The sequence below is a fragment of the Carnobacterium alterfunditum DSM 5972 genome (genome assembly GCF_000744115.1).
Lineage (GTDB): Bacteria > Bacillota > Bacilli > Lactobacillales > Carnobacteriaceae > Carnobacterium_B > Carnobacterium_B alterfunditum.
Genome location: NZ_JQLG01000004.1, coordinates 403,701 through 461,371 on the forward strand (window position 1 = coordinate 403,701; position 57,671 = coordinate 461,371).

The window sequence follows — 57,671 nt, forward strand, 5'->3', positions numbered from 1 at the left end:
TTCTTTTACTTTATCTGCCTTACTATATGTAGTATACCAAAAATTATTAAATACAAATATAAGCTGAAAGGAAAACGTTCGTTCTATTTCTAGTTTTAGTATATTGACCCTTATTTTCTTGCGTTTAATTAAGATCTATTTGAAAAATTAATAACTATTCTGAGTTTGTTGAACTATGGTTTGTTGTACTTACTCAAATCACTTACTCCGTCTGAGTTCATCAAACTAAGCCTTGTTGCTCTTACTCAAATCACTTACTCCGTCTGAGTTTATCAAACTAAGCCTTGTTGCTCTTACTCAAATCACTTACCCCTTCTGAGTTCATTGAACTAAGGCTTGTTGCACTTGCTCAACTGACAGACTACTTTGAATCGGTAATGGTGCCCAATCGTAACTTAGTATGAAAAACTCAGAAAACTTAAAAATGCCTTTATCTATATAGTCGCTTTTTTAAGTTTAATGGAATAATTTTAAACCACTCCTTAAGCAATTGTTATATTTTTTATAAAGTAAGCCTTTTGAATCAAAAATAGTTCATTATCGTGTATAGTAACAATAGATACTATACAAAAAAAGTATATAAGGAGATTATTATGGAAGCTTGGATTCAAGGAATTATGGAACAATTTGGATATATAGGTGTATTTTTACTTATTATGGTAGAAAACTTATTTCCCCCCATACCTTCAGAAATCATTCTAACGTTTGGCGGTTTTATGACGACCAGTACAGAATTAACTATTTGGGGCGTTATTTTAGCTTCAACACTTGGTTCTATGATCGGGGCGATCATTCTTTACGGAATCGGTTTATTGTTAGATGTGGAACGCTTAGAAAAAATCGTTGATCGTTGGGGTCATATTTTAAGATTGACACGTGAAGATATCCATAAAGCTGATAATTGGTTTGATAAATACGGTATTTGGACGGTATTCTTTTGTCGGTTTGTGCCGTTGATCCGAAGTCTGATCTCGCTGCCAGCAGGGATGTCAAATATGAATTTTGGTCTTTTCATATTTTTCACCACAATAGGTTCGCTTATTTGGAACACCGTACTCATCTACTTAGGAGCTGCAGTTGGATCACAATGGGAAGTTATTGTTCATTACATGGATATTTATTCTACTATTGCCTACGTTGTAATTGCTATTGTAATGATCGCGTTCATCGTTTGGTTTATCAAAAGCAGGAAAAAAGATAAGGTTTGATCATTGAATATTGTTCATTAGAATGGACTTTAGACAAGAATAAGACCACCTCCAATTATTTTGAAGGTGGTCTTATTCTTGTTATTTTGTATACTTAACAATCAATTGTCTAGCGGCCTTCACTTCATCTAAACGCCTTACAGAAGTCGTATGTGGGGCATTTAAAACTACTTCAGGTGTTTCTTCTACTTCTTTAGCTATCTGAATCAGTACATCAGCAAATGCATCTAGTGTTTCTTTGGTTTCCGTTTCTGTTGGTTCGATCATCATTGCTTCATCGACGATCAGCGGGAAATAAACTGTTGGAGCATAATAGCCAAAATCTAGGATCCGTTTTGCAATATTCATTGTTGGGACGCCTATTTTCTTCTGTCTTGAACCGGATAAAACAAATTCATGCTTACTGTATTGGGTATAAGGAGTCGCATAATACGGTTCTAATTTCTTACGTAAATAATTAGCATGCACTACCGCACTTTCAGATACTTGGCGTAAGCCTTTTGGCCCCATCGTCCGTATATATGTGTAGGCACGAACATTGACCCCGAAGTTTCCATAATAGCCTTTTACTCGGCCGATCGAATCAGGATAGTCTGTATTTAGAACATACTGATCTTTTTGTTTCTCGATTCGAGGTACCGGCAAATAAGGAATCAAAAATTCCTTGACGCCTACTGGACCGGAACCTGGTCCTCCACCGCCATGTGGTGTGCTGAAAGATTTGTGTAAATTTAAATGAACAATATCAAAGCCCATCATTCCTGGTGTTGTCTGACCTAAAATAGCATTTAAATTTGCACCGTCATAATAAACCAGACCGCCTGCTTGATGAACGATTTCGGCCATTTCGACGATGTCTTTTTCAAAAATACCCAATGTATTTGGATTAGTCAACATTAGGCCAGCCGTATCCTCGCCCACCTGTTTTTTTAATTCGACTAAATCAACTGTTCCATTTGAATTAGAAGGGATTTCAACTACATCAAACCCAGCAGCATGCGCACTAGCAGGATTGGTCCCATGAGCAGAGTCTGGTACTAAAACTTTTGTTCTACTCGTCCTATGGCCATTTTTAGTGTGATAAGCTTTCATCATCATCAACCCAGTCCATTCTCCCTGAGCACCGGCAGCCGGTTGCAGGGTAATAGCATCCATTCCTGATATGACCTGCAGATCTTCTTGCAATTCATACAATAGTTCAAAAGCTCCTTGAACTGTCTCGATTGGTTGAAATGGATGAATCGCAGCAAATCCAGCATAACGTGCTACATCTTCGTTGATTTTTGGATTATACTTCATCGTACATGACCCCAGTGGATAAAATCCGTTGTCCACACCAAAATTTTTAGTTGATAAAGACGTATAATGACGCATCAACTGCGGTTCTGATACTTCTGGTAATTCAGCCGGTTCTTCACGTATCAACTGTTTAGGAAACTTAGTTGTTAATTCAACTGAAGGAACATCACTTTCAGGCAGGCTGAATGCTGTACGTCCGGGTTGACTTATTTCAAAAATCAAATCATTGTACTCTGTCATCTGTGCATTCCCTCCAGTGCTTCAATAAATCGATCTATATCTTCTTTTGTTCGTTGTTCCGTAACAGCTAACAATACTGCATTCTCCATACCATAATCAGGCTCCATATCGTAGCCTCCAATAAAGCCTTTTTGAAGCAAATATTGGTTGATTTCTTTTATCGGTCTATTAAGTTGTACGACAAATTCATTGAAAAACGGCGCTTCATTTTTCAATGAATAACCTTTACTTTCCAATTGTTTCGCCATATAATCAGCTTTTTCAATATTGAGTTGGGCCATCTTTTTTATGCCTTCTTTACCTAAAGCAGACATGAATACAGATGAAGCTAGCGCATTTAAAGCTTGATTAGAACTCATATAAGAAGTTGCTTTTTCACGACGAATATGTTGCTCTCTTGCTTGAAGAGTCAAGACAAAACCGCGCTTACCTTCTGTATCTGTTGTTTGTCCCACGATGCGTCCTGGGATCTTACGGATATATTTCTTCTTGACTGCAAAATAACCACAATGCGGTCCGCCAAAGTTCATCGCTAACCCCATCGGCTGCATATCTCCTACTACAATATCCGCTCCTAGCTTCCCTGGCGACTCTAATAACGCTAACGCTAAAGGATTGGCCATCACGATCAGTAAAGCTTTCTTTGCTGCAGTAAGTTCTCTGATTGCCGCTAAATCCTCAACTGAACCAAAAAAATTAGGGTATTGGATGATAACGGCAGCTGTTTCATTATCTATTTGTTCTTCTAGTAAAGTTAAATCCGTGCTGTCAGTTGTTAAATCAAGTTCTTCAACTTGGTATCCATGACCATTTGCAACCGTTTGGAGAACTTGTCTTCCTTGAGGGTGAACAGCTTTAGAGATAAGGATCTTGGAACGTTTTGTTGCTCCAACAGCTAAATTTGCTGCTTCACCAAGCGAAGTAAAGCCATCATATAAAGAAGAATTCGCTGCGTCCATTCCGGTCAATTCACAGACCATCGTTTGGAACTCAAATAAAGCTTGAAGTTCACCTTGACTGGCTTCTGCTTGATAAGGAGTGTAGGCCGTGTAAAATTCAGAACGCGAAATAACATGATCGATTACGCTTGGAATGTAGTGGTCGTACGTGCCGGCTCCTAAAAACAGCGTTTGGTCATGCGCTGTAGCATTTCTATCTGCTAAACGCCTCATTTTTTTTGTTAAAGTTGATTCATCGATAGCTTGTGAGATCGGCAAATCTTCTGTTAATCTGATTTCAGCTGGAATATCTGAGAACAATTCATCAACTGAGCTGATTTTTAAAGCATCCAACATCTCTTTTTGATCTTGTTCAGTATCCGGAAGGTATCTAAATTTGTCCAATCGCTTATGCCTCCTCTTCAGCTGCCAATTCAGCAATATAAGTTTTATACTGTTCTTCAGTTAATAATCCCTGTAATTCGATAGGATTTTCTAATTGGATCTCAGCAAACCAACCTTCTTCAAAAGGAGAAGCGTTGACTAACTCTGGGCCGTCTTCCAATTCTTCGTTAACTGCTATAATAATTCCGGTAACCGGTGAAAAAATTTCTGAAGCTGATTTAATGGATTCAACAGTCCCTATTTCACCGCCTGCTGAAACCTCTGCATCCACTTCTGGTACTTCTACATATACAACATCTCCAAGTTGTTTCACAGCATACTCCGTGATTCCGATACGCACTAGGTTTTCACCTAATGGCAATATCCATTCATGGTCTTTACTATATAATCTGTCCTCTGTCATCATTAAAACACTCCTCATCTTTAAGTATCTATTATAATTTATTTTTTGATTCTCTTTTATAGAACGGGGTTTGCACAATTACTGCGTCTACCAGTTTATTGCGTATCTCAACTTTCACATTTGTGCCAACGTCGCTTCCAGTTGTAGTCAAGAGAGCTAGTGCAATGCTATCGCCTAGTGTCGGAGATTTTGTTCCTGAAGTGACCACTCCGATTTCTGAACCATTCTCAGCAAAAACCTTGTATCCGTGTCGCGCAATTCCTTTTCCAACTAGTTTAAGCCCTTTTATCTTCTTATCTACTCCACTTTTTAGTTGAGCTGTTAAAGCAGCTTTTCCAATAAAATCAGCTTCTTTTTTAGTCTTGACAGCAAAACCAATGCCTCCTTGGAGTGGTGAGATATCGTCTGAAAGTTCATTTCCGTACAACGAAAGACTCGCTTCCAAGCGCAACGTGTCTCGAGCGCCCAGTCCGCAAGGCTGCAAACCCTCTTCTGCCCCTGCTTCAAGCAGTAAATGCCATAATTTTTCAGTTTCTCCTGCTTCCAAATACAATTCAAAACCGTCTTCTCCAGTGTAGCCTGTACGAGAAATCAATACAGGTGAAAGGTTTTTTAATTCTATATGCTGGACGAAGTGGAACGGCTTAATTTTGCTTAAGTCATTATTTGCTAATTTTTGTAGAATTCTTTCAGCATGTGGACCCTGGAGAGCCAACAAGCCAATCTCTTCAGATTTATTTTCTAATACCACATCACCAGTTAAATGTTTTTCCATCCATTGAAATACTCTATCGCTATTTGAAGCATTAGGTGTAACTAAATAGCCTTTTTCATCTAGTTTAAAAATAATCAGATCATCTATTGTACCGCCGTTTTCATTAACGATAGCATTATATTGCGCTTGACCATTTTTCATTTTTGAAACATCATTCGTCAATAAATAATTCAGAAATGCTTCAGAATCATTTCCCTTTACAAGGATCTCTCCCATATGAGAAACATCAAATAATCCAGCATATGTACGTACACTTTGATGTTCATCTATAATACTTGAAAACTGAATAGGCAAAGCCCAGCCTCCAAAATCCATTAATTTTACATTGTTTTCTTTATAATAATTGAACAACGGTGTTTGTTTCAATTCTTCCCCCATTTTATATCCCCCAATCATTCATGATATGGAACAAATAAATTTACTGCTGTTAACGCTATTAATTGCTTTAATACGTTTAATCTACCACTTTTACAAACTCTTTCATAGACTATAATCCATTTTTTTCCAGTAAGCATTATAATTGCTTTTTATAGTCGTTTCTTTTAAACTTCCTATTGAAAACGATTACGTTTATTGATATACTGAACTACTATTTAACGAACACAAGAAGGAGGGGTTCACATGATCACATTGTATTCATCTGCTAGTTGTACTTCTTGTCGCAAAGCCCATTCATGGTTAGAAGAACATAACATCCCCTTTACTGAAAAAAATGTATTTACTGAAAAGATAACGGACCAAGAACTGAAAGCTATTTTGCAACTAACGGAAAACGGAACAAATGAAATCATCTCACAACGTTCACAAGCCTTCAGAGATTTAAATATTACTATAGACGATATGTCTTTAGGAGAAGTATTGAAATTGATCCAGCAACATCCAGGAATTATGCGTCGTCCTATTCTTATAGATGATAAAAGGTTATTAGTCGGCTTTAACGAAGAAGACATACGTTGCTTTTTACCAAGAGACATCCGCAAACTAGAACTTTCAAAATTACACGATCAATTGCCGGTCAACTTCTAATCATAAACCGTTCTGTAATTGTTCACATATGTAAAAGACCATTATTTGCTTAACTTAGCAAATAATGGTCTTTTTTAGTCTTACATATCAAATAAGCTGTTAAAAATCTCTGACATAACCGGATGATTCACGACTTGATTTCTAAGGTAAGTGTACGGGATCTGATTATCCATCGCCATCTTGACTTGATTGACTAATTCATGAGCTTGATCTCCAAAAAGAGTAACCCCTAAAATCTCATGTGTTTCCTTGTTGACAACTGCTTTATACAAACCTCTCGTATCATTGATAATATCTGAGCGAGTCGTTCCACCTACATAAGCAATATTGGTCAGCACTTGATACCCTTGTTTTTTTGCTTCTGATTCGGTCAATCCGACTCGAGCAAATGAGGGTTCAATAAAAATGGCGTAAGGCACATGTTGACGCTCAGAAAGTTTGCGATCTCTTTTACCCAGTACATGATCAGCAATCAATTTAGCATCATTGATCGTGATATAAGTGAATTGATAGCCTCCTCTAACATCCCCTAAGGCAAAAACATGCTCAACGGCCGTTTCTAAAAAGTCATTTACTTGGATCCCACCTTTTTCATCCACAACAATATCCGTCTTTTCTAGCTTTAAATATGCAGTATTGGGTTTGCGTCCGGTAGCTACCAAAACAGCATCAAATAGAAATTCTCCATCATCCTCTGTTTCAAGTCTGACTTGATTTTTTTCATTTGAGACTTTAGTTGCTTTTGCATGCAGCTTGATCGTAATCTCTTTATCTTCTAAAACATGTTGAACAGCTTCTGCTACCTCACGTTCTTCTTTTGGCATAAATTGTTCACCCGTTTCAAAAAGAGTGACTTTTGAACCAAACATCGCATAAATCGAAGCAAATTCTAACCCGATATTTCCTGCCCCGATAATACCTAATTTTTTGGGCATTTCCGGCAATGTTTGAAGTTCTGTGCTGTTATAAATTCCTTTTGTTTCTTTTAGTCCTTCAATCGGCGGGTAGCTGCTTTCTGAACCGGTATCAATAAAGATATACTCTGCCTCAAGTTCTTCCATCCTATCGCCTAAATCGACCGTTATCACATGATTGGATTTAAATGAACCTGTTCCGGTATATAAATCGACCCATTCATTTTTTTGCATACTAGTAAACTCTGTATTTCGATTTCTTTGGGTAACGTCATTTCTGCGTTTTAATGCCGCTGCATAGCCCTTTTTTTCACGAGCATCATGTTCTAAAATTTTGGTAGGTATACAACCGATGTTTACGCAAGATCCGCCATACATCAACTCATTTTTTTCAATCAAAGCCACTTTCCATTTCTTTGCTGTCAGCTTAGTTGCTATGGTACGAGCGCCCTGACCAAATCCAATAATAATTGCATCATACTTTTTCAAAATAACATCATCTCCTTCTAAATTTAGTTGAGATTGTTTTCTAGGTATACCTTCAGTATACCATTTAGAAACTTTAAGAAAGAATAATCAGCTTACGATTATTTTACGAATCTATCAATTTTTTTTGTAAACAATTGTGATAAATGGTATCATTTTAAAAAAACTTAGAGGCAGGTTTTATTACTTATGACAAACAATCTCGATCTTTCTAATCGCATCAATCAAAATTATCCACTCTTATCAAAAAAAGAAAAGCAAGTGGCTGAATTTATACTTGAACATAAAAATGATGTTGAGTCTTGGAATATTAAAGACCTTTCACGCTTAACGGAAACCTCAAATGCTACTATTTCACGTTTTTGTGCAAAATTAACTTATCGAAACTTCAGTGAATTCAAATCGTTTGTTATTCAAGAATTAGGCAGTACACCTCCTCCACTGCAAGTACCTGTAAAAATTTCCAGCTACTACACACAGTTGATTCATTCGGCATCCCAATTAATTAAAACAAAACAGATCAATGATTTTGTGGAAGCTATTCATCTTTCCAGTAAAATTTTGATTTGCGGCGTTGGCAATTCGGGATTGAGCGCTATGGAAATGAAATACCGCTTAATCAGAATGGGATTGATCGTTGACGTAGTAACCGATCCGCATATGATGTTGATGGATGCTGTATTATTAAAAAAATATGATTTAATGATAGCTATTTCAAATTATGGTAAAACACAAGCTATTATTGATGCCTGTACTATCGCAAAAAAAGAACAAGCTACCGTTTTTGTGATCACCAATCAAAATCACACACCTTTAACAAACATCGCAGATCAAGTACTATTTGCTTCTGACAGAACATCTATTCCAGATGATCAATTTATTAACAGTCAATTATCGATTCATTTTATCTTAGACGTATTGTGCTATGTCTTGTTAGAAAATAAATCTTATAAAGAAAATCGAAAAAAAACTTTAGCTGCTTTAGACTTACGTTAAAATATTAGTAGGGTTTCAACGTAGGTTATTCTAGTTTAAAAAAGGTTGGCTTGTAGAAATCGGTTACTAGCTGAAATATGTAGTCTTCCAACCTTTAATTTAAAAAATTATAGATCACATTAAAACAAAAAAAGCTGGCAAGAGAGTGCTGGTCCTACTCTCTTACCAGTTTTTTAATTCACCTTTTCATTTTACTTCTTTCATTTTCCCAACAAACTCAGCAGTGATCAATTGAGGACGAGTGATTGCACTCCCTACTACGATAGAATGAACACCAAGCTCCTTACATCTTTTAGCTTTCTCAGGTGTATCAATATGACCCTCCGCAATTACTGGGATGTCAACGGACGTTAGAATCGTTTTCAAGCGTTCAAAATCATTGTCTGCAATATTATCGCCTTTGGATTCTTTCGTGTATCCCATTAAAGTAGTAGATACACAATCAAATCCTAATCTTTCTGCTTCGATTGCTTCGTCAATCGTTGCTGTGTCAGCCATTAATAGAATCGAAGGGTATTTTGTACGAACAGCTTTCACGAATGACTCGAGCGTTTCTCCATTAGGTCTGGCCCGATCAGTAGCATCTAGTGCTATCATATCGCATTTAGATTCAGCTAATTCATCGATTTCTTTCATCGTTGCCGTAATAAAAATTTCTGAATCGTCGTAGTCTCTTTTTACAATTCCAATAACCGGTAAATCAGTATTTTTCTTGATTTCAATAATATCTTCTTTTGAATTCGACCGGATGCCTTTTGCTCCACCTTCTTCAGCAGCGACTGCCATTCTCCCCATGATATAAGAGCTATGCAAGGGCTCATTATCTAAGGCTTGGCAAGAAACAATTAGTTCTGCTTTAACTTTATCTAATATATTCATTTTATTCATCTCCTAACATTTCTTCAATTAAAATGAGAACATCTTTATATATGAAAAATCCTTAAAATTAAATCGTTCAACATATGGTATTGGTGTTCCCAAAAAAAATTTTGCTGGAACAAACGAGTTTACTTGTGTAGAACTATAGTATCATCTTTAAGCCTCAAACAAAATGCATCAGAGTACAACTTTATTAAAAAACACCTACTTAAAAATGAGAACTTGCATGTTTTCTATTCTAAGATTAAACTTGATAAGTTGAAAAATAAGTCATCTTAGATGATTTTTGGAGGAATCAGTGTGAATACAAAAAAACTATCGTTAAGTTTAGCCTTTTTTAGCCTAACCTTATTATTAAGTGCCTGCCGCTCTGTAGAAGAAACTACTGCGGACAAGAAAGATGCACAAGAAGAGGTTCTTGCTTCTGAACAAGTCATGCACTTAACTGTAGAAAGCGAATTAGCAACAACCGACAGCGTTTTAGTGGCTGAAAATATTACTTTTGCTGGTGTCAATCAATTTATAGAGGGACTCTATCGTTTAGATGAAAATAACGAGCCCATACCTGCTTTAGCTGAAAGCGAAGATATCTCAGAAGACGGCTTAACGTATACCTTTCACTTAAGAGATGATGCTACATGGTCGAATGGCGAACCCGTTACTGCACATGATTTTGTTTTTTCATGGCGTCGAAATGTTGACCCAACCTCTGGTGCAGCTTATGCGTACTTATTTGAAGATATAAAACATGCTTCTGACATTATGGCTGAAAAATTGCCGCTCGAAGAACTCGGAGTTAAAGCATTAGATGACTCTACATTAGAAGTTACACTAGAAACACCGATTGCTTATTTCCCTTCTCTTATGTCATTTGTTTCATTCTTTCCACAAAATGAGGCTTTTGTAAAAGATACTGGCGATCAGTACGGAACGAACAGTGAAACCACTCTTACAAACGGTCCTTTCTTATTGTCCGAATGGGATAATGGACTGGATGAAAGCTGGACTTATGAAAAAAATCCAACTTATTGGGATGCAGATAATGTTCATTTAACCAAAATCACGAACCAAGTGATCAAAGAGGTATCCACTGGTGTAAATTTATTTGAAAAAGGCACTGTCGATAATGCCTTATTATCTGGCGAATACGCAAAACAATTTCAAAAAGATCCTAGCTATACAGTCGAGTATTTTTCAAGAACCAACTACTTAGAAGTCAATCAAACAGATAACCCTTATTTAAAGAATGAAAGCCTCAGAAAGGCACTTGCACTAGCTGTTGATCGCGAAGAATTGACTTCTATCATCTTAAATAACGGCTCTCTACCGATTACTGGATTGGTCCCAGATCATTTTGTTAAAAATCCTGAATCAGGTACAGAATTTGCTGAAGAAGCTGGCGAATTTTATACTTATGATCTGCCTGAAGCGCAAAAATTAGTCGAAGAAGCTAAAGCCGAACTTGGCGTAGAAACGATTGAACTGGAATTACTTGGAGATGACGATGAAACAAGCAAGCGTGTAATGGAATACTTGCAAGGAGAATTACAAAACAATTTAGACGGTATCGAAATCAAGTTATTGAATATCCCATTCAACGCACGTTTAGCTAAAGCTGCAGCAGGCGATTTTGATTTAATCTCATCTGGTTGGAGTGGATATGTGTCTGATCCAATAATCATGCTAGATGTTCTGTATAGTACGTCTTCTTATAATAATGGCGGATACTCTAATAAAAAAGTGGATCAATTGATCGATGATGCAAAAGGAATTCACGCGAACGAGCCGCTTTTAAGATGGAAAGATATGTTGGAAGCACATCAAATTGCTGTAGACGATGCCGCTCTGATACCCTTGTATCAAAAAGGAGAAGCTATGTTGCGAAACCCAAAAATCAAAGGTATCCACATCAATTCAGTTGGAGCCAGATACAGCTACAAAAATACCTATATTATTGAATAATCTGTCTTGCTAATTTATTCAGATGTATGTCCATCAAAAAAGTTCACCAGTGTTCATAAACGCTGGTGAACTTTTTTTTATTGTGGTAAATGATCCATAAAATTTTGAAAAGCAAATCCTTCAACTTCTTCTATAGTGAACTTTTCAAGCAAAGCTTGGATAAGATTTTGGGTTTCTCCGGTATGTGACAGTCCTTCAATATGCGTGCTGATCCCATCAAAATCCGAGCCAAAACCAATCGTACGAACAGCATTTAGTTTAACTAACCGTTCAATATGAGGAACCAAATCATTTATGGTCACCTTTTTGTCTTTGCCATCTTCAACAGTAAATGTTGGATTAAAGATGATGTGGATCATAGCATCACGTTCAATCATCGCTTTGATCTGCTCATCATTTAAATTTCGCATATGACTGCAAAGAGAAAGCACATTTGAATGAGTAGCAATGGGATAGCTTGAACATTTCATGACGTCCCAAAACCCTTTAACACTTAAATGAGAAACATCTGTAAAGACCTTACGCTCATTTAATCGTTTAACGATTTCAAATCCAAAAGTCGTTAATCCACCACCCCTTGGTTCTCCAACCCCATCCGCTGCGAGATTGGCTGGATTCCATGTCAGCCCCACTGATAATACTCCTGCATCTAATAGGTGTTCTAACTTGCTTAAATCATTTCCAATAGAAGATACCCCTTCTAGAGTCAAAAATGACCCTATTTCGCCTTCTTTTAACTCTTGGATTTCTGGCCATTTTTTTATTTGTTTCATTTCAGGATTTTTACCAATAACTTCTTTCTGATAATAGTTGATTTGTTCTAAAACAGCTGCAAATTGTTTATCGGAAGGAAGGTCCGGTTCGATAAAAATCGCAAAGGCTTGGACTTTTACTTGTCCTTCCTTTAACCGTTCAAGATTTACATCTAACTGATTTGAATCTTTGAAATTTAACGGCTCTTGGCTTTTTTGCATCTTATAAAGGACGTCACAATGCATATCAATGCTATTCAAATTCGTTCCTACTTTCTGCTTCTACGCACTTATCTTCTGTTTTTTCTCATCATACTGCAATAATCGTAGAAGTGCAACCGTAAAAAAAAAGACATAAACGGCTATTCTAGCCGTCTCTGCCTCCTTTCATTTAGCCTATCTTCTTTTCACGAGCTGGTTCTTCAACAAAATAAAGGACAGATCCTCCTATAATAAAGAGAATAATTAAAGCAAACACTCCGTTCAAGGAATTCCCCGTCGTTTGAGAGATGATACCAACTAACAAAGGACCAACAACGGCTGCAAATTTACCGAAAATATTGTAAAAGCCAAAAAATTCATTTGCATGTTGCTTAGGAATCAACTGTCCAAATAACGAACGGCTAAGCGCTTGGATCCCGCCTTGAGCTGTTCCAACAAGCACTGCCAATGTAATGAAGGTCAATAATGAATCTAGCGTCAAAGCATAAATACAAATGAAGGTATACGTAATGATTCCAACATAGATCATCTTTTTGTTGCCGAATCGACCAGCCAATATTCCATATATGATAGAAGAAGGGAAAGCGACAAATTGACTCACCATCATCACCACGATCAAATCATTAGCTGCAAGTCCAATATCTGAACCAATAGCGGTCGCCATTTGGAAGATAGTACCCACGCCATCAATGTAAAAGAAATACGCGATCAAAAACAAAAAGACATTGCGGTACTGACGAACATTGTTAATGGTTTTCCATAACCTTAAGAAACTATTTTTAATGATATGCGGTTGTTTTTCAATATAGGTTTTTTGTTCGACATTTTTCCAATATGGAATCGTAAAGACCAACCACCACAGCGCCGTTGCTACAAATCCGCCTTTGATAAGAGCGCTTTGCGAAATGGGAAGAATACCGGTTAATTGAAAAAAAATAAAAATGACAAATGGAATCGAACTGCCAATATAGCCCCAACCATATCCGGCACTGGATATACGATCCATCCGGTTTAAGGTTGTAGAATCGACTAATGAAGCATCGTAAAAGATATTTGCTGCGCCATAACCAATCGAAGAAACAGCATAGAGAATCAATAATAATAACCAATTTTCATTTGGAATAAATGCAAAACTAAGTGTTGCAATAATTCCCAGGCCGGTTGCTAAAGTGAACATCGGATTGCGATAACCTTTGTAATCAGCAACTGCTCCTAAAATGGGCGCTAATAATGATACAACCAAAGTCCCAATTGCGTTTGCATAGCCTAAATAAGCTGTCGAGTTTACTGCACTAACGCCTGACCCTTCGGAAACAGCCTTGAAAAACAAGGGAAAAACAGCTGTCGTTACCATGATCGAGTAGGCTGAGTTAGCCCAATCTTGCAAGATCCAACTCTTTTCAGACAGTGTATACTTAAATCGCTCTTTTTGGATTTCCACTATTGGCACCCCTCTTGCTCAAATAAAATTTCTAACACTTCTCCATCAACTTCTGTCGGGAATTCAAGTCCTATCGCATGTAAAAAGGTAGGGCCTTCATCGATCAATCGAGCTGACGGTATGCGGGCATTGGCGTTGATCCCAGGACCTGAAATAAATAAAGTCGTTTCATAATTCTCTTTTTTAGGACTATATCCATGTACTCCTTTATGAAATACTGACTTCCCATCTACCCCAATCTCTTCTAAAAATGGTCCATCACTTCCACTGACAAAATAGTACCCTCTCTTTGCTTCGACTAAAAAACTACAGGTATCGTCAGCTCCTAAACCAGCTGCTTCTTCTTGAGTATAAATAGTCTCAATTTGTTCAGGATACCGTTCTAAAATGTTTTTTACATCAGCCAAATTCACTTCAGGTTTTGTATAGATATAACACGAGCCATCTGCTCCTTTAGCCAATACATCCCATTCTTGAATTGTTCCGTCCTTGTTTTCGCTTAACCAACCTTGCGTTTTGAACAGTTGGTTCAACCTCACAACGGTATGGGCATCTAGCTGATAATGATCTCCAAATAGCGCTAGCACAGTCTCTTCAAAAATCCCTTTTTCTTTCATCGCTGTGATAATTTGATTTAAGTGCTCATCCATTCGTTTAATAGCTGCCCTTGTTTCTTTAGTATCCACACCGAATCGATGTCTCGTGCTGTCTAGATCAACTAAATGTATTGCCATTAAATCAGGCTTCTTAGAATGGATCGTATTGACGACCCCAGCAGTTAAGAAATGATCCAATGCTGGCTGTTTGATACCTTTACGTATTTTACCGAATTTACGTTCTAGATCAAAAATGAATTTTGGCGATGAGGACCATAATGTAATAAGGCTCTGTGATTGCCAAGGTCGGTTAGCAAAAACTTCCGCAAAATTATAGTTTATAACTCTGCTTCGACCCGTAACGGGCCATAGAAAAGAAGCAATCGAGTACCCGGCTTCATGAGCAATATCAAATAGGGTGGGAACTTTAATATCTTTTGCATACCAGTGCCAATCAGGTGATTTTCTTTCAGGTTGTATATATGTATTATTCGTAATGCCGTGTTTTCTAGGATAAACTCCTGTTACAATAGTTGTATGGGCCATATAGGTCAATGACGGATATATCGATTCTACTTTCTCTACTAAAGCACTGCGATCCAATAAGTATTTAAAGGTTGGCAGTGTACGGGCGTATGCTAAATCTTTTGCCCCAAAAGCATCTAAAGAAATGATATATAAACGCTGCTTCTTCAATTAGTCTTCCTCCTTACCACTGTATTATCCCACAAGCCTACTTTTTGAGGAAGTTAATTTTCATTATTTTTATTTTATTCACCAAATGGCGTTAGTGTCTCAAAAGAAATTGCTTTTAGAATGAATCTTTTTTTGTACAGATCAATGGTAACACTTGAAAAATACCTACTCCTACTTCTCCAAAAATTACAAATAAATGATTCACTTAATCGTTCAACACTAAAAATTAGGCTGTATAATTTTTGGTGTGGATGAAGAAATTCATTCGCACCTATTTTTTTATAAAAAAATAGAAACAAATGAATTTTCCAGTTAGAATAAAGTCACGACAACCCACTAGAAAGGAAAATTCATATGTCTCATAATAATTGTATCCGAACTGCACTTGATTTAAAAGATAAAAATATCTTTTTTGATGAAAAATTTTGCGAGGAGAAACGAATCAAAGGGTTCAGATCAAAAGTTTTCTATGCCACTTTAACGTACAAACCCACTCACTGTGAGTGTTGTGGGATGAAGAACCACGCCTACTCTATTGTAAAGAATGGGTATTTAACCTCTAGGGTTAAATGGGTCAGTTCGACTCATTATGCAACGTCTATTCGATTAAAGAAGCAGCGGTTTCTTTGTAGAGCATGCGGTGTTACCTTTGTTGCACGTTCTCCTGAAATTGAAGAAGGTTGCTTCATCGCTAAACGGGTCAAACAGTCTATCGCGGTTGAATTAGCCGACACTATTTCTATAAAAGACCTGTCTAAACGGCATTTTGTTTCTCCTACCACTGTAGACAGAGTCTTGAAACAACTCAATCAGTCTGTTAAAAATACCTTCAAATCCTTGCCGCAACACCTCTCTTTCGATGAATTTCAATCCGTTAAAAACGTCGAAGGAAAAATGAGCTTTATTTATTCGAATGCAGACACACATGAACCAATCGATATCTTGCCAACTCGGCTGCTACTAGCTTTACGCCGTCACTTTCTTCGCTATCCCTATAAGACGAGGATGAACGTAAAAACGATTGTCGTAGACATGAACGCGGCCTACTTTACATTAGTTAAAGATCTCTTTCCTAATGCTAAAGTGATCATTGACCGTTTCCATATCGTTCAGTTGATATCACGCTCGTTGAATCAAACCAGAGTTCAAACAATGAAACAATTCCATACCTCTAATTCAGAAGATTTAAAGAATTACAGAAAATTTAAAAGGTACTGGCAACTCCTGTTAAAGGATTCAGACGACTTAAATTTTAAGGATTACCGCTATCAACGACTCTTTAAAAAACCTTTACCGAATACAGAAATCATCGACTACCTACTTACGCTCGACGAGACTCTTAAAGCGACGTATGATTTGTATCAAAATCTTCTTTATTATTCTAAAAAAAATGACTATAAAGGGTTTAAAGACCTTGTACTTAAGGCTTCTCCTAAAGAGTTATCTCCTTTTATGCAGACTGCCCTTAAAACCCTGCGTAAACACTTGCCTAGGATAAAACATACTTTTATGTATCCCTATTCTAACGGTGCTTTAGAAGGGTCAATCAATAAAATAAAAGTCATCAAACGGGTTGCTTATGGTTATCGGAATTTTCAGAACTTTAGATGTCGTATTTTGATTAGTTTTAAAGCAAAAAAAAGCAGCGCGAGAAGATTCTCTCACGCTGCTTAAACAAGACGTTATTTCCAACTAAATTTAGCTCATCCACACCATTTGACGTAGAGCCAAAATTACAGACTTTATTTTCCAATTTTTTTGCAAAAAAAAAGCACTGATAAAATCAGTGCTTTTTCCGACAATATTCATTTGCATGAATAGGTCCCATGAATTCCACAAAACAGAGGGGTCCAAGCACCTGCATCTTGCAGTTGTACCTAAGTACGGTTGTGCCCTGTCTAAAGTTCCAATCACTTGTCGCCGCAGCGAAATGACCGAAGTCACCTGATTGGAGGTCAACTCATCGCATATATGTACTTTACCATGTATATTCATCAAGTACAAGAAGTTTTCCTATTATTTATTCTTTTTTTCTAAATTAGCTAAGAACTTCTTTATCATTTTCATGCTTATCATTGGTACTAACTCTTTAGCTGTTCTATAATGGGGTTGATTCAATAGAAGAGTTTTTCCTCATTACTAGGCAAGACTTTAACTTAAGGAGGCCTTTTTATGAAAGAAGACGTTATCGTAAATTATTTGGATCGTCATGGTCTAGAAGCAAAAACAGGTAGCACTATTTTGGTTGAAAGAAAAACCCGGAATCGAAAATGGTACGCTGCTTTATTAGGTAAGAATGAGACTGAAAAAATTTACCTGAATTTTGGTAAAAAAGAATTCGTTATTTTGCCGCTTGTTCAAGATTCTATGGCCCTTATTGAAGGTGACTATGCCCAAGTTCCTTTACTCGAAGTTAAATCAATCTATTTCAAAAAGCAACCTAACCATTATACTCTGATAATCCAATACAATGACGCTACTGCTGACGATGATCGCATTAAAAAATACAAAGTACCTAAAGAAGTTGCTGATTCTCCATGGCACAAACAAAATCTAGCTAATCTGATTGAACGCTATGGTTTAAAAGAACCTAAGTAAGAATGAGACTGGTAAATGACCAGCCGAGAATAAGAAAAAGTGTCTGTTTATCAGGAAACTGATAAACAGACACTTTTTTTGTTATATATCGATTGTTCAATAAAGCGTGTTGGTATTTTAAAAGGAAATCTCTTCTGGAATAACAGGTTTGCTTGTGGAGAGCCATGGAAACCCTATTCCGCTAGAAATTCTAGGTAAGTGATTAAACTAAACTGTTGATACTAAAATTATAGCCTCATACCGATTATTCAATAAACGGTATTGGTGTTTAAAAGAAATTCCTTCTGGAATAAAGGATTTGCTTGTGGAGAGCCATGGAAACGCCTGAAGCCTAAAAAGAAGTTGTCATGGTTGTTGCTGCTTTAGCAGCTTACAAACATGATACACTTGGGTGTTATTTGCCCACAGTGCTTCATTTTAGGCTACAAGCAACTCCTACTCCTTCAGAAATTTCAAGTAAGTGATCAAACTAAACTACTGACACCGAAAATTATAGAGCCTACATATCCGAATCATAAATAGAGTAGTACGTTTAGTTACGTAGATTTTTCAATAAAAAGAGTTATATGATTCTTTTTTGAATCCTTACAATCGTTACAGAAAGCTTGTCTTAGTTTTGGATAACTTCGATTTTATAACCATCAGGATCCGTTATAAAAAAGAAAGCAGCTGCGTTATTTGGAAGGCCTTTTAAATCTGTAACTTCATAACCACTTGCTTTATACTCTTTTTGAGTTGCTCCTAAATCATCCACACCGATTGCAACATGGCCGTAACCATTGCCAAGTGTATACGATTCTTTTTGATCATAATTATATGTTAATTCTAATTCATAGTCATCGTTATCTAATGCAAGATAAACTAGTGTGAATTTAGATTCTGGAAAATCTAACCGACGTGCTTCTTTAAAGCCTAGTACATTTGTATAAAATTCTACCGATTTTTCTAAATCCTTCACTCGAACACAAGTATGCAACATTTTTTTTACCATTATTTAATCATCCTCTCGTTTCATCAGTTCGTACTTCTTTATCTTAATACAATTCTATTTAGACTTCAAAAATTATTCATTCATGTATCTCTAGCGGCAACCCATCGGGATCCTTAAAAAAAGTGAATTTCCCGCCTGTATATTCGTCTATTCGCACCGGCTCTGTTTCAATGCCTTTTTGATTCAACAGTCGGATAGCTTCATCAAAATCATCGACATAAAAACACAAGTGTCTTAACCCGGCTGCTTCAGGTTGCGTAGGTCGTTTTGTTGGATTTGGGAAAGAAAATAATTCAATTTCACTTTCTCCCAATTTTAAATCTAGCTTATAAGAATCTCGTTCTGACCGATAGTTTTCGCGTATGATTTCTAAACCTAAGACCTCAGTATAAAATTCTTTTGATTTTTGATAGTCAGATGCAATAATTGCAACATGATGAATTTTTTTTATATTCATCAGACATTCCCCCCATTGTTTTAAATATCACGGACCATTTCAATACTTGTAAAATCCGAGCTCTCATTATCACTGTTATCGTGTATTTGCTTAAAACCAAGAGCTTCATAGAATAGAAGACTCTCTTTATTCGATTTAAATAAACTGGCCAACTGGGTATGGTTGCCTAATAACTGCTGCATTTGTGTTAAGTGATCGACTAGACGCTTTCCGATTCTTTCTCTTAAATAATCTGGATCAATATACAAATCAGAAATTTTTGCTACCTTAGAATCAACAATGCCTCCACCAATTACGCCAATTACTTTTTCATCTAGTCGAGCAACGATCCACCCACTCCATTTAGAGGATACATTTTCAATTTCCTTTAGAATTCTTTCAGGATAATAATATTCTTCAACCTTCTTTTGTACTTTTTGCTTATCCTTTACAGCTGCTGCACGAGTATATCCTTCGATACAAATAGCAACAATTTGATCAAGATTTTCAGTTGTGGCTAATTCAATACAAATTTCTTCAGAGTTTAGCTTTTCTTTTCTTTTAACCTGTTCCATCTTTTTTCTCCTCTAGTTTAGGTTGCTAATAAAACACCTAGCTATATTTTCTTGTTTCCTTTAAATTAGCATTAAATTCTTTACTTGTCACTAGCCTAACGACTAAGATCAAAACTATTTTTCACTATATTAACTTGATTCACAAGCTCACTGAATTTATTTTTTCAATCAATTGATTTTATTATTTTTAATTGCAAAAAAAAAAGAAGCCAGCTTATGACTAAAATCCCCTAAGCAAATCTCCTTTTATTATACAGTAAAAAATATTTTATGCGGCCGAGAAGACTCGAACTTCCACGGGAGATCCTCCCACCAGCCCCTCAAGCTGACGCGTCTACCATTCCGCCACGGCCGCTCAAATAAACCCTATAAGCACGGTATTTTCGAACTTCAAACGATATATTTACGTTCGATTTCGATAAACCCCACACTAGCTATTATACAAACACGCGGTCTTTTTTGCAAGGTCTACAAAAGAATTGCGTAGCTTCATGTCATTAACAAATGATAATGTCTTAATAGTTAACAAATGAAAATGTCCCGTAACTACGTTACTCTAATCTAAAAGGATTGGAGTGATTAAATGGGAGTTCACCTAACAATGTTTGAAGAACAGAAATATAAGATCATAAAAAAAATAAGCAATGGACAAGTTTCCAAAACTCGTGCAGAAGTCGAGTTAGCTCTATCTCGCAGACAAATTAATCGATTAATCCAAGTCTATCAGACAAAAGGAAAAAGCGGCTTTATACATGGGAATCAAAATCGGAAACCTTCTACTGGTTTATCAACTGAAACTAAGAAAAAAATTATTGCTCTTTATAACAAAAAATATGAAGCGTTCAACCTTACACATTTTACTGAGAAACTAATTGAAGTAGAAAAGATCCAAGTCTCATACACAACCGTACGGAACTTATTGCATGAAAAAAATCTTTTATCCCCACGTGCTTTTCGACAAACAAAAAGAAAAAAGCGTAAAGAATTGCAAGAAAAGGAACAACATAAGCAGGTACTAACTAAAAAAGAGTGTCAGGTATTAAATGAATTGGATTATGTAGATACACTGAAGGCTCACCCAAGTCGTTCTCGCAAGAAATACTGTGGCGAACAGCTTCAAATGGACGCTTCCTCTCATGATTGGTTTAAAAACGGGACATACGCTCATTTACACGCCGCAATCGATGACGCAACAGGGCTTGTAGTAGGAGCCTATTTTGATAAGGAGGAAACGCTGGACGCCTATTATGAAGTAATGGAGCAATTTTTAACCAACTATGGTATTCCTTACGAAATTTTAACAGATAACCGTACGGTTTTTATCTATAAACAAGAAAAGCACCCCTCTGAAGAAAAGGATACTTTTACACAATTTGGATATGCCTGCCACACTTTAGGGATAAACTTACGTACAACTAGTATCCCTCAAGCAAAAGGGAAAATCGAACGACTTTGGAATACACTCCAAGATCGTCTCCTTCATGAAATGGCCTTATGTTCTATCCAATCAATCGATGAAGCAAATCTATTTTTGACGCATTACATTCCTACATATAATGCCAAATTTGCTTTACAGCTAAAGGATAGCAAAAGTGCTTTTGAAAAGCTACCAAAAACAGTCATTTTGAATCATATACTCGCTCGATTTTCACAACGAATTATCCAAAAAGGTCATGGTGTGAAGTATCAAAATAAGCTTTATCGTTTGCATGATCAAAACCAGCAGGTTTTACTTACTCCAAAAACAAGCGTCTTGATTATCCATACAAAGGGAAATGAATTATACGCTAGCGTTGATAATTCGGTGTTTTCCTTACAAGAGATTTTATTACATGAAGAAGTATCGAAAGAATTAGATGCGCCTGTGAGAGCGAAAAAAACTCAGCTAATCATACCCTCCCTGTCTCATCCTTGGAGGAAACCTTCTTATGATCGTTATCTTAGAAATAAAAAACAAAAAGAAGCCTTAAAAAAGGGTACTTTAGTCTAATAAAGCAGCGAATCAATTTTGTATAGGTTTCTTATAGCAGTTGTTTAGGATGGTTGCTTCATGTTTTTTGAAGGAACTATCCTAAACAACTTTAGCAAGCGAAGCGCGGTCGTTAACTTGAGAAATTGAGTTGATAAGCCTAACTCATTATTATCTAAAAACGGGACATTTTCATTTATCATTGACAGGTCTACAAAAGAATTGCGTAGCTTCAACGTTTATAGCGGTATTTTTCGAAATATAGTTTATTAATTTCGCTATTAAATTCTTTAATCGCTTCCGGCGAAGGTGTATTGCTTGTTACCTTTACATTTAATTCGCCTATTTTATATTCATGAATTCTAATATCATCCACCCTTTTCGTATCTGATATTCAATTCTTTTTACAATTCCTCATCATCTTCGAATTCTGGTTCGAAATCAATTAAAATCTACGATATTTTCCCGTCTTCGTTGGTTAAACCTATAACTGGATAACTTCTGTCTCCGTGTGTTGTGATGTTAGCAAATGACCACCCACGCATTACCTGACCAAACCAATCTTCTGATAAATTTTTTTCACATATTTCACTATACGATTTTCCAACACCAGATTCGTTTTTGTTTTGCCCCAATTTCGCCTAAATAAACGCTTGAATATGCCTTATATGTTTACTTATTATATATTCCTTCTTTCGTCTGTATTATTTAATTCGATTAATCGCTTGATAGCACGAATGTCGAAAGGTTCCGTCATTTTCTTACTTTTGATGTCGTACAAGTCGATTCTAATAACATTTCAAACGTTCATGCGGATAAGTTTGCTTACTGACTACTCTCCATGACTGCGCTTCTATCCGACATTTCAATTAGAGTTTCTTCAAGTTCTGCAATATGAGCGTCTTTTTCGTTTAGTTGGCAAATAAGTTCTTCATTAATTGTCGAAACTTTCGCTTTGTGTCGTGCAGTTTCGATTAATTCACGTTTAGTTGTAAAAATGTATGATGTATTCAATTATTTTCGCCTGCCTTTCTTTTTCACTCTAACTTAATACATTCCTTACACTTACTTTTCATGTGTCCTTTTGTTGATATGTTAAAGCTTCCCCCTAGCTTCATTTAACCACACCCTGTACATTTTGCACTAACACTCGACCAATTCCCGAAATAAGCTGTTTTCTTGCACTAGTTGTAAATTGCATATGTGCTTCGATTTCTTGATCTTCTACCTTGAATTTTGGCATTACATAGACCTCCTTTTAGTATTATTCGATGTATTGAATGTCGTATATATTTTCATTTCGCAACAAAAAGGATAAAAAAAGACAAAAAAATAAGCCGGAAATTAATCGAGCTTAAATTTTATCTTTTACTTTTGAGAATTAGTCCATTCGGAAGTTCTCTTCGACAAATATCTTTTCTTCTTCTGGTGTGGTTAATCGTTCCGCTTCCCCGGTGTCCCCTTCATTTGAAGACCATATACTATTGTGTACTTCTACTGAATTCGAAAAGTCTCCTTTTTTCCACGCATTCAATATCTCACGATAGGATTCTTCATTTTCCATTTCAGTTTCACCTAGTACCGATAGCAACATATCGATGTTTTCTTCTTTCATTTCGAATGCGCCCCACTTTGGTTCCGCATATACTTTTTGATGTGTCATTTCGTGGACTCTTTGCTCAAATCCTTTTTTTGAATATTCGTAAGGTAGTGGCTCACTTGATTCTACTTGAATAGATTCTGTTATTTCGTTTTCTTTCGACTTTTCGATAGATATAAGTGCTACAGCTATAATCCCTCCTAACACAATTACTCCAACCAATCCTAAAATAAAATTTTTCAACTTTCATTTCCCCTTACACCATTATCTGAAATTAGTTTCGACAAGTTCTTGTTCTTCTTCCGGCGTCAATAATCTTTCAGCTTTACCAATGTATCCGCCCTGGTCGTTCCATATCTTATTGTGCACTTCAACGCTATCAGAAAAGTCGCCTTCTTTCCATAAATTAAAAACTTCACGGTAGTAATCTTCATCTGCGAAATCCGTTTCGTCTAAAATTGATAATAAAGCGTTTATGTTTTGTTCGTTTAGTTCTACGGAACCCCATTTGTCTTCGGCATATACTTTTTGGTGTGTCATGTCGTGAATATCTTGCATGAATTCTTCTTCGCCTTCTTCGAATGGTAGATAGTTCCCACGTGACCGGTTACTTAATAGTGATGATTCTTCTACAATTACACTTTCGACGCTTTCAACCGCTTCGGATTCTTCGTTTCCCCCGGCTTGATGTCGTGCGGATTCGTTTACTAAGTTTTCTTTTGCCTTTTCTACCATCGGAAATGCGAAGAAAACAACGACGCCTATTCCCATTATCGCAACCAATACCAACATAATCTTTTTCATTTTCATTTCCCCTTTTCAATTATCCGATTTGTTCCCTATATTGATGATAATTCAAAAATACGGATTAAACAACCCTCGTTCTTGAACCTTGTTTTAGCAATAATAAAATAAAAATGTACGTAACTAAATGCTCATCTCGTTATATAAAAAATTTTAAATGACTTTTTCGCGCGTGATACGTAGGTTCTCATTTTTCCGTTGTATTCTTCCGCTTCTCCGGTTAATGTTGCTAGTTCGTCACCTTCATACCCTAACCACATACTATAAATGATATTCGCATATCGAAGGTTTTTCTTACTTGATTGTTCAAAAGCTTCTATTATTTCAATTTGTTCCGCCTTATATTTGTAGGGTACATGCAGCCCTCTATTCTATGACTAAAAACGAAATCTCCTTCTTGTTTGAACTGGGATCCATCAAAGGATAACCATTCTACTATTTAATTGTTTTCAATAGGTACTTTTACCTTCCGAAAGCTTTCTATTGCTTTATGCTTTATGGTATGATTAAAGATACCTACTATGCTTTTTTAAGAATGCTATAAAGGCATGAAGAATTTTAAATTCATCGACAGAACTAGGTATTAAGGTTTAAAAAACGAGTTATAGAAAGGTGATAAAATTGAATTTTAAAGAATTCGAAGAATTTTTAAACGCAAATTTGGGAAGTAAAAGTATTTTTTTTGAAAAAGCTATGGAAGACCAGATAAAAAGAAACGCCAGAAGAGCTCCTGCAAAGAGATGGAATGAAGCAAAATTAGAGCGCGCTGTTAACAAAATGTGGACGGACATGGCTACAAGTATTTACAATAAGTTTAAAATATCGATCAAAACTAATTCTGCTGACCCTTATCAATCTTGGATCGACTTTATTGAAAAGAATGAAGCTTTAGAAAACTTAGATGAAATGATGACCGAGTTAGAATTTGGATAAACGCTCATAATGGAATAATTTATTCCATGAGGCTTGGACATACGTCCAAGCCTATTTGCCTATCCAGCTATTCATTCTAAAGGTACTTCTAAAAGTAGCCTCGTCAGCATGAAAATGTAAACCTATAAAACAAAAATAGACCCTAAATATTTTATGATTCAAATATTTAGGGTCTATAATTTTTGGTATCAACAGTTTAGTTTGATCACTTACTTGAAATTTTTGGCGGAATAGGGTTTGCTTGTAGCCATGTAAAGAATCCAATGCGAATTAAAAAGCCTTAACGCTTTAGCGATTAAGCTTTGTTTGAGGCTTGGAAGCCTGGAAGACTTGCTTTTTAGGCTTCAGGTGTTTCCATGGCTCTCCACAAGCAAACCCGTTATTCCAGAGGAAATTTCTTTTGGAACGCCAATACTATTTTTTAAAACAATTAATAGATATAATTTTTGGTGTCAACAGTTCAGTTTGATCACTCACTTGAAATTTTTGGCGGAATAGGAGTTGCTTATAGCCATGTAAAGAATCCAATGCGAATTAAAAAGCCTTAACGCTTTAGCGATTAAGCTTTGTTTGAGGCTTGGAAGCCTGGAAGATTTTTTTTTAGGCTTCAGGCGCTTCCATGGCTCTCCACAAGCAAACCCGTTATTCCAGAGGAAATTTCTTTTGAAACACCAACACCATTTTTTAAACAATCGATATATAACAAAAAAAGTATCTGTTTATCAATTTCCTGATAAACAGACACTCTTTCTTATTCTCGGCTGGTTATATCCCAACCTTATTATTTTATTCGTTTTAAGATGACAGGGTTACATCATGCCGCCCATGCCAGGATCCATTCCCATTCCGCCCATTGGAGCGTCAGGTTTTGGTTGGTTTGCAACAACAGCTTCAGTTGTTAACAATAGAGCTGCAACACTTGCTGCATTTTGTAAAGCAGAACGAGTTACTTTAGTTGGGTCAATAATACCAGCATCGATCATATTTACCCATTCATTAGTAGCTGCGTTATACCCTACGCCCAAATCAACGCCTTTTAATTTCTCAACAATTACTGAACCTTCAAGACCAGCATTTGTGACGATTTGACGAACAGGCTCTTCAAGAGCACGTAAAACAATTTTCACACCAGTCGCTTCATCGCCAGTTGCTTCAATTTCTGAAACTTTACGTTGAACATTGATCAAGGCAGTTCCACCACCTGAAACGATTCCTTCTTCAATAGCTGCGCGAGCTGCATTTAGAGCATCTTCAATACGTAATTTAAGTTCTTTCAGTTCTGTTTCAGTAGCAGCTCCAACTTTGATAACAGCTACTCCACCAGAAAGTTTAGCTAAACGTTCTTGTAATTTTTCTTTATCAAATTCTGAAGTTGTTTCAGCTGCTTGAGCTTTAAGTAAAGATACACGATGTGAAATGGTTTCAGTCGAGCCGGCACCTTCAACAATCGTAGTAGCATCTTTTGTCACAACTACTTTACTTGCATGTCCTAATTGTTCAATAGTTGTATCTTTCAATTCTAGACCTAGGTCTTCAGTGATAACTGTTCCGCCAGTTACAATAGCAATGTCTTCAAGCATCGCTTTACGACGATCGCCAAAACCTGGAGCTTTAACAGCTACGACATTAAATGTTCCACGCAATTTATTTAAAACTAATGTAGGAAGTGCTTCTCCATCAACATCATCAGCGATAACTAATAATGGACGTCCTTGTTGTAAGATTTGTTCTAATAATGGAAGAATTTCTTGAATATTAGAGATTTTTTTATCAGTGATCAAAATATATGGGTTTTCTAAGTTAGCTTCCATTTTGTCGTTATCTGTTACCATGTATTGTGATAGGTAACCACGATCAAATTGCATTCCTTCAACTACGCTTAGTTCTGTTTCGATCCCTTTAGATTCTTCGATCGTAATAACGCCGTCTGTTCCAACGCGTTCCATTGCTTCTGCGATCAATTCTCCTGTTTCGGTATTTCCTGAAGAAATAGCAGCAATTTGAGCAATCGATTCTTTTGAATCTACTTGTTTAGAAATAGCAAATAGTTCTTCTACCGCAACTTTTGTAGCCAATTCGATCCCACGACGAATCCCAACAGGGTTTGCTCCAGCCGTTACGTTTTTTAAGCCTTCGCGAACGATTGCTTGAGTCAATACAGTCGCTGTTGTTGTTCCATCTCCAGCGATATCATTTGTTTTAGAAGCCACTTCTGAAACAAGTTGTGCTCCCATATTTTCAAAATGATCTTCTAATTCAATTTCTTTTGCGATCGTAACGCCATCATTTGTGATCAGCGGTGAGCCATAAGATTTTTCTAAAACAACGTTTCTTCCTTTAGGTCCTAATGTTACTTTAACAATATCAGCTAAAATGTCTACGCCACGTAACATTGATGCACGAGCGTCTTCAGAAAATTTAATATCTTTTGCCATTTTTTCCTTCACCTCATTAATTTAGTTTGTTCAAGTTTTTGCTTATTTTATTTAATCTATGACTGCTACGATATCGTGTTCTTTTACCACTAAATATTCTTTCCCGTCATATTTCACTTCTGTTCCAGCATATTTTTCAAATAGCACAGTATCGCCTACTTTTACTGCCACTGCTACTGTTGAGCCGTTTTCTAGAATACGACCTTCCCCAACAGCTATGACTGATCCTGTTTGAGGTTTTTCTTGCGCTGAACCCGGTAAAACAATACCGCTGATTGTTTTTTCCTCTTCCTTAGCAACTTCAATAATGACACGATCTCCTAATGGTTTTAACACGTAAATCCCTCCGTCTAAATTATTTCTTCCATTTTAGCACTCAGACAATTCAAGTGCTAAACTACTTCTTTATAATAACAAATATAGAAAAGAATGCAAGAATTTTCATCTCACTTCCAATTCCTTTTTGATCGCATCATTTTTATCGAAAAGGATTTTTTGTCTTCTATATGTTGTATTCCTTTTATGGTATACTGTAAAGCGAAGTTATTTTCAGTTTAGTTAAATTTGAGTTGGTTCCTATTATTTTATTAGTGAGCTTTCTATCGTGTACTGATAAAATTATTTACTAAACTATGTAAAAATGAGAATCATTTATTTCGAAAAAAGAAGGTTTTGGTCACAATGAAAAAAATAGTCAGTCACACATCGATTTCAATGCTATTGTTTTATCTGATAGCACAATTTCTACCAGTGCTCATCATTTCGGCAGCTCCAAAAAATTTCCAAACAGAAGCTTCGATTTATGGAACGATAGTCAGTTTTTCTTTAGGAGCAGTTGCTATGCTTTTACTGAATCGGAAATCCAATATAAAAAATTCGTTGACCTCAAGTCCATCCTTACCCCTAAAAAGCGTTTTTTACTGGGGGATCGTTGTTGGGATACCTTTGGTACTTTTAACGCAATATTTTGCAAATATCATTGAGATTTTGGTATTGGGACTTCCAATCGATTCTATTAATACGCAAAATATTCTTTTGATTGTAGAAAGCTATCCTATCTATATGATTATTGTTTCCATTATGGGACCGATCATGGAAGAATTTGTTTTTAGAAAAGTAATCTTTGGTTTCCTATACGATATTACAGGTGGAATAGGTGCTGCGGTGATCAGTTCGCTTATCTTTGCTTTTATGCACTTTGATGGACATATTTTACTCTATTCTGCTATGTCTTTCGTTTTTTGTTTCCTATATAGTAAGACAAAAAATATTGCTACCCCAATTATTACCCATATTGCTATGAACACACTAGTTATGTTAGTGACCTTCTTTTGATGGATCACTAAATATTAGAAAGGAATTTTTAATTGATAAAAAATCGTAATTTTATAACACAAATCATCATTACCTACTTGATGTCGGGAGTTTTCATCTGGTTTGCTATTGATTCTGTAGGTAACTCCGGTTGGACATTTTTCTCTGTACTCTATGTCCTATTTTCTACAAGTTACTTTATTAGGGCTTCAAAAATACTTGAAGTTTACTATAAACTAAAAAAAGGAAACAAACCTTAAAAAGTTTGTTTCCTTTTTCATTCAACTATTCTTTTGTTGACTCGTAATGATCCAAGAAGTAAATCAACGTTTGAAGTTCATTTGTTAGATCAACATTTTGTACTCTTACAGTATCTGGTACAGAAATTCTAAATGGGGTAAAGTTTAAAATGCCTCTAACATTTGCTTCAACTAATCGGTCAGCTGTTGCTTGCGCTACAGTTGATGGAATAGTAATAATAACAACTTCAATTTGTTGAATTTTTAATTGTTCGATCATATCGTCCATGTGATAAATAGGTACACCACTTAAAATGGTTCCAACGATTTCTTCATTTATATCAAAAGCTGCACTGATACGCATGTTATTGCTTTGATGGAAGTTGTAGTTTAATAAAGCACGACCTAAGTTCCCTACTCCAATAAGAGCAACATTCGTTAACTGGTCTTGTTTAAGTGTTTTACTAAAAAAATTCATCAAATCTTCAACGTCATATCCGTATCCTCTTTTTCCTAAAGCCCCAAAATAAGAGAAATCTCTTCGAATCGTTGCACTATCAACTTTGATAGCTTCACTTAATTCAGTTGAAGAAACACGTACCTTTCCGGAATCGTATAAGAATCGCAAATAGCGATAATAAATAGGCAATCGTCTAGCTGTTGCATTGGGTATTTTCTTTTCTACCATTCTTTTCTTCCTCCATCAGCCATTAGTTTTAACTTCTTCAATCGGTCACTTGTTTTTTCACAAACAATTCGTTATATTTTTTTCTTCACAATCTTTTTCTAATTGACTTTTTTATTATATCATTTTTTCGGTATAATACTAGCACTTTTTTTAAATTCTATGCATTTTAATATACTTACTATTAGTTATATTGTAAAAATTCACAAGTACCCTTGTGAATCAGCTTCTTAATAGTTAGCTTTTAATGGATTGTAATTTCCCTGGACCTAAATCTATGCTAAACTAATACTGAGAATGATGAAATGAGGACCAAGACTATGATTCTATTACAAGCACAACATGTTGCTCGCCATTTTGGAGCAGATGTGTTGTTCGAAAATATTTATTTAGAAATCCAAGAAAGCTCTCGTATCGCTTTAGTTGGACGAAACGGCACAGGTAAATCAACTCTTTTAAAAATGATTGCGGATATAGAACAACCTGACGCAGGAAAAATTGTTAAAGGAAAACAAGTTAGCATTGGCTATTTAGCTCAAAATACTGGTTTGACTTCTGAAAGAACCATTTGGGATGAAATGTTAACCGTTTTTGAATCGGTCATTCAACTTGAAAGAGACTTGCATACTATTGAAAAACAGCTTGGAGACCCGGAGCTGCTTTCTAATGAAGAGTTATACCATGCAACCTTAAACCGCTATGACCATATCCAAAATCGTTTTCGTGAGGAAAACGGCTTTGGGTATCAAGCTGAGATCCGTTCTGTTTTACATGGTTTTCGTTTTTATGAAGCCGATTATACTAAACATATCAGTCAACTTTCCGGTGGTCAAAAAACGCGATTGGCTTTAGCAAAATTACTATTAGAAAAAAAAGACTTATTGATTTTAGATGAGCCTACTAACCATTTGGATATCGAAACATTGAGTTGGCTCGAGAGCTACCTACAATCTTATGATGGCGCATTACTGATCGTTTCCCATGACCGTTATTTTCTAGACAAGGTCGTAAATGAAGTTTATGAGATCAGCCGTAAAAAAATCTCCCATTATAAAGGAAACTATTCAAAATATTTGGATTTAAAGGCTGCACAACTGGAACAAGAATGGAAAGAATTCGAAAAGCAGCAAGGCGAAATAGCCAAGTTAGAAGATTTCGTCAGCCGTAATTTAGTGCGTGCTTCAACAACTAAACGTGCCCAAAGCAGACGCAAACAGTTAGAAAAAATAGACCGTATCGGGAAACCTCAAGGAGACGAAAAATCAGCCCATTTTTCTTTTAAAGCAGAAAAAGAGAGCGGTAATGCTGTTTTGACCTTATCTAACGGCGCAATCGGTTATGACGATACTATTTTATCTAGCCCTGTTAATTTAGATGTTCGAAAATATGACTCTATTGCATTAGTCGGACCAAATGGGATCGGAAAATCTACATTATTGAAGTCACTTATTGGACAACTTCCATTGATCCAAGGTGAGAAGCACATTGGTACAAATGTCTTACTGGGTTATTATGATCAAGAACAATCTGATTTAAATTCAACAAAATCGGTTTTAGCAGAACTTTGGGACGATCATTCAACTACTCCTGAAAAAGATATTCGTTCTATTTTAGGCAGTTTCTTATTTTCAGGCGAAGACGTAGAAAAAGCTGTTTCTTCGTTGAGTGGTGGAGAAAAAGCGCGCCTAGCTTTAGCTAAACTAGCAATGAATAAGGATAATTTTCTCGTTTTAGATGAGCCTACGAATCATTTGGATATTGATAGTAAAGAAGTTTTAGAAAATGCCTTGATCGATTTTGATGGGACGCTGTTATTTGTTTCTCATGACCGTTACTTCATTAATCGAATCGCGACAACTGTCGTTGAGCTCTCTGAAAATGGCAGTACTCTTTATTTAGGTGATTATGACTATTATCTTGAAAAGAAAGCTGAACAAGAAGAGCTTCGTTTATTGGCTGAAGCTGAGACCGTTAAAAAGTCTAAAGTTGAATTGCCTCCAACGATTAAAGCAAACCGAGAAACCAACAAAGCTGAACAAAAAATGCTTCGTCAGTTAACACGTCGTATTGAATCGATCGAATCGGAAATGGAGGTTCTTGAGACTGCCATTACGAACTATGAAACCCAATTAATCGATCCAGAGATATTTGGAGACCATCTGCGTGTGCAAGAACTGAACGAAGAGATGACGATTGCTCAAGAAAAACTCGATAATTTAGTGAATGAGTGGGAAGAAAAAAGCTTGAAATTAGAAGAATTACAATAATTTTAAAAACAAAAAGGAAATTGGATCATTATCCCAATTTCCTTTTTGTTTTTAATTAAATGTTAGACCAGGCTTAGCATTCAATGCATAATCTGTGAATTGATTTTTTTGATACTGGATGGATGCAGCTGCTCCAATCATAGCTGCATTATCCCCGCAAAACGCTAAAGGTGGAATAACTAATTCCACATCTGGCAATTCTTCAGCCATTACTTTCGTTAGAGTATCACGCAAACCTTTATTTGCAGCTACTCCCCCAGCTAAAAGCAACTGTTTCACTTTGAATTCTTTAGCCGCTCTAAGCGTTTTTGAAACTAAAACTTCAATGACACTTGCTTGAAAACTAGTTGCTAAGTTGATGTCATTTAACGGTTCTCCCTTTTGGTTGGCGTTATGAACCGTATTGATAAAAGAACTTTTTAGTCCGCTAAAACTAAAATCATAATTATCTTCTTTCATCATAGCTCTTGGAAAATGATATGTATCTTCTCCAAGTTGAGCCATCTCATCAATTTTCTTCCCGCCAGGATAAGCTAAACCTAATACTCGTCCGATTTTATCGTAGGCTTCTCCTGCTGCATCGTCTCTTGTTTCTCCAATGATCGTGTAATCTCCATCTTCTTTCATATAAACTAATTCAGTATGCCCTCCACTAACAACAAGCGCTATCAGTGGGAAAACAAGCGGTTTGATCAAACGATTAGCATAAATGTGTCCTGCCATGTGATCAACAGCGATCAATGGCAATTGGTGAGCATAAGCAACAGCTTTAGCTGCATTAACACCAATTAAAAGAGCTCCCACTAAGCCTGGTCCTTGTGTAACGGCTACTGCTGAAAGTTCTTTATAACTAACGCTCGCTTCAGTCATAGCCTCCTCAATGCATTGGGTGATTTGTTCAACATGATGACGACTGGCTATCTCAGGTACTACACCGCCAAAACGCATATGGCTCTTTATTTGTGATGCAACAATATTTGAATGAACGGTCGTCCCATCTTCAACCACGGCAACGCTGGTTTCATCACAACTAGATTCAACAGCTAAAATTAAATTTCTTTTTATAGACATACTTTCACTCTTTCTTTAATAGACTCTTTTTACATACTTAATTGCATGATCAAGGCATTTTCTATTGGATCATGGTAATAATTTTTACGAACGGCAATCGTTTTAAAACCTGCTTTTTCATAGACGGTAATTGCAGGCTTATTCTGCTCTCGCACTTCTAAAAAGATCATTTTAACTTCTTTGTCTTTTAAAAATGCTATAAATGACTGTAAAAACAATTGACCGATCCCTTGGTTATTAAATGCCTTCAGAATGCCAAATGTTGTTATTTCTACTTCATCAAAAAGCTGTGTATACCCTATAAACCCAACTTTTTTTCCTTGTTGTAGAACGATCCCGTATTCACTGTAGGTTTCTGTTAATTCACTCTTATACGTTTCAACAGGCCAAGGACTTCCCTTTGGGTAACTATTCTCAGCCAATTGAAACAATTCATGTTCGGTTAATCGTGTACTTTGATTGAACAAAAAAATAGCTTTTTCATTTTTATACTGCTCGTTCGTTAGTTGATCTGTCATAAGAATTTACTCATTTCCAGTGCATCTTCTAAATCACCGGTATAGTAGTCTTTTTTTATCTTTTCTTTTTGAAACCCTAGCCTGTCATATAGGCGTTGGGCCTTCTCATTTGAGATACGAACCTCTAAACTAATTTTTTGCATGCCTTCATGTTGAGAAATTTTTTGCAATTCTGTGATCAAGAAAGTAGCGACACCTCGCTCTTGGCAGTTTGGAATGACAGCTATATTTGTGATATGTGTTTCTTCTTCGACTAACCAGGCACCAATAAACCCGATAGCCTTATTAGACTCTCGAACGATCAAATAAATAGCTCGAGTGTTATTTTTTATTTCATCTTCTAACGCTTTTTTGTTCCAAGGCGTTTTACCATTGTAGCAAAGTGATTCGATCTTTAGAATATCTGCAATATCTGATACTGTGCCGATCGATGCCTTCAAAAAGGAACCATCACTTAATTGAATGGTTTCTCTTTCTAATCTTGATCGTTTAGCTAAGTTTTTGCTAAACTCAGGTTGACTAAGTAAATCAATTTCTTCATTTCTAAACCACTGCTTAAATTTTTTCAACATAAGCTTCCTCCAGTTGATCTGGGTGTTCTTTACGCCAATTCTCCTCCGCTTCTGCTAATTTCAAATAATCAGGAGTAAACGTGTGAGCATCGACAGGCTCTTCCTTTAGGCCTAACAAACCTAATACACTAGCTTTTGGAAGGTGATCCTTTAATGGAGCTTCATACACCCGGTTCATTAGATAACGTTCAAATGTGTCTTTATATAAGAAACGATCTTCTCCAATCAATTCGAATGTTCCTTCTTTATTGCTTAAATATTCAGCCCATTGTTCTGCTGAAATATGTTTGTCTGCTTCTATTTGAATCAATTCTCCATTTTGCCATTGATACAAACCAGTATAAATATTTTTACGGCGGGCATCAAATAAAGGCACCAAATAATGTGGTGAAGCTTCGCAATTCCCAGCTAACATTTTCAAACTAGAGATTCCTACTAGTTCGATCCCAAGCGTCCAAGCTAACGTTTTGGCGATCGTTACACCAATTCGTAACCCTGTATATGATCCAGGTCCTTTAGCCACTACTATCCGATCTAGCTCACTGGGTTGCCATTTAACATCTTTCATTAATTCATCAATCGCAGGCATTAAGCGCTCGCTATGATTGCGTTTGATATTTGTTGTGATTTCCCCTATAACTTTTTCTTGATCTAATACTGCAATACTCATTGCTTGATTAGATGTATCTATTGCCAATACCTTCATGAAACGGCTCCTTTTTTTATACGACTAGTCCTTTATAATAATTTTATTTTAGCACATATTTCGCAAAAACTTAAATCTCTAATTTTCAACTAGTATTTTGAAAGCGTATTAGTTGATTTTCCGTTTTTAAAAAGTTATGCTTCACCTGTAAGATAATTTCTATTTAATTTCCAAATACTAAATCGTTCTGATGAACTATTTGTAATAGATACACTTATTTCCATAAAAATTTTAGCATTACAGGAGGAATTGAACATGGAAAAAAATGATGGCATGAAAGATAAAATTAAAGGTATGAAAGATAAGGTTTTTGGTAAAGCTAAAGATTCTTATGGCGATGCTACAAACGATCGCAGCAAACAAGCTGAAGGTAAAGCTCAAAAAGCTAAAGGCGAAGTTGAAAAAAAGGTCGGCGAAGCAAAACACGACTTTGATGACAAGAACGACAAATAATTATTAATTCTGTTTCCCCCAAAGGGTACTGCTAACGTGGTATCCTTTTTTAACTTAGCTACTTTAATTTCATTAGGGAGGTTCTAGCATGGCTAAAATTTTGATTACTGGAGCTGTAGGAAGGATCGGCAGAGTGTTAACGACTCATTTAAAAAAAGAACATCAATTAACCTTAGTTGATATTGCTTTTTCTGATCCTGATAAAGAACTTGTAAAAGGTACCGTAACAAAAAAATTGGATTTATCTGTTTTAGAAAATTGGAAAGATCTATTGAATGGGATTGAATACGTCATCCATTTAGCTGGCGATCCTAGTCCCGATGCAAAATTTTATGACAGTCTTTTAGATTTGAATTATAAAATTCCGCATAACCTTTATCTGGAAGCTTCAAAAAATAATTCCATCAAACGCATTATTTTTGCTAGTTCGATCCACGCTGTCGATGCTTATCCACAAAATGTGCAAGTTGCTACAACTGATCCGGTCCGGCCCGCAGATCTCTACGGTGTATCTAAAGTTTACTTAGAAGGGTTAGCCAGTCATTACGCTTTTACAACTGGATTAGAATCGATTGGTATTCGAATTGGTGCCTTTAGAGATGATGATATTCCTGCAAAAGATGACCCTGGAGCAATGTCAGATTACTTGTCGAGCAGAGATATGTGCCATCTCGTTGACTGTTGTTTAAGAGCAACCTTGAAACAACCTTTCTTACTAGTCAATGGTGTTTCAAATAACACTTTTCCGCGTTTAGATATCGATCAAGCTAGAGTAGACATTGGCTATCAACCTAAAGATGACGGCTTTAAAATGTACGGGTATTTTAAGCAAGATTAATATTTCTCGGTAAAGGAAAAGATTTCATTCTCCTTTAAAGAAAACGATTGTTTAACCAATTTAGTCACCCTTCCCTCAAACAAAGCGTGATTGCTAAAGCTCTGTCATTGACATCGAACCCTTTTCACGGCTACAAATACCCCCCATTCCTACAGAAATTCTAAATAAGCGAGTAGACTGAACTATTTTTGGTATAAAAAACAGGTGTGGATGAATTTATTTATCCACACCTGACATTATACAATTAAAGAAAAAAAGTCATTTTCTTTTTTAGTTTTTCGGATTACTCGAATCACTTTCTCGGATCATTTTCACCTCATAAATAGCCTTTATAACAATGGCTGCCGCTGCTCCTACTAGTGCTCCTATAGGTCCAAAAATCAGCATGCATACAGCAGTTGAGATAAATGTATAAAGCGGACTTACACCGATTTCTCTTCCTGTAACAAACGGTTCAGCGATTTGGCGAATCACAGTAATGATGATATAAACTAAACCTAATTGCCAAGCAATCGTTGTATTCCCAATCAAGAAGTGGATAAGTGCCCACGGAATCATGATGATCCCACTTCCTACTATAGGAATGATGTCTACCACAGCAATTCCTAATGCTTTTATTCCCCAATAATCAACCCCTATAATGAAAAAGCCGATACATAGCAAAACAAATGTCAATGCAGCTAATTTTAATTCTGCTTTAAAATATCCTTTGATCCCCTTTATCGATTTAACCAGTATTTCATTTAAATCATTCATTGCCATTCCCCTTTTTCTATTTAATTCGTTTATTGTACAAGAAATCTAAGACTTTGCCATCCAACTTGAGAAGTATTTTATACATCAGCAAAAAATCACCTTGACCAATACAGTTTTCTACTGCTTTGATCAAGATGATTTTTTTATATCTGACTGTTTATTTTATACCAAGTTCTAGAGGCAAAGCCGAATCACTTCATCATACTTCGTTTAAATGAAGGCCATGATCAAGAAATTCAAAACAAACAATCCAGTTGAGACCCATAAAACCGGGTGGATGTCTTTTGCTTTCCCTTTAGCCACTTTAACAATAACATAGAAAATGAATCCAGCAGCAATACCATATGAGATACTATAAGATAATCCCATAAAAATTGAAGCAAAAAATGCTGGAATAGCTTCTTCTAAATTATCCCAATTGATTTCTAAGAATGATGACATCATCATTACACCAACTAGTATCAATGAGGCAGAGGTTGCTTGAGTTGGTACTAGTGCTACAAGTGGTGAAAATAAGCTTGTCAATAAGAATAATACAGCTACCACTACACTTGTTAAACCTGTTCTTCCACCAGCTGCAATACCAGCTGCACTTTCAACATAAGTCGTTGTATTAGATGTTCCAAAAAGAGCTCCTGCAGAAGTTGCAATCGCATCTGCAAATAATGCTTTGTCCATTTTTGTTTTGAATCCTGTACTGTTGTCTAGTGCTAGTTCATCTTCTGCAGTAAATATTCCTGTTTTGCGACCAGTCCCAATAAAAGTTCCAATCGTATCAAATATATCAGACAAACTAAAAGCAAAAATCGTCATGATGACTAACGGTAAGCGAGCTGCATCAGTGAATAATGAAATCATTCCCTCATTACCGAAAGCAGCACCAAACGTTGTTCCTAATTCAGAAAAAGCATTTCCTAATGAATTAGCGGGGTTAGATACGACTGATACATCAACAACGCCCATTGGGATTCCAATAATTGTTGTAAGGATGATCCCAATCAAAATAGCTCCTTTAACATTTTTCACTAGTAAGATCATCGTAATGATCAAACCTATCAACGCTAATAAAGATCCGGGATTTGTAAAGTTAACTAAGGCAGGAACAATTCCTCCACCCGTTACAATACTTGAGATACCCTCAGAGTAAGAACCTGCTGCATCAAAAGGCGTATTATTAATAGTCTCGATGTTCCCAGGTTCAGAAGTAAACTGAAGAAAACCTGCATTTTTAATTCCAATATAAGCAACAAAGACACCGATTCCGGCACTAATAGCATGTTGTAGACTTTCTGGAATGGAATGAATGATCAATTTACGTACCTTTGTTACTGTAATCAGAATATTAACTATTCCACAGATAAAGACCATTGCTAGTGCTTCTTGCCATGAAAAACCTAAAGCAAAAACAACTGTATACGTAAAGAAGGCATTTAGGCCCATGCCGGGAGCTTGTGCATAGGGTACATTTGCAAATAACCCCATCACCAACGTACCAATAACAGCAGCTATTATGGTAGATAAGAAAACAGCCTGTGTAGGCATACCAGTTAGAGATAAAATTGCCGGATTAACAAAAATAATATAAGACATTGCGAAGAAAGTTGTCAGCCCTGCCATAATTTCAGTGTTTACTGTCGTTCCATTTTCTTTCAGCTTAAAAAATTTCTCCATTTTACTATTTCCCCACTTTTTTTATATTACAAAGTGAACCTAATTATTTAAGTTAATGAGTTTTAGTTTTTCTACCTAACCGCTAGTTAAAAATATAAATACAAAAATTGAAAATAAAAAATCGCAGTTATTCCAATGTGTCTAATGAATCTCTAAATAAACCAAAACGAGTTTATTTAGAACCAATAGTCTGAACATTTACGGTGTCCGGTAGAAACTTAAAGCCCATATCGCTTAATTATATTCGGTTCTAAACATTGCAAGTTAATTATAAAAGATATTTTTTTGAAAATCAACAAAAATAAGAATATTATATTAAATTAATCACTTTATAGTTCGTGTTTCCTTTCAAAAAAGCAGATATATCTAGCAATATTGAATAGTTGATCAGTATTTACTCTTATTTGTTTTTAATTATTAACCGCTCTCTTTTTAGGCGATCTTCATTTTAACTATAAAAACAAATTATCTTTCACTCCCACTAAAGACGTTTCTTTTTTTATTTTCACTTGTATACGCTACAATAGATTCAGATTGCAAAGGAGGGATCAACAATGGATTTCACACAGGTAAAAGGATACAGTGATTTAGATACAAATCAAATCAGTTGGTTAACACATGTTTACGCACAACATATGGATACATTGGATGATCCCATTAAATATGCCAAAGAAAATATTAAAGAAATCATATGGAACAATGTTCTTCAAACAATGGACATTTGTTTTGACAACGGCGAGATCGCTCATTATAGCAGCAATGGAGAATGGGCTTACGCATAACTTGCGTGAAGCTATCTTATCAATAGTGATATTGATTAAAATTTTAAAGTTTACAACAAGAGTAATTCTCGGTTGTAAACTTTTTTTATTTCGTCGATTGTAAAATTAAGCTAGACAACAAAAAAAGCCATTCGTGGTACACTCAAAATGTATTTCCGACAAAAGAAGACATAGGAGTGATCACGGATGAGCTAGTGATGATAGAATCTTATTACCACAAAAATATCTCAGTTGCCAAAATAGCCATTTATTTAAACCGAACTCGTACACCCATTTATACCGTCATCAACTTCTTAAAAGAAGGTCATACGGCCCTTGAGTATTACCAACAATACAAGGAAAATAAAAAGCGTTGCGGGCGTCACAGAATCGTTCTCCCAAAGAAACAACAGGCCTACATTAAAGATAAAGTCGCTCAAGGTTGGACTCCTGATGTCATTATTGGTCGGGCGGAAGAGCCCATTAAGTGTTCTGTTCGTACCCTTTACCGCCAATTCAAAGAAAAAATCTTTGATGAAACCACACTCCCAATGAAGGGGAAAAGAAAGCCAAATGGTCATAAAGAACGTCGAAGAAAACAAGCTTTCAAGCGGAATATCGCAGAAAGAGTGAAAGATTACCCTCAATTCACTAAAGAATTTGGCCATATAGAAGGCGACACCATTGTAGGTGTCCAGCATAAAAGTGCCATTATAACGTTAGTGGAACGTCTGTCGAAAGTCATTATTACCTTGAAATCTGATGGACGTAAGGCCAGAGACATTGAAACAGCTATGAATCATTGGTTTCAAGTCATTCCAAGAAACTTATTCCGCTCTATCACGTTTGATTGTGGAAAAGAATTTTCTAACTGGAAATCATTATGCAACCGCCACGATAGCGCCATTTATTTTGCGGATCCTGGAACACCTTCACAACGCGCTTTAAACGAAAATTCTAACGGTCTCCTCCGAAAAGATGGCTTGCCAAAAGAAATGGATTTTAATCAAGTCGACCAATCGTTTGTTTCCTCTGTTGCAGACAAGAGAAATAATATTCCAAGAAAATCATTGAAGTATCAAACGCCATTGGAAGTATTTTTGAGTTACATGAGTGAAGATATTTTGTCTAGCTTAATTTGATAAATCAGAATTTTTAAAATAAAAGATATCTGAGACACATTTTTTTATTTTAATTTTGATTGATAGTATAATTATAGAATAAGAAATAGGTGATTAGGAGGGATCGTTATGTTATCAAAATTAACTCAAGTCAAAGGCTATTCTGATTTAGATGAGGAACAATTGCAGGTTCTTAGTTTAGTTTACGCTCGTCACATGGATACATTACAGAACCCACCCGAGTATGCGGTAGATAATATTATTGAGATCAATGATAATTCTAAACAAAATTTCGTTTCGATCACTTTCAAAAACGGCAAAGTTTTCCATTATACTCCTAATGGTTCTTGGTACTGACTAATTTTATTCCCTTAAGATCTACTTTTTCCAGCATTTTTTAGAGAACGCACTCTCATTTGATGAAGCAAATCATCAAAATGAGAGTGTGTTCTCTTTGTCTTGGCTGTTTCCCCAACTTTTCCGATTATTAGAGGTCCCACTCTTCCATGAAACGACTTTTGATGAACAAGTAGAACCAAAAAAAGGACTTGCTTCTAAGTGAAACGGCTCTTCACGTAGAAGTGGATCAAAAAAAAATCCTCACTTGTTCGTCAAAGCTGGTTTGACGAACAAGTGAGGCACAAAAAAAACTCACTCTTCCGTGATGGAAAAGTAAGTTTCAAAAGTAGTCATGCCTAACCTAACTAAGTCATTGTAACGAATTCTTCAGCTCCAGTAGGATGGATAGCCACCGTGTTATCAAAATCTGCTTTAGTCGCACCCATCTTAATGGCTACAGCGAAACCTTGAAGCATTTCATCCATTCCTGTTCCCATTCCATGGAGGCCGACAACTCTTTCTTCCGGTCCACAGCAAACTAGTTTCATATAAGTCTTTTGTCTGTTTTTTGTAATTGAACTGTGCATAGCGGTAAATCTTGTCTCATATGTTTTTATTTGTATTTCACCGAACTTATCAATTGCTTGTTCTTCTGTCATACCTACTGTCCCGATTGGTGGGTGGGTAAAAACAACTGTTGGTATATTATCATAATTTAAATGCTCTAATGGTTTATGATTAAACAATCGCTCAGAAAGACGTCTTCCTGCTGCAATAGCAACTGGTGTTAGTTCAACACGGCCGGTTACATCTCCGATTGCATATATCCCTTTTGCCGTTGAATTTTGAAATTCATCCACAATAATATATCCACCATCATTAACGCTAACATCCGTCGATTCTAAATTTAAATTTTCTGTATTTGGCTTGCGACCGATTGCCCAGATAAGCGTGTCAGTTTCATGAGTTGTTCCATCTTCTAAATAAAGAGTCAGGCTGCCATCATCATTCTTTTCTACTTTTTCAGGAGTCGCATACGTATGAAGAGTAGCCCCTTCTCGTTCCATTGTTTCCAGTAATCCCTCAACTATAATCGAATCAAAATTTCTTAATGGTGCGTGCTGGCGAACAAATAAATGTGTATCAGATCCTAATCCATGCAATACACCTGCTAATTCTACTGCGATGTAACCTGCTCCTACGATTGCTGTTCGTTTTGGCAATTCTGTTAGTTCAAAAAAGCCATCCGAATCTATACCATATTCAGCTCCTGGAATAGTTGGAAATTCTGATTGTCCACCTGTCGCAATAAGAATGTGGTCTGCCGTATATTGTTTTCCATTTACTTCAACGGTTTTATTATCAATAAACTTCGCATAGCCGTTTATTAAATCAACATCATTACTAGCTAACCCATTCTCATAACTACCGTGTAATCGTTCAATAAAAGCTTCTCTATTTTCAACTAACTTGGAAAAATTCAAATTTTTCGAAGGTATATCGATCCCATAATCGGAAGCATATAAATTCATCTCATCCATCATTTGTGCTCCGTGCCACATAATTTTTTTAGGTACACATCCTACATTGACACATGTTCCACCGATAACATTGCTTTCTATTAGTGCGCCTTTAGCCCCATGCATTCCTGCACGATTGATAGAAGCTATTCCGCCACTTCCGCCACCGATAGCAATATAATCATACTTCTCGATCATTTTATCTCCTACTTTCTTTCAATGTACTTACTTAAGTATAGCTATTTGTTACCTATAAAGAAAGGAGAAGCTTTCGCAAAATTAATATATTATTATAGTTACTCAGATCTATCATTTTTAGTATTGATAGAATTACTCTAATTGTATCAACACTAAAAATTATGGAGGAATAGGGTTGCTTGTAGCCTAAAATGAAGCACTGTGGGCAAATAACGCCCAAGTGTATCATTTTTGTAAGCTGCTAAAGCAGCAACAACCATGATACACTTTTGGTTTTAGGCTTCTGACTTTCCCTTGGCTCTCCAAAAGCAAACCCATTCATTCCAGAAGATTTTTTTCAAGTATCTACACCATTTGATGTAGAACCAATTATTCCTCACGATACTTCATTTCTTCTTTAAAATTCATTTTACAAGTTAGTTGTTTAACTATTTAAACTTCAGCCTTTGTCATAGGTTCTGCAGGCATAATAATATTCAAGACCAATGCCACTAAACAAGCTATCACAATTGCCGATCCCCCAAATAAATCTGCTAAGAAATTTGGTAAACCTGCCATTGCTTCAGGAACTTGGGTCAATCCTAATCCAAATACTAAAGAAAGACCAATAATCACTTTTGAACGATCAGTTAAAGGCTCTGCCGTTAATATACCAATTCCTGTTAGAGTAATTTGAGAAAAGATGATAATAGAAGCTCCACCAATAACTGCTTGAGGTAAAGTAGAAATCATCGCTCCAAATTTAGGCACTAACCCAGCAGCTATTAAAAAGACTGATCCAACCGCTACAATATAACGACTCATCATCTTAGTAAAAGAAATCATCCCTACATTTTGACTAAAAGAGGTGTTCGGTAAAGAATTAAACATAGCTGCTAAAGCAGAAGTCACTCCATTTGCTATGATAGATCCAGATAGTTCTTTATCTGTTGGCTCTCTATCTGATCCACCCATCGTTATTGCGGTAACATCTCCAACTGTTTCTACTGCTGTAACAACAAACATAATCAACATAGGTGCGATGGCACCCCATTGAAACGTCAACGGAAAATAAAAAGGTTGAGGCAATGAAAACCAAGTTGCTTCTCTTATTGGGCCAAATTCTACCATGTTAAGTGCAACCGCCACGATATATCCTATAACAATAGCAATTAAAATCGATGATGTTTTAGCCATACCTTTACCGAATTGATTTAGAAGTAAAACTAAAAACATGACAAACAAAGAAACCAACCAATTTTTCATTGAGCCAAATGTTTCAGACCCATTCCCACCGGCCATAGCCTGAATACCTGTTGGAAGTAAGGATAAACCAATCGTCAACACGACTGTTCCCGTAACCACTTTTGGAAAAAAACGTCTCAAGGGTTGTAAAATAAATCCTAATCCGGCACAAAAGAGCCCGCCAACGAATGTAGCTCCTAATAACCCAGAGATACCGTATCCACTAGCGATTGAAATATTCGTTGGCAAAAAGCCAAAACTGCTTCCCATTACAACAGGAAGCTTAGCTCCTACTTTCCAGATTGGGTAACATTGTATTAATGTCGCTACTCCAGCCATAACCATTGCACTTTGGACTAGCACGGTCAAGTCTCTACCTGAGATCCCAACTACTTTTGCTACGATTATCGGAACAGCTATATTGCCTAAAAACATGGCGAAGATATGTTGCAACCCTAACGGAACAGCTTCTCTTAAAGGGGGAATACCATCTACATCATACTTGCTTCTATTAACGGGTTCATTTCTCTTTATCGAAGAAAGAAAGTTCATTTGATCAGCTCCTAATTTATACTTATAACACACACTTAACGTTTAGTTCAGTCAGATAGATTCAACTTTTTATTTTTTAACAGTTCTCTAATAATTGTTGACCGCAAAATCAGGCCCTCTATCTTTAGATATTTTGCTCCAATACGCTATCTCTTTATTATCTTGCTTGTTTATTTTTAAAAGAGCTGCCAACAATTTTTCTTCTGTGAACGTGTTCGGATCAAGTATTTCAGCTAACTGTCTTTTTTCACAATCATAGGCAATATTAAATTGATCGCTTGAAAAAGGTAAAATAATCATTGGTTTGCCATAATACAATGCCTCTGTAAAGGTATTGCAACCTCCGTGAAAAATAACGTTATCCATATAAGGCATTAGAGCTTTTTGTGGAATGAATTCTTCGATAATAACAAAATCAGAGCGATATTCGTTTAATTTTTCAGCGTTGCTTCCTGCTGAAACAATCAAAAGGGAATCTTGATTTGCTTTGTTTGAGCCTATTATAAGCTTTTCAAGTACATCTACTCGATTAGATAAGAATGTTCCTAGAGTTATTAATATTATATTCTTTTTACCTTTTATTTTGTTTAACCACTCTTCATCTAATGACTCTTCTTCAAAACAATTACCCATAAAGATTTTATTGGGCAATTGCTCAGCATCTTCAATAGAATCAAAATCAAAATAATTATAAAGGATCGCTCTATCTGAAACTAAACTAAAAGCATTTTCTATTTGTTTGCGATTGCTCGAACTTTCTTCTATCATCGTATTAAAAATTGTTGTAAATTCATTTTGCGTTTTTTTCGAAACTTGTTTTAATTCTTCTAACTGTTTTTGATCCACAGGTATTGCAGAAGGCCAATTTTTAGGAACACCATAATGCTCATTCCTCATTGGGATCGTTCGTGGATGAGGTGGGCAAAACGTTACAAAAGGAAGGTCTAAAGAATACAATCCTAAAGTGACACCATAGGATAAAATATCCACCACATATAAATCTATTTCTAAAGAGTCAGCTATTTTTTTGATTTTCAAAATGAGTTCTTCTGGTTTATAAAGCATATCTTTTTCTCTGTGCTTAGACTGTGTAATGAGCGTTTCGATAGCTCCTTTTCTTGTTGATTCAAAAAAATCATCTAATCTGTCTTTTTCTGAATCAGGATGGTTCGTGATCTCAGCTTTGCCAACATTTTTATTTTTACTGATATCTATCTCGTAGAAAGATAAATTTGCTTGTTCGACTTGAACTCTAAACTCACTGCTGCATCCAAACGTCACATCTTTTCCAAGTTTTTTAAAACTCTTCGCAAGAACTAATAGTGGAGTAAAATGAGAATAAAACGGAGGACTTATAAAAAATATATGGTTAGTATTCATTCACTTTTCCCCTTTCTAAAGATAAATAAAACAATAAAAACTCTTTAGCTATTTCTTCCATAGAAAAACGGTCTTTAACTGTTTTTTCTCCAGCATCTTGTATCCTCTCAAAAGCTATCGGATTATTTGTAAATCGCTGGATAATTATTTCTGTTTCTTCAGAAATGGTCTGCCAATTGGATGTATCAATTAAAAACCCATTGATATCATTTTCCAAATAACTTTTTACGCCTCCTCTTTCAGGTCCCAATACTAAGAACTTCTGTGATAAGGCTTCTAAAATAGCTATTCCAAATTCTTCTTTTTTGCTTGAACAAAGATAAATTTGCGGATAGTTTTCTTGATGCTCCATAATTTTCTTTTCAATCATTCTTATTTTTTCATTTGACAAAGCACCCATATGATGGAATTTATCTTTTAGATGCGGGTGTTCAGTGAGGTATTCTTCAAAAGAATGAATCATTTTCATTTCGTCAGTACTAGGATTTTCTAAATCTCCACCAATCAACAATAAATTATACACATCCGAAATACTCGAATTCCCCCATGCTTTTAACAACTCATCTTGAGATTTTAGTTGCTCTAATCTACCTACATTTAAAATGATTGGTCTGTCAAAGAATTCTTTTTTTAAATTAATTCCCTTTAATTCTTTGTAGCTATTTAATTTCTCATCAGTATTTTCTGGATTTCCACCTGCTTTTATTCCTTCACTGATCATCCACAATGCATCTTTTTTATCTTCTTTGAGTAATTGTGGAAAATAGGATTCTAGTTCTTTTCCTACCGTATGATCACCTATTCCAACTATTTGATCACTTTCAGAAATTAATTCGTCGCCTATCTTTATTTTATTCAGTTTTTGAAAATATTCATTCGCATCAAAAGCTTTTAACGTCCCATCATTATTGGTCATATTACGATGTGGATCCGGTGTTAAGGTAAAAACTAGCCTCTTACCTAATTGCTTACTTAAAAGTGCTACTGCTCTAGACGCATTATCTAAATAGCGAACATGAAAAATATCTGGTTCAATCTCTAATTTTATTAGGAACCTATCGATAGCTCTTTTAATAAATTGTTCCTTTTTTAAAAAAGGATCTTTATTTGTTGCATCTATATAAATAGGAGCTCTCAGAAATAAATGGTTATCAGAGTAAAAATTCATAAGTGATTGATTATGTGACCATTCATTTGTGATCGTTAATGTCACAACTAACGAAACTTCTTTTGACTTAGACAACTCATTTCCTAACGTCTTCAAAAATACTGCCATTCCACCATTGTTGCCTTTTCCACTGTTTTCAAAATCGCCATAAAACATTGATTGTAAAATCGTCAACCCATTATGCTGAATAGGCTGTTCCTTATTGAGAATTGCCATATAGTCAGTAAATAATTTTTTATTCGCTTGAAAAGGAAGCAAATTTTCAATATTTTCATAGTTTAGATTTTCTAATGAATAAAGTTCCACCAATAAATCTATCAGCTGTATCTTAATATTAATTGGATAATCTTCTTTCAGCCACTCGTATATCGCTTGTTCGAATCCCTCTACTTTAAAATGATAAAGATAGTCTATCACTATCGAGAAAACATCCAACTGCTTTATATGGTATTTTAATACGTTTTCCAGCGTTTCTTTAGTCAATACATCTCTATCGCATTCAATGCAACTATCTACTAAGGCGTAAACGACTGATTCGTCTGTTTTTTCTTTAGACAAAAGCTCGATCACTACTTTATCGAAACCTTCTTTAGTAAGAAGGAGATGGTTGTCCATAATTAAATTTACTATATACCGATCTAGGTAGTCATTTTGGCCTAAATAAGCAAGACCTTTAACAATTTCGCTTTCTTTTATCTCTTTTTTTGTAGCGAGTTGCATGATCTCTTTAAACTGATTTAAAATTGTTTCTGAATTTAACGTCCCAACAAGATTCTCTTCTTGATATTTTTTTAAAAAAAATAAAGGGAATGAAGGATCCTGTTCTTTCTCAAAATAATTATTCCTCAATTCAATAAACTTATTCATGGTTTACCACCTTTCTAAAAGAAATCGTATTCATCTTAATTCATTTAAATCCTTATAATTTTCGATTTCATATTTCAAAAATGCTGTTTTGAAACAAACTGGTAGACAATATTATAACATAGTAAGAGTTAAAGAACCGTCTTTATTTATCCAGCTAGTGTCTGCTCAACTACCCTAATGAATCTAACAAAAAAACTTAGGAAACGACAATAAATGAATATTGCAATCCCTTAAGTTTTTGAAATCTGTTGCATTTCTTATTTGGTATTTTTTTCTGCCCATATCTCCATTGGATTTTCTTGTCCTGGTTCTAACGGCATTTGCTTCATGGAAAGTTTGCGTTCTGCTTTGTTTTTTTTAAAATCTTCATAAATAACTTTAGAAGCACCTAATCCAATTTCTGCTGCTGCTTCAACTGATTCACAATAGTAGCCTTGTTTTATTCCAGATAAGTACATAACAGATAAGCACATCGGACATGGTTCGCCACTGGCATACATGGTGTAATCCGATAGGTCAAGGGTCTTAAGCTCTTCTTGTGCTTTACGTATCGCCAACATTTCTGCGTGTCCACTACTATCATATATGTGGTGCAATTCATTGACTCCTTCAGAAATTATTTCTCCGTTTTTAACAAGTACTGCTCCAAAAGGTGTCCCGCCATCGCGAACATTTTCTACCGCAAGTTTAACTGCTCTATCCATAAATTTATCCATTCCTTCATTCCTTTCTTTTTTTGATTGATTGATTAATTGAATAATCTAATTCATTTATAACGCATATAACTTTAGCGATTTTCCTTCGATTATACAAAGAATCTGCACCCATTTGCAACTACTACTATCTGTTTAGATAATAGCTTTTTTCTTAAACTTAACTATTTCTTCCAAATCAGTTGCTGCAGTAACTGATCCACCTACAATGATCAATGCAAAAATAATACTTCTTAGAGATACTTCTTCATTCAAGATGATTGCTCCAAAAACAATTGACCAGGCAGAATACGTTATATTCAAAGCCATTGCTTTAGAAGCACCAATTTTATTAATGGCTTTATAATAGAATAGATACGAGGTAGTTCCAAATAATGCAGCCAACAAAATAATGGCCGCTGTTTTTGTTGATAGTATAGATAAGGTGAATGACCAACCTCCGATAACTGGTATAATAATTGCTCCATAAAAGATTGCCGATGTCAGCTGTCTTATCTGAAGAGCTAATCTATCACTAATTTCTTGCGTCTTTAATCCATAAGCGATGATAACAGCTTCCGACGACCATCCAATAACACACATAAGTGCGAACAAGAATCCTAAAAGCATATTCGTTGATTCGTTGCCACCTGGTGAATAGCCTAAAGCAATAACACCCAAAATACTAGCGGTTAATCCAGCTATCTGATAACCTCTCATTTTTTCTTTTAGAAAGATATAAGATAAGAGTGCACCAACTCCTGGAAACAAAGCCGAAATGATTGCTGTGTATGCTGCTCCGATATAACTTATCGATAGAACATAACCCGTCATCCCGATTGGACCACCCATTAAAGCTGCCAGAACAATTACTTTTCCACTTCTAGTTTTTAGAGCAGCTAGTATTTTTTTTGATTCCTTTTTGATACCCATATAGCACAACATCCATAGTGACGAGCAAAAATCGTGGATAAATGTGCTGATGAACGGAGCTAACAAAATCGCTTGTTCAGTTGATAAAAATGGTGACATAACTAAGGCAATCCCCAATATAACTGTGTCTAACCCCCAAAAAAAACCTGCTAATAAACCATATGTCATAGGTCATTCTCCTAAACAATTTTATCAAGATCTGTATATTAATAATTCTTTTGTTTCATAGAAATAGGAATAAGCAGTATCTTTTATAAAACAATCAAAACCGATCGTTTCGCCATCCTCTCTTATTGGAGAGAGACGTGTGATATCACTTTCTTTACAATTCAACTGCTCGCAAATAGACTTTAAAATTATTGAGCCTGTAGAATAAATGTAATGAGGATCAAATGTTCTCAACTCATCTAATGTGTCAAATTCAAATATGATTTCCTCAGAATATTCGCGAATATATAGATCTAACTCGTTAATATGATCTAAATAAATGCTTTCCCATAAAAGATTCTTTGTTTCAGGATTTTCATAGACATCTTCTAAAATCTTTACAAATTTCTTTGAAAAATCACGAGAAAAAAATACATGTCCTAACATGATCCACTTATCTTTTCCGCCTATTTTCAAATCCGTTATTAGACCAGTTTCATCGGTTTCGATACACCATTCATTCGTTTTTCCTTCTTCATAAACAGATGAATAATAGGCTTTATTGACATAGGTCTCAAAAACATTTTGAGTAAAGTAGTTATCTGCTGAACAGATATAGGTATTTCCAAGTTTTTCTCTTACAGCGTAGATCGTTGAATGATTGTTACGGCTAGCATAATCAGGGTTTTCAACTAACTTCACCTGAAATTCATCAATTAGATAATAAAATAGTTCTTTTTTATACCCAACAACAATCGTGATATCATCGATTCCAGCTTCTTTTAATTGAAGAATCTGTCGTTCTATCAAAACTTGGCCTTTAACTTTTATTAAAGACTTTGGATATTCGTAAGAAATTGGTGCGAATCGAGAAGAAAGTCCTGCAGCCATAATGACCGCATTCTCGACTTTAAGTGGTGTTTCTTCTTTTACTTTCATTTCATTTATCCCTTCATTTTTCTAACTCACATTATTTTAATTTAGCATTTGCCTTTGGTAAAAATTCATTTACAACAATGGCGTAATAATCTTTAGCAAATTCATATTGTTTTAAAGCATATTCCCCAAAATCTACTCCTAATGCACTCTTATACTCACACCAGTTACTCCAAAGCAATCCGCCTACTGCCATATAACTATAAATTTTCATTCTTGTTTCAGTTGTACAGTTGCCAGAAAAATAACGATCAATTAAAAAATCAGTTTGTTCTCTGCTGTATAGTGAATAAATAGCAAACATAGCTACATCGAAGTGTGGATCTTGCATAGCAGCGTATTCCCAATCAATGACGAATACCTCATCCTCTACAAATAAAAAATTATCTGAAACAGAATCTATATGAGCTAAGACAAGTTCTTTAGACAATTGATCGATTAGTTTCTCCAAAGACATAACTCGTTCTTTCACTTTGACGTAGTCTTCAAACATCGATGGTTCGCCCTTCCATAAACTTTCGTAAAATTTGATTTCTTTAAAAGGATCAAAAAAATGAGAAACTTTTAAGTCGCTGTTGTGAAATTCTCTTAATTTATCCATACAACGTTCTACATCCTGTTTATCAAAAGGATCGCTCACTCTTGCTGTTTCCCAGAACTCCGTTATTTTGATACCGCTATCATTCGAGATATAAATAATGTTGTCGCTTATCTTTTTTCCTTTTAACACTCCATACACATTGTATTCATTTGATCGATTGATTAGTTTATCCGTACCTGCACCTGGAACTCGAATAATATAGCTCTTATCTTTGACTTCAAATTTAAACGAATCATTTGTCATCCCTTTTTTTAGGTACGTAATATTCTTTATTTCTTCAGGTTCAATAGCCATTACTTTAGTAATAACTGACACAACTTCTGATTTTAAAACTTTCTCCTTTAATGCTCCATCTTGATTTCCCATAGTTTGCTTCCCTTCTTGTTGTGCAATTCTTGTTGTGCAATAAATCTCGCACAACATTTTTATTCTTTTGTATTGAAATTGATTTCAATAATCCCGTGATGGGGCTCTTGTTCCTTTAAAGACGGCATTTCCATATAATTGCCATAATTTTTTGTTAAAATTTCATCGTATGCTCGCGGTATAGGAAATTTGTGTCCCTCGAAATCCCAATCAATTGAATCATAAAAAAACTCTTTTTTTATGACAAATGAATCATACATCCGTTTGCCCGTTGAAATACTTAATTCCCCTACATATTTTTCATCTTTATGGTTAAATGCACGGACAAGTTTTGTAATAAGACGATCCATTTTATTTTTAGGAATAGCTTTTAATAAATAATATGTAGCTTTTTTAGTTAATCTTAAACCTTTCTTCTCTTCACTATCATTCACCCTCATAACTCTACAATAATTCATTATTTTTAATTGATCTATCGCAATTCTTTGAGCTCTGCCTTTTAATGTCTGAGGCCTTACATGATCATAGGGAAATACATCTATAAAAATCCCTTGGTGCATATCCACATCTTGAACGAGATCTTCAATATAGCGTGTATTATTCTTTTTGATTTTTGAATACTGTGATTGGAAATTTTTATCTGTATGGTAATTTTGTAAGAAATAGCTTTCATTTAAATCTTTTTTACTGGCTTCTAAAAATCGATCGTACTCTTCTCTTAACATGCAAACATCAATATCGTCGTCCCAAGGAATAAAGCCGTTATGTCTGATTGCTCCAATTAATGTTCCTGAGAATAGCTGGTACTGGATTTTATTTTTTTTGCATAATCGATCAAACTCTAATAGGATTTCTAACTGCACGTTTTGCGCCTCTTTAATGCTGACATTTAGCCCGGGGAATTTGAGTTCATTTTTTTGCATTAATATACCGCCTTAATCGTTGATTTTAATTTTTATAGTTTTTTATTGTTTTAGAGTAAAGCTATTTAGGTGATTCAATCTAGAGGTTGTTTCTTATTATTCATTATTCTCAATTTTTTTGCAAATTAAAGTTCATTTTTTTATCTAAGAGTAAAAAGACAAAAAAAATTTTTCGGTTTTTTTCGATTTGCAAATTATTCTTCATTTCAGATTGGATAAGGTATAATGGGGTTGTATGATTTTTTAGGAGGGATTTATTGAAAAAAGATGCAACCTTTTATTGGACCTTATTTTTATCCACTTTTACCTTGAGTACCTTTACTTTTGGTGGAGGGTACGTGATCGTTCCACTAATGCAAAAACGTTTTGTAAATGAATTGAAATGGATCGACGAAGAGGAAATGCTTGATTTAGTTGCCATTGCTCAATCAGCTCCAGGCCCTATTGCTGTTAACGCTTCTATTATCATAGGGTATCGGATGGCTGGCATTCGCGGAGCTCTTTTATCTGTACTCGGCACTTCTTTACCTCCATTGATCATTATCACCATTGTTTCCTATTTTTATTTGGCTTTTCGCGATAATCCAATTGTGAATGCTGTATTATTTGGTATGCAGGCTGGTGTCGCTGCTGTTATTGCAAATGTTGTCATCACTATGGTGAGTGGCATAACAAAAGACAAGAAGATTTTACCAATTGTCGTTATGGTGCTTTCTTTCTTAGCAGCCGCTTTTACTTCGATCAACATTGTCGTCATTTTGTTTATTTGTGGAGCAATAGGGGCTTATACGACCTATAAAGAATCACAAAAAACCAAAGGAGGACTAAAATAAATGATTTATTTGCAATTATTTTGGAGTTTTTTTCAAGTAGGTGCTCTAAGTTTTGGTGGTGGTTATGCCGCGTTGCCTTTGATCCAAGAGCAAGTGATCGAGAAGAACGACTGGTTGACGAACACCGAATACATTGACGTTTTAACGATCTCACAGATGACACCTGGTCCAATTGCTTTGAACGCTTCTACTTTTGTCGGCACAAAAGTAGCTGGAATACCTGGATCGATTTTTGCTACCTTGGGGTGTATCACACCTTCTGTTATTATCGTTTTAGTGCTAGCCGTTTTTTATTATAAATACAAAGGGCTTTCTTTAGTACAAGGAGTTATTAAAGGCTTACGCCCTGCCGTTGTTGCTTTAATTGCTTCTGCTGGATTGTCAATTTTATTGACTGCTTTATTTAATAAAGATACTCTTCCAATTGAATGGGCTAAATTAGATTTAGTTTCTTTGGTTTTGTTTATTGTTGGTTTGGTTTTGCTGCGAAAAACAAAGATCAATCCTATCTATGTCATGCTTGCTGCTGGACTAGCTCGTCTGATTATTTACGGAGTCGCAACACTCTGATTTACCTATTTGATTTTTAGCTACAGACTCGATTCATTCAGAAATGAATGAGTTGTGGATCCTTTTGTTTCCTTCATACTAAATAGAACAATCTCATTTTGCATTGTTCTTCCAGAAAGCAGGTAGTTATATGTTTGAATTGGAATACGGTGAAATTATGCTCCGCTTAGTAATGGCTGTTGTCTTCGGGAGTATTATCGGATATGAACGAGAAATAAGAGGTCACGATGCTGGCTTGCGGACGCATATATTGGTGTGTGTCGGTGCCTGTATCATCACTTTAGTCCAATTACAGGTAACCTATAATACGATTGAAATGGCCCTAAATGAGCCAAGTTTAAATCAAGTTTTAAATACAGATATGACACGGATGCCGGCTCAAATTATTAGTGGAATTGGTTTTTTAGGAGCAGGTACGATCATTGTAACCAGAAAGAGTGTTGTAGGATTGACTACGGCTGCTTCTATTTGGACAATTGCCGGTTTAGGCATAGCCGTCGGAATGGGAAGTTATTTTTTAGCACTTATGAGCAGTTTGATTATTTTACTTATTCTACGTGTCATCAAAAAAATATTTCGGGTCCAAACTTCAAAAAGAATTGAGATTTATTATATCAATCGCGAAGAGACCAAAAAGTTTTTGACCAATTACTTTGCCAACATGAATATCAATATATTAGGCTTAGATTACAGTGTAAATACAAAGAGTGCCGAAAAAAACAGTTACATCAACTTGTATACGATCAGCTTGCCAGATACGAAATCTATTGCTTCTGTAGTAGAAGACCTCTCAGAATTTGAATACATCCATCGAGTTCATACTTTAAGAGAAAACTAAAAAGAACAAAAGTGAAAAATACTCACTTTTGTTCTTTTTTCAGCTTTTTTAGTGCTTGTTCCAAAATACGTGGTTTACTGCTAATGCTATTGTTCCTACTAAAGAAAGCCAAGCCCCTACGATCAAAAATGGTGGTTGGTACGTAAACGTGACTGCTGAAGTTCCAGATTCTAACGGAAGTCCAATAAACCCTTCATTAACAAGAATCGTTTCAACCTTTTTACCATTCACTTCTGCTTTCCAACCCTCAGTATAGGGAATCGTTGTGGATAAGATAGAAGATTCGGTCATTGTCACTGAGCCGCTAACCATTTTATTCGTAAATTGTTCTATATTTAATTGATTGGCTCTTTTTTCTGCAACTCTAGCTGAATAACCTGCATCTTTCGGAACGACAAATACCGTAATGTCTTCCAATGCGTATTCTCCTGCTTCAGAAAATTGAAGCGAAATCGTTTTTTCTTTGCTATTTTCATCTTGATACCCCATATTAAACAACATTTCTGAACGTTTGATATAAGAACTAAAACTTAAAACGTCTGATTGGCGAATCGCTTTTTTTCGTTCGCCTAATGCTACCTTAGCAGTAAAACTAGTCGGTGTTCTTGTCAAAGGATCACTTGTACTTGGCGTAAAATCTAATCCTTCTAAATAAACATAGACTTCAGTATTTTGTAGAGCGGTTGGGTCATCTACTATTAGTTCAACTTTCCCGTTACTCTCTTTTATTATTATTTTCTCTTCTTCAACACTAGCTTTAATTGGATCATTTGAGACCAATTGATAGTCTTCACTTTTGACCTCTAATGGCTGATCAAATAATGTTAAGTCGGTCGTATCTCCTTCTTCTGACTCTACAATAACTCCATACGATAAGAACTGCTCTTTCTCAATGGGGTTCAGTTGTCTAAACGATTCATAGGTTAAATAAGTCGTATTGGCATAGGCAAAAGGAAAGTAATTTTTTGTTTCAGCTACAATAAAAGAGGAACTCTTATCAGAAAGGTCTTCTGCTACTTCATACCCGTATGGAAGATAGGCTTCATTTTCTTTTTCTGTAAGAATGTAACGAACGCCTAAAAAATTATTGGCGATTTGGCGATCGTCAAAACCATTCCTTAAGGGCTGAATAAGTTGAAATTGCCCTGTTTCTAATTGTTGGGCAAAATTTGAAATAAATCCATTTGAAACCGATAAATATGAATTCAATCCCATTTCTTCTAGGATGATCATCTGGTTTTTCACATGATTATCCTTACTCGTGACTCCAATGCGAGAGATATCTTGATTTTGTGGCAGTTCTTGCTCTAGCCCATCAAAGGTTGATAAGTAATTTTCATCTACCGTTCCGTAGTCTAGCGATAATTCTATCTTGTTTTGTCCCCATGGATAATAGTAATCCATAGCACTAAAACCTAAATCAACCATAATAACCACTAATAAAAAGGCCGAATAGAGCCACTTAGAACGCCTTGTTAACGGCTTCCTAGTTTGTTGTCTATTTGCTGAAAATAGCAACAGCCACATCATTCCTGCAAAAATCAAGGGAGCAACATAAGCTGTTTTAAAACCGACAACTTGCATGATCAGAACAATTGCTCCGCTGTATACTAGGAGCACCGCTCCCATTGCTGAATATTCTTTTTTCTTTAATTTGAAGCGACTATTGAAAAGCATCGCAGCTCCCAATGAAATAAATAAAGGAATAGCAAAGGTCCATCGGTTATATGGACCAGCGAAGCCATTCATTATGGAGCCAAATGCCGGCAATAGCAATATTACGGCAAATAAAGCTAGGCTTCCAGAAATAAAGCCGAATTCTTTACGCTTCATCCACAGCATCGGCAGCAATAATAAAGCAAAGGAAGAAAAGCCAAATACTGTCCATAAATACCGTTCAGAAACGAATACATTTAAAATTAATGACCAATAGTATTTAGTAGGATAAATCAGCAATCCGCTTGCAAATTCTCCTGGCTCTCTTGAAGATTGTAAGAATCCCCCTACGATTGGGACGAATAATACACTTGAGAGCACTAATCCTATCAGATAAGAATAAATGGATGTCCAGACATACGTCAGAAAATGTCTGATGGTCTTTTTGCCATAAAGCTGAAAATACCGTATAACAGCATAGATAAAAATCAATACACTCAACATATAAAAAAAATAAAAATTGCTGCACGCACTGAGAAAAATGGCGACTATGAATACTGTATTTGATTTATTGTGGAGAATCTTTTCGATCCCAATACACAACAACGGGAAAAACAGCATTGGCATAAGAAAAAAAGGATGCCGAGTGACATTTAAAATGACATAGAAAGTAAAGGTATACATCATTGAACCAACTAAAGCACCTGAACTGCCAACCTGCATCTCGCGACAATAAAACAAAAAGGCCATACCTATAAAATAAAGACGCAGCAGTATCAAAACATGAAAAGCAAGTTCAGTCATACTTGTAGGAAATAGCAAACCAAGATAAACAAACGGATCACCGATCACATAATACCCGTAAGCACTTAGTACGTCTGCACCCATTCCATTTGTCCAGTCCCAAAATGGTAACCCAACTGAGGGGTCTGCGAAGTAGTCTTTTATTAAAGCGAGATAATCTTTGAAAATTAAATAGTGCTGTGAAAAACCGTCTCCTTGCCAAATAAACGATTTTTGCATCACTACAAAGTAACTGTAGATCCCGACGATCATGATCAAGAACAACCCAGTAAAGAGAGCAAAAGTCCGTTTAGTGATTTTCTTTTCTTCAAATAGGTTCTCGCCAAGGTCTTTTAACAACTGATTCACTCTCCTTGTTTAAAAATAAAGAATTTACTGAACGCATAATTCAATACCACAACAATAAATTGTGTGATGATTTTTGCCCAGTTCGCATCCAGATCCAATCCATCAACTAGCAGCCACATACTTCCCATATCAAAAACAGCTGACAATAAACGAAAAGAGACAAACAAACTAAATTCTTTCAGCCACAATTGAAAAGTCGGCGTGGCTGATTTGAACACATATTTT

Annotated in this window: 54 protein-coding genes, 1 tRNA gene and 1 riboswitch (1 of these 56 only partly in view); of the genes, 18 read left to right on the plus strand and 37 right to left on the minus strand. The window is 35.7% G+C overall.

Translation table 11 applies throughout. The annotated features are described in order from the left end of the window. The first annotated feature begins 593 nt into the window (after positions 1 to 593). Positions 594 to 1,208, plus strand: coding sequence for a DedA family protein (locus BR50_RS02380; RefSeq protein ID WP_034545873.1), 615 nt, complete (start codon positions 594 to 596; stop codon positions 1,206 to 1,208). 81 nt (positions 1,209 to 1,289) lie between these two features. Here the strand turns inward: BR50_RS02380 and gcvPB are convergent, their stop codons facing one another. Genes gcvPB through gcvT form a run of 4 tightly spaced genes read right to left on the minus strand, consistent with a single transcriptional unit; the run spans position 1,290 to position 5,646 of the window. Further along, complete coding sequence (gcvPB, locus tag BR50_RS02385; protein WP_034545875.1) at positions 1,290 to 2,747, minus strand: aminomethyl-transferring glycine dehydrogenase subunit GcvPB; 1,458 nt, start codon at positions 2,745 to 2,747, stop codon at positions 1,290 to 1,292. Further along, positions 2,744 to 4,090: an aminomethyl-transferring glycine dehydrogenase subunit GcvPA gene (gcvPA, locus tag BR50_RS02390; RefSeq protein WP_034545877.1), complete on the minus strand. Its 1,347-nt coding sequence runs from the start codon at positions 4,088 to 4,090 to the stop codon at positions 2,744 to 2,746. The genes gcvPB and gcvPA overlap by 4 nt, the downstream gene beginning before the upstream one ends. Before the next feature lie 4 nt (positions 4,091 to 4,094). Next, on the minus strand, positions 4,095 to 4,496 hold the full coding sequence (gene gcvH, locus BR50_RS02395) for a glycine cleavage system protein GcvH (RefSeq protein ID WP_034545879.1): 402 nt from the start codon (positions 4,494 to 4,496) through the stop codon (positions 4,095 to 4,097). Between the two features lie 28 nt (positions 4,497 to 4,524). Beyond that, on the minus strand, positions 4,525 to 5,646 hold the full coding sequence (gene gcvT, locus BR50_RS02400; protein ID WP_034545882.1) for a glycine cleavage system aminomethyltransferase GcvT: 1,122 nt from the start codon (positions 5,644 to 5,646) through the stop codon (positions 4,525 to 4,527). A 243-nt stretch (positions 5,647 to 5,889) separates the two neighbouring features. Here gcvT and spxA point away from each other — a divergent pair, with 243 nt between their 5' ends. Continuing rightward, positions 5,890 to 6,294, plus strand: coding sequence for a transcriptional regulator SpxA (gene spxA, locus BR50_RS02405; protein WP_034545884.1), 405 nt, complete (start codon positions 5,890 to 5,892; stop codon positions 6,292 to 6,294). Positions 6,295 to 6,374: 80 nt separating this feature from the next. Here spxA and BR50_RS02410 read toward each other — a convergent pair whose 3' ends face one another. After that, positions 6,375 to 7,697: an FAD-dependent oxidoreductase gene (locus tag BR50_RS02410; protein ID WP_034545887.1), complete on the minus strand. Its 1,323-nt coding sequence runs from the start codon at positions 7,695 to 7,697 to the stop codon at positions 6,375 to 6,377. Between the two features lie 186 nt (positions 7,698 to 7,883). On the opposite strand from BR50_RS02410, the gene BR50_RS02415 reads away from it, so the two are divergent. Then, positions 7,884 to 8,690 carry a MurR/RpiR family transcriptional regulator gene (locus BR50_RS02415; RefSeq protein WP_034545890.1) on the plus strand — a complete coding sequence of 269 codons (807 nt, stop codon included), beginning with the start codon at positions 7,884 to 7,886 and terminating at the stop codon, positions 8,688 to 8,690. A 186-nt stretch (positions 8,691 to 8,876) separates the two neighbouring features. Here the strand turns inward: BR50_RS02415 and BR50_RS02420 are convergent, their stop codons facing one another. Then, the gene (locus tag BR50_RS02420; RefSeq protein WP_425429671.1) at positions 8,877 to 9,569 is read right to left on the minus strand and encodes an N-acetylmannosamine-6-phosphate 2-epimerase; all 693 of its coding nucleotides are present in this window, start codon (positions 9,567 to 9,569) and stop codon (positions 8,877 to 8,879) included. A gap of 300 nt (positions 9,570 to 9,869) precedes the next feature. Here BR50_RS02420 and BR50_RS02425 point away from each other — a divergent pair, with 300 nt between their 5' ends. After that, complete coding sequence (locus tag BR50_RS02425) at positions 9,870 to 11,531, plus strand: peptide ABC transporter substrate-binding protein (protein ID WP_081884469.1); 1,662 nt, start codon at positions 9,870 to 9,872, stop codon at positions 11,529 to 11,531. Positions 11,532 to 11,608: 77 nt separating this feature from the next. On the opposite strand, the gene BR50_RS02430 is transcribed toward BR50_RS02425, so the two are convergent. From BR50_RS02430 to BR50_RS02440, 3 genes are all read right to left on the minus strand, one after another. Continuing rightward, positions 11,609 to 12,544: a dipeptidase gene (locus BR50_RS02430; protein WP_170206176.1), complete on the minus strand. Its 936-nt coding sequence runs from the start codon at positions 12,542 to 12,544 to the stop codon at positions 11,609 to 11,611. Positions 12,545 to 12,674: 130 nt separating this feature from the next. Next, complete coding sequence (locus tag BR50_RS02435) at positions 12,675 to 13,946, minus strand: MFS transporter (protein WP_081884470.1); 1,272 nt, start codon at positions 13,944 to 13,946, stop codon at positions 12,675 to 12,677. Next, on the minus strand, positions 13,946 to 15,238 hold the full coding sequence (locus BR50_RS02440) for an alkaline phosphatase family protein (protein ID WP_034545894.1): 1,293 nt from the start codon (positions 15,236 to 15,238) through the stop codon (positions 13,946 to 13,948). The genes BR50_RS02435 and BR50_RS02440 overlap by 1 nt, the downstream gene beginning before the upstream one ends. A 354-nt stretch (positions 15,239 to 15,592) precedes the next feature. Here BR50_RS02440 and BR50_RS02445 point away from each other — a divergent pair, with 354 nt between their 5' ends. Both BR50_RS02445 and BR50_RS02450 read left to right on the plus strand, forming a co-directional pair. Beyond that, positions 15,593 to 16,912: an ISL3 family transposase gene (locus tag BR50_RS02445; RefSeq protein WP_034545665.1), complete on the plus strand. Its 1,320-nt coding sequence runs from the start codon at positions 15,593 to 15,595 to the stop codon at positions 16,910 to 16,912. Positions 16,913 to 17,410: 498 nt separating this feature from the next. Continuing rightward, a complete protein-coding gene (locus tag BR50_RS02450; RefSeq protein WP_034545897.1) occupies positions 17,411 to 17,836 on the plus strand; it encodes a hypothetical protein in 426 nt (141 codons plus the stop codon). A 610-nt stretch (positions 17,837 to 18,446) separates the two neighbouring features. Here BR50_RS02450 and gloA read toward each other — a convergent pair. From gloA to BR50_RS02470, 4 genes are all read right to left on the minus strand, one after another. Continuing rightward, positions 18,447 to 18,827: a lactoylglutathione lyase gene (gene gloA, locus BR50_RS02455; protein WP_034545899.1), complete on the minus strand. Its 381-nt coding sequence runs from the start codon at positions 18,825 to 18,827 to the stop codon at positions 18,447 to 18,449. A 76-nt stretch (positions 18,828 to 18,903) separates the two neighbouring features. Next, positions 18,904 to 19,284 carry an SMU1112c/YaeR family gloxylase I-like metalloprotein gene (gene gloA2 / locus BR50_RS02460; RefSeq protein WP_034545902.1) on the minus strand — a complete coding sequence of 127 codons (381 nt, stop codon included), beginning with the start codon at positions 19,282 to 19,284 and terminating at the stop codon, positions 18,904 to 18,906. 20 nt (positions 19,285 to 19,304) lie between these two features. Further along, the gene (locus BR50_RS02465; RefSeq protein WP_034545905.1) at positions 19,305 to 19,838 is read right to left on the minus strand and encodes a GNAT family N-acetyltransferase; all 534 of its coding nucleotides are present in this window, start codon (positions 19,836 to 19,838) and stop codon (positions 19,305 to 19,307) included. Positions 19,839 to 20,109: 271 nt separating this feature from the next. Further along, positions 20,110 to 20,193 (minus strand) — tRNA-Leu (locus BR50_RS02470). Between the two features lie 228 nt (positions 20,194 to 20,421). Between BR50_RS02470 and BR50_RS02475 the strand changes: the two genes are divergently transcribed. After that, on the plus strand, positions 20,422 to 21,828 hold the full coding sequence (locus BR50_RS02475) for an ISNCY family transposase (protein ID WP_051905713.1): 1,407 nt from the start codon (positions 20,422 to 20,424) through the stop codon (positions 21,826 to 21,828). Positions 21,829 to 22,632: 804 nt separating this feature from the next. Here the strand turns inward: BR50_RS02475 and BR50_RS02480 are convergent. From BR50_RS02480 to BR50_RS02490, 4 genes are all read right to left on the minus strand, one after another. Continuing rightward, complete coding sequence (locus BR50_RS02480) at positions 22,633 to 22,821, minus strand: hypothetical protein (protein ID WP_034545908.1); 189 nt, start codon at positions 22,819 to 22,821, stop codon at positions 22,633 to 22,635. Between the two features lie 100 nt (positions 22,822 to 22,921). Then, positions 22,922 to 23,050, minus strand: coding sequence for a hypothetical protein (locus BR50_RS13040; RefSeq protein ID WP_281247044.1), 129 nt, complete (start codon positions 23,048 to 23,050; stop codon positions 22,922 to 22,924). Between the two features lie 138 nt (positions 23,051 to 23,188). Continuing rightward, the gene (locus BR50_RS02485; protein WP_034545910.1) at positions 23,189 to 23,650 is read right to left on the minus strand and encodes a DUF6241 domain-containing protein; all 462 of its coding nucleotides are present in this window, start codon (positions 23,648 to 23,650) and stop codon (positions 23,189 to 23,191) included. A gap of 21 nt (positions 23,651 to 23,671) precedes the next feature. Further along, positions 23,672 to 24,211, minus strand: coding sequence for a DUF6241 domain-containing protein (locus tag BR50_RS02490; protein WP_034545912.1), 540 nt, complete (start codon positions 24,209 to 24,211; stop codon positions 23,672 to 23,674). 621 nt (positions 24,212 to 24,832) lie between these two features. Here BR50_RS02490 and BR50_RS02495 point away from each other — a divergent pair. Then, positions 24,833 to 25,144, plus strand: a complete 312-nt coding sequence (locus BR50_RS02495; RefSeq protein WP_034545914.1) for a hypothetical protein — start codon at positions 24,833 to 24,835, stop codon at positions 25,142 to 25,144. A gap of 809 nt (positions 25,145 to 25,953) precedes the next feature. Here BR50_RS02495 and groL read toward each other — a convergent pair. Together groL and groES are read right to left on the minus strand one after the other, a co-directional pair. Further along, entirely contained in the window at positions 25,954 to 27,579 is a 1,626-nt protein-coding gene (gene groL / locus BR50_RS02500) for a chaperonin GroEL (RefSeq protein WP_034545916.1), read from the minus strand. Positions 27,580 to 27,630: 51 nt separating this feature from the next. Next, on the minus strand, positions 27,631 to 27,915 hold the full coding sequence (gene groES / locus BR50_RS02505; protein WP_034545918.1) for a co-chaperone GroES: 285 nt from the start codon (positions 27,913 to 27,915) through the stop codon (positions 27,631 to 27,633). 345 nt (positions 27,916 to 28,260) lie between these two features. Between groES and BR50_RS02510 the strand changes: the two genes are divergently transcribed. Beyond that, positions 28,261 to 28,914 carry a CPBP family intramembrane glutamic endopeptidase gene (locus BR50_RS02510; RefSeq protein ID WP_034545920.1) on the plus strand — a complete coding sequence of 218 codons (654 nt, stop codon included), beginning with the start codon at positions 28,261 to 28,263 and terminating at the stop codon, positions 28,912 to 28,914. Positions 28,915 to 29,178: 264 nt separating this feature from the next. Here the strand turns inward: BR50_RS02510 and BR50_RS02515 are convergent, their stop codons facing one another. Next, complete coding sequence (locus BR50_RS02515) at positions 29,179 to 29,820, minus strand: redox-sensing transcriptional repressor Rex (RefSeq protein ID WP_034545921.1); 642 nt, start codon at positions 29,818 to 29,820, stop codon at positions 29,179 to 29,181. 317 nt (positions 29,821 to 30,137) lie between these two features. Here BR50_RS02515 and BR50_RS02520 point away from each other — a divergent pair, with 317 nt between their 5' ends. Next, positions 30,138 to 32,084, plus strand: a complete 1,947-nt coding sequence (locus BR50_RS02520; protein WP_034545925.1) for an ABC-F family ATP-binding cassette domain-containing protein — start codon at positions 30,138 to 30,140, stop codon at positions 32,082 to 32,084. 51 nt (positions 32,085 to 32,135) lie between these two features. On the opposite strand, the gene tsaD is transcribed toward BR50_RS02520, so the two are convergent. The 4 genes from tsaD to tsaB are packed head-to-tail and all read right to left on the minus strand — an operon-like array spanning position 32,136 to position 34,951. Further along, positions 32,136 to 33,155, minus strand: a complete 1,020-nt coding sequence (tsaD, locus tag BR50_RS02525; protein ID WP_034545927.1) for a tRNA (adenosine(37)-N6)-threonylcarbamoyltransferase complex transferase subunit TsaD — start codon at positions 33,153 to 33,155, stop codon at positions 32,136 to 32,138. Positions 33,156 to 33,184: 29 nt separating this feature from the next. Next, positions 33,185 to 33,673 (minus strand): ribosomal protein S18-alanine N-acetyltransferase, encoded by a 489-nt coding sequence (gene rimI, locus BR50_RS02530; RefSeq protein ID WP_051905714.1) that lies wholly within the window; start codon positions 33,671 to 33,673, stop codon positions 33,185 to 33,187. Continuing rightward, entirely contained in the window at positions 33,670 to 34,245 is a 576-nt protein-coding gene (rimI, locus tag BR50_RS02535) for a ribosomal protein S18-alanine N-acetyltransferase (protein WP_034545930.1), read from the minus strand. The genes rimI (BR50_RS02530) and rimI (BR50_RS02535) overlap by 4 nt, the downstream gene beginning before the upstream one ends. Further along, positions 34,229 to 34,951 carry a tRNA (adenosine(37)-N6)-threonylcarbamoyltransferase complex dimerization subunit type 1 TsaB gene (gene tsaB / locus BR50_RS02540; protein WP_034545933.1) on the minus strand — a complete coding sequence of 241 codons (723 nt, stop codon included), beginning with the start codon at positions 34,949 to 34,951 and terminating at the stop codon, positions 34,229 to 34,231. Before tsaB ends, rimI (BR50_RS02535) begins: the two co-directional genes overlap by 17 nt. Positions 34,952 to 35,206: 255 nt before the next feature. Here tsaB and BR50_RS02545 point away from each other — a divergent pair, with 255 nt between their 5' ends. Both BR50_RS02545 and BR50_RS02550 read left to right on the plus strand, forming a co-directional pair. Further along, the gene (locus BR50_RS02545) at positions 35,207 to 35,404 is read left to right on the plus strand and encodes a CsbD family protein (RefSeq protein ID WP_034545936.1); all 198 of its coding nucleotides are present in this window, start codon (positions 35,207 to 35,209) and stop codon (positions 35,402 to 35,404) included. An 88-nt stretch (positions 35,405 to 35,492) separates the two neighbouring features. Beyond that, the gene (locus tag BR50_RS02550; protein ID WP_034545939.1) at positions 35,493 to 36,242 is read left to right on the plus strand and encodes an NAD-dependent epimerase/dehydratase family protein; all 750 of its coding nucleotides are present in this window, start codon (positions 35,493 to 35,495) and stop codon (positions 36,240 to 36,242) included. Positions 36,243 to 36,512: 270 nt separating this feature from the next. Here BR50_RS02550 and BR50_RS02555 read toward each other — a convergent pair whose 3' ends face one another. Then, entirely contained in the window at positions 36,513 to 36,998 is a 486-nt protein-coding gene (locus tag BR50_RS02555) for an AI-2E family transporter (RefSeq protein ID WP_034545942.1), read from the minus strand. Positions 36,999 to 37,208: 210 nt separating this feature from the next. Continuing rightward, positions 37,209 to 38,669, minus strand: coding sequence for an NCS2 family permease (locus BR50_RS02560; RefSeq protein ID WP_034545945.1), 1,461 nt, complete (start codon positions 38,667 to 38,669; stop codon positions 37,209 to 37,211). Between the two features lie 166 nt (positions 38,670 to 38,835). Then, positions 38,836 to 38,936, minus strand: a riboswitch (purine riboswitch). Positions 38,937 to 39,223: 287 nt separating this feature from the next. On the opposite strand from BR50_RS02560, the gene BR50_RS02565 reads away from it, so the two are divergent. From BR50_RS02565 to BR50_RS02575, 3 genes are all read left to right on the plus strand, one after another. Further along, positions 39,224 to 39,451 carry a hypothetical protein gene (locus BR50_RS02565; protein ID WP_034545947.1) on the plus strand — a complete coding sequence of 76 codons (228 nt, stop codon included), beginning with the start codon at positions 39,224 to 39,226 and terminating at the stop codon, positions 39,449 to 39,451. Between the two features lie 197 nt (positions 39,452 to 39,648). After that, entirely contained in the window at positions 39,649 to 40,572 is a 924-nt protein-coding gene (locus BR50_RS02570) for an IS30 family transposase (protein ID WP_051905808.1), read from the plus strand. A gap of 108 nt (positions 40,573 to 40,680) precedes the next feature. Then, positions 40,681 to 40,908: a hypothetical protein gene (locus BR50_RS02575; protein ID WP_034545951.1), complete on the plus strand. Its 228-nt coding sequence runs from the start codon at positions 40,681 to 40,683 to the stop codon at positions 40,906 to 40,908. Positions 40,909 to 41,255: 347 nt separating this feature from the next. Here BR50_RS02575 and gorA read toward each other — a convergent pair whose 3' ends face one another. The 9 genes from gorA to BR50_RS02620 form a co-directional block, all read right to left on the minus strand. Further along, positions 41,256 to 42,608, minus strand: coding sequence for a glutathione-disulfide reductase (gorA, locus tag BR50_RS02580; RefSeq protein ID WP_034545953.1), 1,353 nt, complete (start codon positions 42,606 to 42,608; stop codon positions 41,256 to 41,258). A gap of 432 nt (positions 42,609 to 43,040) precedes the next feature. After that, complete coding sequence (locus BR50_RS02585) at positions 43,041 to 44,384, minus strand: uracil-xanthine permease family protein (RefSeq protein ID WP_051905715.1); 1,344 nt, start codon at positions 44,382 to 44,384, stop codon at positions 43,041 to 43,043. Between the two features lie 87 nt (positions 44,385 to 44,471). Next, positions 44,472 to 45,764: a glycosyltransferase gene (locus BR50_RS02590; protein ID WP_034545955.1), complete on the minus strand. Its 1,293-nt coding sequence runs from the start codon at positions 45,762 to 45,764 to the stop codon at positions 44,472 to 44,474. Next, positions 45,754 to 47,490: a glycosyltransferase family 4 protein gene (locus tag BR50_RS02595; protein ID WP_170206177.1), complete on the minus strand. Its 1,737-nt coding sequence runs from the start codon at positions 47,488 to 47,490 to the stop codon at positions 45,754 to 45,756. The genes BR50_RS02590 and BR50_RS02595 overlap by 11 nt, the downstream gene beginning before the upstream one ends. Before the next feature lie 566 nt (positions 47,491 to 48,056). After that, the gene (locus BR50_RS02600) at positions 48,057 to 48,515 is read right to left on the minus strand and encodes a nucleoside deaminase (RefSeq protein ID WP_034545960.1); all 459 of its coding nucleotides are present in this window, start codon (positions 48,513 to 48,515) and stop codon (positions 48,057 to 48,059) included. A gap of 132 nt (positions 48,516 to 48,647) precedes the next feature. Further along, positions 48,648 to 49,592 carry a DMT family transporter gene (locus BR50_RS02605; protein WP_034545962.1) on the minus strand — a complete coding sequence of 315 codons (945 nt, stop codon included), beginning with the start codon at positions 49,590 to 49,592 and terminating at the stop codon, positions 48,648 to 48,650. A gap of 24 nt (positions 49,593 to 49,616) precedes the next feature. Beyond that, a complete protein-coding gene (locus tag BR50_RS02610) occupies positions 49,617 to 50,510 on the minus strand; it encodes an NTP transferase domain-containing protein (RefSeq protein WP_051905716.1) in 894 nt (297 codons plus the stop codon). Between the two features lie 31 nt (positions 50,511 to 50,541). Beyond that, entirely contained in the window at positions 50,542 to 51,474 is a 933-nt protein-coding gene (locus tag BR50_RS02615) for a choline/ethanolamine kinase family protein (protein ID WP_051905717.1), read from the minus strand. 59 nt (positions 51,475 to 51,533) lie between these two features. Further along, the gene (locus tag BR50_RS02620; RefSeq protein ID WP_034545964.1) at positions 51,534 to 52,397 is read right to left on the minus strand and encodes a LicD family protein; all 864 of its coding nucleotides are present in this window, start codon (positions 52,395 to 52,397) and stop codon (positions 51,534 to 51,536) included. A 257-nt stretch (positions 52,398 to 52,654) separates the two neighbouring features. Here BR50_RS02620 and BR50_RS02625 point away from each other — a divergent pair, with 257 nt between their 5' ends. The 3 genes from BR50_RS02625 (at position 52,655) to BR50_RS02635 (ending at position 54,638) form a co-directional block, all read left to right on the plus strand. After that, positions 52,655 to 53,230: a chromate transporter gene (locus tag BR50_RS02625; protein WP_034545966.1), complete on the plus strand. Its 576-nt coding sequence runs from the start codon at positions 52,655 to 52,657 to the stop codon at positions 53,228 to 53,230. After that, a complete protein-coding gene (locus BR50_RS02630; RefSeq protein WP_034545968.1) occupies positions 53,231 to 53,800 on the plus strand; it encodes a chromate transporter in 570 nt (189 codons plus the stop codon). Between the two features lie 130 nt (positions 53,801 to 53,930). After that, a complete protein-coding gene (locus BR50_RS02635; protein ID WP_034545969.1) occupies positions 53,931 to 54,638 on the plus strand; it encodes an MgtC/SapB family protein in 708 nt (235 codons plus the stop codon). 48 nt (positions 54,639 to 54,686) lie between these two features. On the opposite strand, the gene BR50_RS02640 is transcribed toward BR50_RS02635, so the two are convergent. Next, positions 54,687 to 57,437 (minus strand): YfhO family protein, encoded by a 2,751-nt coding sequence (locus BR50_RS02640; RefSeq protein WP_034545972.1) that lies wholly within the window; start codon positions 57,435 to 57,437, stop codon positions 54,687 to 54,689. Between the two features lie 5 nt (positions 57,438 to 57,442). Beyond that, on the minus strand, positions 57,443 to 57,671 hold the 3' portion of the coding sequence (locus tag BR50_RS02645) for a GtrA family protein (RefSeq protein ID WP_034548902.1). The gene runs 179 nt beyond the window's last position; 229 of the gene's 408 nt are visible here — the last part of the coding sequence; its start codon lies off the right edge, out of view; it ends in the stop codon at positions 57,443 to 57,445.

Bases quoted from the DNA above. Each gene is read 5' to 3' on its own strand.
- BR50_RS02380 (WP_034545873.1), top strand. From the start codon at position 594: ATGGAAGCTTGGATTCAAGGAATTATGGAACAATTTGGATATATAGGT.
- gcvPB (WP_034545875.1), bottom strand. From the start codon at position 2,747: ATGACAGAGTACAATGATTTGATTTTTGAAATAAGTCAACCCGGACGT.
- gcvH (WP_034545879.1), bottom strand. From the start codon at position 4,496: ATGATGACAGAGGACAGATTATATAGTAAAGACCATGAATGGATATTG.
- gcvT (WP_034545882.1), bottom strand. From the start codon at position 5,646: ATGGGGGAAGAATTGAAACAAACACCGTTGTTCAATTATTATAAAGAA.
- spxA (WP_034545884.1), top strand. From the start codon at position 5,890: ATGATCACATTGTATTCATCTGCTAGTTGTACTTCTTGTCGCAAAGCC.
- BR50_RS02415 (WP_034545890.1), top strand. From the start codon at position 7,884: ATGACAAACAATCTCGATCTTTCTAATCGCATCAATCAAAATTATCCA.
- BR50_RS02420 (WP_425429671.1), bottom strand. From the start codon at position 9,569: ATGAATATATTAGATAAAGTTAAAGCAGAACTAATTGTTTCTTGCCAA.
- BR50_RS02445 (WP_034545665.1), top strand. From the start codon at position 15,593: ATGTCTCATAATAATTGTATCCGAACTGCACTTGATTTAAAAGATAAA.
- BR50_RS02450 (WP_034545897.1), top strand. From the start codon at position 17,411: ATGAAAGAAGACGTTATCGTAAATTATTTGGATCGTCATGGTCTAGAA.
- gloA (WP_034545899.1), bottom strand. From the start codon at position 18,827: ATGGTAAAAAAAATGTTGCATACTTGTGTTCGAGTGAAGGATTTAGAA.
- gloA2 (WP_034545902.1), bottom strand. From the start codon at position 19,284: ATGAATATAAAAAAAATTCATCATGTTGCAATTATTGCATCTGACTAT.
- BR50_RS02465 (WP_034545905.1), bottom strand. From the start codon at position 19,838: ATGGAACAGGTTAAAAGAAAAGAAAAGCTAAACTCTGAAGAAATTTGT.
- BR50_RS02475 (WP_051905713.1), top strand. From the start codon at position 20,422: ATGGGAGTTCACCTAACAATGTTTGAAGAACAGAAATATAAGATCATA.
- BR50_RS13040 (WP_281247044.1), bottom strand. From the start codon at position 23,050: ATGCCAAAATTCAAGGTAGAAGATCAAGAAATCGAAGCACATATGCAA.
- BR50_RS02490 (WP_034545912.1), bottom strand. From the start codon at position 24,211: ATGAAAAAGATTATGTTGGTATTGGTTGCGATAATGGGAATAGGCGTC.
- groL (WP_034545916.1), bottom strand. From the start codon at position 27,579: ATGGCAAAAGATATTAAATTTTCTGAAGACGCTCGTGCATCAATGTTA.
- BR50_RS02510 (WP_034545920.1), top strand. From the start codon at position 28,261: ATGAAAAAAATAGTCAGTCACACATCGATTTCAATGCTATTGTTTTAT.
- BR50_RS02515 (WP_034545921.1), bottom strand. From the start codon at position 29,820: ATGGTAGAAAAGAAAATACCCAATGCAACAGCTAGACGATTGCCTATT.
- BR50_RS02520 (WP_034545925.1), top strand. From the start codon at position 30,138: ATGATTCTATTACAAGCACAACATGTTGCTCGCCATTTTGGAGCAGAT.
- tsaD (WP_034545927.1), bottom strand. From the start codon at position 33,155: ATGTCTATAAAAAGAAATTTAATTTTAGCTGTTGAATCTAGTTGTGAT.
- rimI (WP_051905714.1), bottom strand. From the start codon at position 33,673: ATGACAGATCAACTAACGAACGAGCAGTATAAAAATGAAAAAGCTATT.
- rimI (WP_034545930.1), bottom strand. From the start codon at position 34,245: ATGTTGAAAAAATTTAAGCAGTGGTTTAGAAATGAAGAAATTGATTTA.
- tsaB (WP_034545933.1), bottom strand. From the start codon at position 34,951: ATGAAGGTATTGGCAATAGATACATCTAATCAAGCAATGAGTATTGCA.
- BR50_RS02545 (WP_034545936.1), top strand. From the start codon at position 35,207: ATGGAAAAAAATGATGGCATGAAAGATAAAATTAAAGGTATGAAAGAT.
- BR50_RS02550 (WP_034545939.1), top strand. From the start codon at position 35,493: ATGGCTAAAATTTTGATTACTGGAGCTGTAGGAAGGATCGGCAGAGTG.
- BR50_RS02555 (WP_034545942.1), bottom strand. From the start codon at position 36,998: ATGAATGATTTAAATGAAATACTGGTTAAATCGATAAAGGGGATCAAA.
- BR50_RS02560 (WP_034545945.1), bottom strand. From the start codon at position 38,669: ATGGAGAAATTTTTTAAGCTGAAAGAAAATGGAACGACAGTAAACACT.
- BR50_RS02565 (WP_034545947.1), top strand. From the start codon at position 39,224: ATGGATTTCACACAGGTAAAAGGATACAGTGATTTAGATACAAATCAA.
- BR50_RS02570 (WP_051905808.1), top strand. From the start codon at position 39,649: ATGATAGAATCTTATTACCACAAAAATATCTCAGTTGCCAAAATAGCC.
- BR50_RS02575 (WP_034545951.1), top strand. From the start codon at position 40,681: ATGTTATCAAAATTAACTCAAGTCAAAGGCTATTCTGATTTAGATGAG.
- gorA (WP_034545953.1), bottom strand. From the start codon at position 42,608: ATGATCGAGAAGTATGATTATATTGCTATCGGTGGCGGAAGTGGCGGA.
- BR50_RS02585 (WP_051905715.1), bottom strand. From the start codon at position 44,384: ATGAACTTTCTTTCTTCGATAAAGAGAAATGAACCCGTTAATAGAAGC.
- BR50_RS02590 (WP_034545955.1), bottom strand. From the start codon at position 45,764: ATGAATACTAACCATATATTTTTTATAAGTCCTCCGTTTTATTCTCAT.
- BR50_RS02600 (WP_034545960.1), bottom strand. From the start codon at position 48,515: ATGGATAAATTTATGGATAGAGCAGTTAAACTTGCGGTAGAAAATGTT.
- BR50_RS02605 (WP_034545962.1), bottom strand. From the start codon at position 49,592: ATGACATATGGTTTATTAGCAGGTTTTTTTTGGGGGTTAGACACAGTT.
- BR50_RS02610 (WP_051905716.1), bottom strand. From the start codon at position 50,510: ATGAAAGTAAAAGAAGAAACACCACTTAAAGTCGAGAATGCGGTCATT.
- BR50_RS02615 (WP_051905717.1), bottom strand. From the start codon at position 51,474: ATGGGAAATCAAGATGGAGCATTAAAGGAGAAAGTTTTAAAATCAGAA.
- BR50_RS02620 (WP_034545964.1), bottom strand. From the start codon at position 52,397: ATGCAAAAAAATGAACTCAAATTCCCCGGGCTAAATGTCAGCATTAAA.
- BR50_RS02630 (WP_034545968.1), top strand. From the start codon at position 53,231: ATGATTTATTTGCAATTATTTTGGAGTTTTTTTCAAGTAGGTGCTCTA.
- BR50_RS02635 (WP_034545969.1), top strand. From the start codon at position 53,931: ATGTTTGAATTGGAATACGGTGAAATTATGCTCCGCTTAGTAATGGCT.